The following is a 57,671-nucleotide window of genomic DNA, read 5'->3' as shown; positions in this document are numbered from 1 at the left end:
GACCTGTCGGCCGACGGCACCACCTGGGTGATCAACGCCTACGGCCTGGCGTTCGGGGCGCTGCTCCTGGCCGGGGGCCGGGCGGCCGACCTCCTCGGCCGCCGCCGGGTGCTGATCGCCGGCCTGGCACTGTTCGCGGGGGCCTCGCTGGCGGCGGGGCTCGCCACCTCCGCGGGCGTCCTGATCGCCGCCCGGGCCGTCCAGGGGCTCGGCGCCGCCGCCATCGCCCCGGCCGCACTCGCCCTGACCATGGGCCTGTTCCCGTCCGGCGCGGGCCGCGGCAGGGCGCTGGGCGTATGGGGCGCGGTCTCCGGCGCGGGAGGAGCGGGCGGCGTCCTGCTGGGCGGCGTGCTCACCCAGGCATGGGGCTGGCCCTGGATCTTCCACTCCGTCGCGCTCGGGGCGGTGCTGGTGCTCGTCGCGGTGGCGGCGCTCGTGCCACCGGCCTCCGTCGGGGCGTCCGAGCGGTTCGACCTGCTGGGCACCGCCACCGTCACCGTCGCCCTGACCTGCCTGGTGTGGGGGCTGACCACCGCACGCGGCACCGGCTGGACGGACGCCCGCGTGCTGGGCGCCCTCGCCGGCGCCGGCACGCTGCTCGCGGCCTTCGCCGTGATCGAGACGCGCCGGCCGAACGCGCTGATACCCCCGCGGCTGTTCACCACCGGCCGTGTCGCCGCGGGAAATCTGTTGATGGCCCTGCTGGGGTCCGTGTGGATCGCCCTGTTCTTCTTCCTGCCGCTGTATCAGCAACAGGTCCTCGGGATGGACCCCTTGGCGACCGGAGCGGGCCAACTCCCGCTCGCCGTGGCCAATATGCTCGGCGCCGCCGTCGCACCTCGCATCTCCCGGCGCATCGGCGGCACCGCCACGGTGACCACGGCCCTGCTCGTCGAGGCCGCCGGACTGCTGTGGCTGTCACGGCTCAGCGCCGACGGGAGCTATCTCGCCGATGTCCTCGGACCGAGCATCCTCGTCGGACTCGGCCTGAGCATCGCCTTCGTCCAGCTCACCGCACTCGCCGTGGACGGTGTCCCGCCGCAGGACGCGGGTCTGGCCGGCGGGCTGGTGAACACCACCCGCCAGGTCGGCGGCGCGATCGGTCTCGCCGCCCTGGCGACCCTGGCCGCCTCCGTCACGGCTCACGCCTCCACCCAGCAGTCCCACGTCGAGGCCCTGAGCGCCGGTTACCGGGCCGCCTTCCTGGTCTCGGCCGCGGTACTGGCCGTCGCCGCACTCCTGGCGGTGCCGCTCACCCGCCGCGGCCGCACCGGCCCCGACGCGCTCCCGCCCACCGCGGCCGCTGCCACGGCGCCGCGGCCGCAGTACCGGACGGCCGATCAGACACCCGTCGCCTGAGCCGGCGACCCGAGCCGGCCCGACCCGACCAGATCCACCTCAGTCACCACCACCACCGAAGAGGGAACCCATGCACACCATCGACTCCACCGCCCCCGTCGTCGTCAGCCTGACCACGACCATCGACGCCCCGCTCGCCACCGTCTGGGCGCTGCACACCGACATCGACAACTGGCCGGTCTGGAACGCGGACATCGACCGGGCCGTGCTCAGCGGACCGGTGGCCGTCGGCACCGACTTCACCTGGCTCACCCACGGGATGACCATCACCTCCACCGTCCACGAACTCGTCCACGAGCGGCGGATCGTCTGGGGCGGAACCGTCCAGGGCATCGTCGGCATCCACGCCTGGACCTTCGAGCAGGCCGGCGATCAGGTCGTCGTCCGCACCGAGGAGTCCTGGAGCGGTGAGCCCGTCGACGCCGCGACCGACGAACTCGGCGCGGCCCTGAAGGCCTCCCTGGAGAGCTGGCTCGGCTCCCTCAAGGCCCGCGCCGAGCAGACGGCCTGAGCGCCCCTCCCCCGAACCTCGCACGCGCAGCACGCACACACGCAGCACGCAGCACGCAGCACGCAGCACCACGACCAACGACGAATCCGAGGACGCGCACATGAGCAGCAAGCCCTATCTGACCGGCCATTACACCCCCGTCGCCGACGAGATCACCGCCACCGGCCTCACCGTCGAGGGCACCCTGCCCCCCGAGCTGACCGGCCGTCTGATCCGCAACGGCCACAACCCCAAGCCCGGCGTCACGCCGACCCACTGGTTCAAGGGCAGCGGCATGGTCCACGGCATACGGCTCCGCGAGGGCCGCGCCGAGTGGTACCGCAACCGCTGGGTGCACACCCCCGCCCTGGACGGCGCCCCGTACATGACCGAGCGCGGCCCGGACCTCACCGCGAGCACCGCCGGGACCCACGTCATCGAGCACGCCGGACGGCTCCTCGCCCTGTGCGAGGCGAACGTCCCCTTCGAGCTCACCCCGGAGCTGGAGACGATCGGCGCCCATGACTTCGACGGCCGGCTGCGTACGGCGATGACCGCCCACCCCAAGGAGGACCCGCTGACGGGGGAGCTCCACTTCTTCGGCTCCTCGCCGTTCCCGCCCCACCTCGTGTACTACGTCTGCGACGCCAAGGGGGCGATCGTCCACACCGCCGAGATCCCGGGCGCGACCGCCTCCCTCAAGCACGACTTCGCCATCACGCGCCGCCATGTCGTCTTCATCGAGGGCAACGTCACCTTCGACCCCGCCGAGCACTCCGGCATCCCGTACGGCTGGAGCGACCAGCAGCCCGCCCGCATCGGCATCATGCCGCGCACGGACGACGGCGCCCGGCACGTGCGCTGGTTCTCCATCGAGCCGGGCAACATGCTGCACGTCTCCAACGCCTACGAGGACGGCCAGGGCCGCATCGTCCTGGAAGGCCCCACCGTGGACCGCGAGGGGTTCCGGCTCTCCTGGAACTGGTGGGTCGGCGCACCCGGGCGCGGCACCGAGCCCAACACCCGCTCCTACACCCGCCGCTGGGTGATCGACATGGCGACCGGCACCGTCGACGAGCAGATCATCGACGACCTCGCCGTGGAGTTCCCGACCCTCAACGAGGACTACCTGGGCGCCGAGAACCGCTACCAGTACGCGGTGTCCTTCCCCGACCAGGAAGGCTTCGGCGGCTACGGCGTCGTCAAGTACGACCGCACCACGGGCGCCCGCCGCATCCACCAGGTCGGCGACGCCCGGCTGCCCAGCGAGGCGGTGTTCGTCCCGGCGGCCGGCGCCACCAGCGAGGACGACGGCTATCTGCTCACCGTCGTCTCCGACCTCAAGCAGGACGCCTCGCAGCTGCTGGTCCTGGACGCCTCCGGTCTCGACCGGGTCGCCACCGTCCATCTGCCCCGCCGCGTGCCCGCCGGCATCCACGGCTCCTGGATCCCCGACAACGCCCTGGACACCGGCGAGCACTGACCCGCTCCCGTCCCCGTCGGCACAGCCGGGGACGACCGGCGGTGGGCGGCTCCGGGCCGACCTCCCGGAGCCGCCCACCGCCCCCACCCCCATCCGTACGCCACCCCGGAGGAACCCCATGTCCGTCGCAGCCCCCGCACGTCCCATGGCCGCCGTCCCCCATGCCACCCCGAGCCGTCTCGCGAACGAGGTCGACAACCGCGCGGCCTATGTCAGCTTCGGACTCGCCTACCTGCTCGGACACGGCGCCGCCGCCGTCTCCCACGGCGACGACCCCCTGCTCGACCTGCCCGGCTGGCTGCCCACCACGCTCCTCGGCATCGGCCTGGTCACCGGCGTCACCCAGGCCACCGTCGCCGCCCTGCGCGCCCAGCGCGGGGCGCCCGGGCCGGACGTCCTCTCCGGCAAACTGCTCGGCGCCGCGTGGGTCGCCGCCTTCACCGCCCTGTTCCTCGCGATCACCGGCCTGGCGTCCGCGGTCGACATGCCGGATCTCCAGACCGTCCTCTGGCCCGCCGGTTCCGGCCTCGTCGTCGGCCTGCTCTACCTCGCCGAAGGCGCGGCACGACGCAACCTGCTGCACTACGGCCTCGGCGTCTGGCTGGCCCTGATCTCCTCCGCGGCGCTCTTCCTCGGCACCCCCGGCCTCTACGGGGTCCTCGCCCTCGCGGTCGGCGGCGCCTACGCCCTCGCCGCGGTGCTGGAGCGCCGCCGCCTCGCGCGGCTCGCGGGGCATCCCCAGGCATGACAAAGGCCCGGCTGCCGTGACCGGCAGCCGGGCCTTCGCCCACATGGGGGTCCACACAAGGTGGGAGTGGAGATGGCGGGAATCGAACCCGCGTCCAACGGTGCAGAATCAGGACTTCTCCGAGCGCAGTCCGCTGCGATTTTCTCAGCCCCGGAGATCACGCGGACAAGTCTCCGACGGGCTCAGTCACTGTTTGGTTTCCCTCTGCTCCCCGTGACCGGGTTCAGAGGTTTAGTTCCCTAGATGACGTCAGGAACCGGGTCGGGAACAGCCCCGGGCTGACGCTCCATAGTGAAGGTTCGTTCTACTGCCTGAGATCAGGCAGCGAGGGCGAAGGCTTCGGAGGTATCGCGCTTGGAATTGGCGATTATTGTTTGCGACACGTGGTTAACGAGATCATTGCCGCTTCCTCGGCTCGCTTCTCCTGCTTCGACATCCGCTGTCGAAACCGATCATCCCCATGTTGATTTTTCAAAGGCGCCCCTGCGAGAGGGGCTGTCGCCATCGTACGTGACCAACGCGGCCACATGCCACCGTATTCCCGCGGGTCAGGCCTTCATGCCCGCCACCCCGGAGCCCCGGGGCGCCGCCGGTCTCCCGGCCCCCGCCGCGCGGCCCTCAGGCCCGCTGACGGCGGCGGACCGCGGAGACCGCGCGGTCGGTCTCACGGCGGTCCTGCTTCTCCCGCAGCGTCTGCCGCTTGTCGTACTCCTTCTTGCCCTTCGCCAGCGCGATCTCGACCTTCGCCCGGCCGTCCTTGAAGTACAACGCCAGAGGCACGATGGTGTGCCCCGTCTCCTGCGCCTTGGACTCCAGCTTGTCGATCTCCTCGCGGTGCATGAGGAGCTTCCGCCGGCGGCGGGCCGAGTGGTTGGTCCAGGTGCCCTGGCTGTACTCGGGGACGTGCACGTTGTGCAGCCACGCCTCGTGTCCGTCGATCTGGACGAAGCCGTCCGCCAGCGAGGCCCGCCCCTGACGCAGCGACTTCACCTCGGTACCCATCAGCACGAGCCCGCACTCGTAGGTGTCGAGGATGAGGTAGTCGTGCCGCGCCTTCTTGTTCTGCGCGATCAGCTTGCGCCCTTTTTCCTTAGCCATAGTGCGGTCATTTTCGCACTACGACCCACCCCCGAGGCCACTCAATACCGTGCGGGCCCGTTCCTCGGCGCCTTCGGCGGCCAGCAGGTCCGGTGTGATGCCCCGTCCATCCACGCTGTGACCGGCCGGCGTGCGGTAGTGCCCGACCGTCAGCTCGGCGACCGATCCGTCCGGCAGCCGGCTGGGCATCTGCACCGATCCCTTGCCGAAGGTGCGCGAACCGACGGCGATCGCGCGGCCGCGGTCCTGGAGGGCCCCGGTCACCAGCTCGGCCGCGCTCATCGTGCCGCTGTCGACCAGGGCGACCACGGGCCTGACGGTGTCCCCGCCCGCCGAGGCGTAGAGGGAGCGCTGCTCACCCCGTATGTCGTACGTGGCGACGAGTCCGCCGTCCAGGAAGGCGGAGGCCGCGGCGACGGCCTCGGCGACCAGGCCGCCCGCGTTGCCGCGCAGATCGAGCAGGACACCCGCGCCGGCGGGGGCGGACCGCACCGCGTCCCGCACGCGGGCGCCCGAGCCCTTGGTGAAGGAGGAGACCCGGATCATCACGGCACCGTCCTGGAGATGACGGACGGTGACGGCCTCGGTGCTGAGTGTCGTACGCGTCAGGGTCTCGGTCCACGCGCGGCCCGCGCGCTCCATACCGAGGACCACGCGTGTGCGATCACTCCCGCGCAGCAGGGCCACGACCTCGGTGACGGGACGGTCGGCCACCCGCCTGCCGTCGATGGTGCGCAGCCGGTCGCCGGCCTCGATGCCCGCCTTCTCGGCAGGGCCGCCGGACTGGACCCGGGCCACTTCGACGCGACCGTCGGCGGCCCGGCGGGCGGTGAGGCCGACACCGGTGTACTCGCCGTCGAGTGCCTGCTGGAAGTCCGCGTACTCCTCGCGGTCGTACACCGCACCCCAGCGGTCGCCGCTGCGGCTGACGACTTCCTCGGCCGCCTTCGTCCCCGACTTGCCGTCGGCCATGGCCTCGGCCGCGGCACGGGCCAGAGCGTCGCGGTCGACGGTGGCGGCGGCGGGCCGGGCGGCCAGCGGACGGGGGGCGTTGTCGTCCTCGCGCGGCAGGGCGTTGGTGGCCGCCGCGGTGGCGAGAACACTCGCAAAGACCAATGTCAGGGCCGCCCCGCGGCGAATGCGGCGGGGCCGAGGACAGAACTCCGGGCCCGGCATGGCGACGAGTCTAGGCCAAGCGAAGGGCGCCGTACGGTTGTTGCCCGTACGGCGCCCGGGGCGCTTGTCACACCTTGAGGTACTTGCGCAATGCGATGAAAGCGGCCATGGCAGGCATGAGCAGACCGATCGCAATCACCAGCGGGAGCTTGGTGACGACCGCGTCCCAGCCGATGAAATTGACCAGCTGCATCTTCTCGGACAGCGCCAGACCGTGGTCGATCAGGAAGTATCTGCCGACAAGCAGCATCAGAGAGGCGACCAGACCGCCCAACAGGCCCGCGAACGCGGCCTCCATGATGAACGGCATCTGGATGTAGAAGCTGGACGCTCCCACCAGCCGCATGATCCCGGTCTCACGCCTACGGCTGAACGCCGACACACGCACGGTGTTGACGATCAGCATCAGCGCAATCACGAGCATCAGCGCCATGACGAACAGTGCCGCTATGTTCATGCCGTTCATCAGGGAGAAGAGATTCTCCAGGATGTTGCGCTGGTCCTGGACGGACTGCACGCCGTCCCGGCCGGCGAAGGCGGTGGCGACCACCTTGTACTTCTCCGGGTCGTCCAGCTTGACCCGGAACGACTCCTGCATCTGGTCCGGCGTGATGGTGGACGCGATGGGAGTGTCGCCGTACTGGTCGCGGTAGTGCTTGTACGCCTCCTCGGCCGTCTCGTGATGGACCGAGTCGACCACGTCCATCTTCTTGAGATCGCCCTCGATCTGCTGCTTCTGCTGTGCGGTGACCGCGCCCTTGGCGCACTTGGGCGACGTGGAGGCGTCGTTCTTGTTGCACAGGAAGATGGAGACGTTGACCTTGTCGTACCAGAAGTCCTTCATGGTGCTGACCTGCTCGCGCATGAGCAGCGCGCCGCCGAAGAGGGCGAGCGACAGAGCCACGGAGACGATGACGGCGAAGGTCATGGTGAGATTGCGACGGAGACCTACGCCGATCTCCGACAGTACGAACTGGGCGCGCATCGCGTGCGTTCAGCCTTTCCTTAGCTCAGTGCTGGTAGCCGTAGACGCCGCGTGCCTGGTCGCGTACGAGACGGCCCTTCTCGAGCTCGATCACACGCTTGCGCATCTGGTCGACGATGTTCTGGTCGTGGGTCGCCATCACGACGGTCGTACCGGTCCTGTTGATCCGGTCCAGCAGCTTCATGATGCCGACGGACGTCTGCGGGTCGAGGTTGCCGGTCGGCTCGTCCGCGATCAGCAGCATGGGCCGGTTGACGAACGCCCGCGCGATCGCGACACGCTGCTGCTCACCGCCGGAGAGCTCACCGGGCATCCGGTCCTCCTTGCCGCCGAGTCCGACGAGGTCGAGGACCTGCGGCACGGCCTTGCGGATCTCACCGCGCGGCTTGCCGATGACCTCCTGCGCGAACGCCACGTTCTCCGCGACGGTCTTGTTGGGCAGGAGACGGAAGTCCTGGAAGACGGTGCCCAGCTGGCGGCGCATGTGCGGCACCTTGAAGTTGGACAGCCGCGCCAGGTCCTTGCCGAGGACATGCACGAGCCCCTGGCTTGCACGCTCCTCGCGGAGGACCAGCCGCAGAAAGGTCGACTTGCCGGAACCGGACGAACCCACCAGGAAGACGAACTCTCCCTTCTCGATCTCGAGGGAGACGTCACGCAGGGCGGGGCGGTTCTGCTTGGGGTAGCTCTTGGAGACGTTGTCGAATCGGATCACGGGTGCACCACGGTCGGCCGGGAGTAGGTGTGCGTGACACTACGCGAAGCGGGGTTGCGGGCGCAGTCAGCAGTCTGGGTTGCGTACTTTGTCACGTCACGGTTGACGAAGGAACCGGTGGGGCGCGCCGAAAAGCGCCCGAGCTGGCATGGTGGTAGGGGAACAGTGTCGTTCCCCTGTGCGTTGTCGGGAAAGAACTGTGCATACGGTCCGCGCCTGCGGCTCCGGCGCGCGGGAGGAGGAGAGCGCATGACCTACGACCGATTGGTGTGCGCCAACTGCGCGGCCCCGGTGAACGAGGGCCGCTGCCCGGTGTGCCGGGCGAACCGCGAGCGACTCCAGCAGGAGGGACCGTTCGGCGGTCTGAGCCCGGTGGCGCTGCTGACGCTGCTGGTGGTGCTGATCGCGGCGCTGGCGCTGCTGGCCGCGCACCAGACCGCGTAGGACGTACGCAAAAGGAGGGCCCGGGGTGCTGAGCGCGCCCCGGGCCCTCCTTTCTGTGTGCTGTGCGCTACGCGCCGTAATGCTTAGACGGCGGTGCGGTTGCTGCCCACGAGACGGGGGAGCATCCGGAAGCCGATACCACCGGCGATCATGGTGGCAGCACCGAGGAGCAGGAAGGTGGTCTCGGCGGCGCCGGTCTCCGCCAGCTCCTCCTTGGCCTGGCCCTGCTCGACCGGCTGGGAGCCGGCGTTGTCGGTGTCGGTGTTGTTGCCGTCGCCGTCGATGACACCACCGTCGGTGTCGGTGCCACCGGTGCCGCCCGGCGTGGTGGACTCGGACGGGTCAGGGTTCTCGGTCGGGTCCTCGGTCGGAGGCTCCTCGGTGGGAGGCTCCTCCGTCGGCGGCTCCTCGGTCGGAGGCTCCTCCGTCGGCGGCTCCTCGGTCGGAGGCTCCTCCGTCGGCGGCTCCTCGGTCGGAGGCTCCTCCGTCGGCGTCGGGTCCGGGATCACGGTCGGCAGGCCCGTCGGCTCCGGCGGGTTGAGACCCAGGCCGGCGTCGATGCCGTTCCGGTCAGCGTTGACCGAGGCGTCGAGGGGACCCACGTTAATGTCCACGCCGACGGCCGAGGCGGCGCCCGCGGCGGTCAGCGACGCGCCGGCGGCGATCACCGCGCCGGCGGCTATGCGCGCTACGCGGATCCGCGTCTTCTTCGTCATCTGGCTGCTACCCCCAGTAGCTAATCGTCAATGGAGCAGCGTCCGGGGCTGCGGCCGCAGAGGTGTTGACGTCTCCCCCACATCACACGCGCCCCAGAGATACGCATGCCGAGCGTCACCCTTCCCACTTTTCGCGGACGCGTCAAGGTCGTTGCGCGTGCGATGTCCGGTATGCGGGAGGTTGCCTGACCTGCGCCGATGCAACTGTGACATAAAAGGGAACTGCCGCCCCGCAGAGGGTGGTTACCTTGTCGACAAAGCACTGTTCTGGCAGGCTCGCCGCTTGCGGTAGTGAACAACAACCACTCGATCGTGGGTAGTTGCGGCAGCTTGATCATCCCCTGCCACTCACCCGTGGGTGTATCGGGCTACCGTGTACGCAGTTGGACCGGTGAGCCCCGCCTCTGTGCCGTCGCGCATGTCCAGGACTTCAAAGCCGGCACCCTCCACGTATCGATCCAGCTCGCGAGGGAACAGGACACGCCTGCGGATCTCGTCCAGCGCCTCGTCGCCCGAGGGGAGCACCCAGTGCCGGTGCGTGGTGTTGATCTGGGTCCGTAGGTCCCACTCATGTCGGATGGTGACCGTGGCGGGTCCCCAAGGGGTGTCAACCGTGGCGGCAGTCGGCTCAGTCCAGGTGATCGGGGCGACAGGGGAGCACAGCACAAGCAGCGTGCCCGGCAGGGCATGGGCCGCGAATGTGGCGAAGACCTGGCTGATCTCCTCGTTGTCGTGCACGTAGGCCAGGCTGTTGCCCATACAGGTCACCACGTCCATGCGCTTGCCGAGTCGTGTGGTGCGCATGTCCCCGGTGCGGATGTCCAGCCCCGGCCGGGCCTGGTGGGCGTAGTCGACAAGTCCGGGCTGGAGATCCACGCCGATGCACTCGAAGCGCTCGGCCAGGATCTCCAGATCCCGGCCGGTACCGCATCCGAAATCGACCAGAGTCCGGGCGTCCGGCCGGTGCAGCTCGATCAGGGGCCGGCACATCCCGGCGCTTGCGCTGCCTGACTGCACCACGTCGTAAAGAGCCGGATCGCGGTACAAGAGGTTGGTGGCTTCCACGTACTCGGCTTCCGTGTCGGGGCTGGTCACATGAGACTTCGCAGTCCGACCTCCAAGGCGAGCACATCGCACAGCAGGTCAGGGACGACCAAGGCGGCGTCGGCATCCTTGCCCGCCTGGATGAGAGCCTTGCCGTCAACGTAGCCGAGGTCCACCAGAACCGAATCCTGCAGCATGTCGTCCAGCACGGGCAGGCCGTAGGAACGCAGGCCCTTCTCCAGGACGGCCAGGAAGTTCTCCGGCTCGGTCGGCGCCGCCACCCACTCGGGCAGGCCCGCCCGCCTGATCCGCTCACGGAACAACGCCTTGCCGCGCTTGTGCTCGCGCGGCAACTGCTCCATGAACCGCACAATCCACGGGTGCACCAACGGGCTCACGGGCCAGATCCCGGCCCGGAGGAATCCGGGGTTGTGCATCCCGAACGACATCAGGGTCGGTACGGGCACTACCGGGATGGGGGCCATGTGCTCGTCCACCTCAGCGAGCGCACGGACTGCTTTGGCTCCGAGCCACGGTACGGGTTCCGGCGTCGGCAGTTCGGCGAGTGTCCTGGAGTGGTGGGCGTTGACCTCGTCCCCTCCGCTGCCGGTGAACATCACCTCGCACCGCCGGGCGTCTGCCTGCTCCCGCACGACGTCGAACGCCTCCTGGTAGAAGGCTCCCGCCGGATCGTGCGGCTTGCCCAGGGCGCGTACGCCTCCGGGGCAGAAGGGTGGGTGCTGCATGGCGGGGGTGGCCGTGTCCAGGAAGCCGCAGTGCTCCACAAGGGCCCGGCGTCGCTCGTGTTGCTGCCTGCCGGTGCTTCCTCCCACCAGCAGGCCGAAACTGTGCACCTCGGGGAAGCAGGCCGCTTTCAGGGCCAGGGCGACGTTCCCGGAGTCCGCGCCGCCGGACAGCTCAAGACCCACGCATCCGGTGGCCGTCGGCGCCTGACGGATCACGTCGGTCAGCAACTCGTCCAGAGCCGCAAGAGGATCAATGCCGGGCCGCAGCTTGCGCGGCTCAAGTACATGCTCGGCCGGCTCCGGGTAGTGGATGCTGAGCCCCGCGCTCGTGAACCTGGCCGACGCCCGTTCGGTGAGGCGGTAGACACCTTCGAACAGCGTCTCGCACGTGTAGCGGTGCTGCCTCGTCAGTGTTCGGGCTACCACGCGCGGCACCAAGCGGTCAGCCCGTAGATACGGTCGCAACACGGTCAGATCCCATGACGCGTGCAACTCGCCGTCCCTCTCTGTCAGGTAGAGCGGCGCTGTGCCGAGGACGCCTGCTGCCAGCCTGACCTCTCCGGGCCCCATGGTGATCGCGACGAAATCCGCCTCGTCCCCCTTGCACTCCTTCACACGGACCCGTACGCGCGGCGCCAGGTCGTCGTTGACCTCCATGACCAACGTGGAGACGTTCACAGACTCGATCCAACTCTCGCCGTTGACCCAACGGCCCCCGTCCGTGCTCCACTTGGGCTCCTGGAGATCGAACAGGCGCAGACGCATCGACAGCATGTCGTCCCTTTCCGATGTCGTGCGGCGGGGCGGGGCCGCGAACGGCCCCGCCCCGCCTGGCGTCAGCCCTGGATCACTTGCTGCAGTGGTCGCCGTTGTTGTCGCCGCCGCCCGGCATCTTGTCGAGCAGCGCGGCCTCGACAGCCGGGACGCCGGTGATCAGGTCGCCGGTGAACAGCTCGTCCACGTTCATCGCTCTCTCCCTTACGGTTTTCAGTGGACTCCGCGGCAGATGCTGCGGAGTTGGACCCGTCCGGCTGCCGGACCCTTGCGAAGAAGGCGGCCGGACGGGGTGCCCGCCGCTTCCGACGGCGGGCCCTCCCTCATCACAGGTGGGGAGCCTGGATGCGTGACGGGGAGGAGTCAGGTGGGTGTGGACGCGACGGCCACGCCCAGGACGAAGCCGCCCGTCCCGTGATGGTGATGAGCAGGAGGGGTCCGGCGCAGCGGCCGACGACTGCGGCCAGCCGGTTCACAGCCGCTCTCCACGGCTGCGCTCGTTGACCTCGCGTACTGCTGCGCTCAGCCTCGCCGCCCCATCCTCAGGCGTGGAATCGCGGTGCTGCGGGCAGCGGCACGGCGAGAACCGATTCGAACCGGGCGGCAGATCCGCTCCCTCGTAGGTGTCGATCCTCAACACCCCGTCCATGCCCCGCGCCTCGGTCATCCAGGCCAGGCAGGCCCGCGCTTCGCTTCTCATCCATCGGCCTTTCAGACGACGACTGCGGCGAGGTATCGCCGTTCTTCGCTACCTCTACGCAACCGCGTGACCACGCTCAGCGGTACCGTTGCCGCAGGACCAGGACTTGAAAGCCTTGAAAGTTCGCAATGGCACGGGGAGTTGAGTGCATGGCCAAGCGTGAACCGAACGTAGCTCTTGGGCGCCTGCTCGCCGAAAGCCGTTGGACTCACCGCCAGTTCGCGCGGGCGGTGAACCGTATCGGCACCGAGACCGGCACTCCTCTGCGCTACGACGAGTCGGCGGTGAGCCATTGGCTCGGCGGCACCGTCCCTCGCGGTGCGGTGCGGACGTGCATCCTCGAAGCCCTCTCCCGCCGCCTCGGCCGCCCTGTTACCCATGCCGAAGCCGGGCTGCCTGTTCTACGCGATCGCTCCTCCGCGGCTGCGGATACCGTGGAAGGGGTGATCGACCTGGGGAGGCTGGATATGGACCCGTCCCGCCGCAGCGTCCTGGGGGTCGGCCTGTTCTCCGTGGCCGTCACCATTCCCGGCTGGCCTGATGTGGTCGGGCGTGCCGATGCCATCCAGTCCGGCCGCACGACACGCATCGGCATGAACGAAGTGGACATGGTCATCGCCATGACCGAGCGTGTTTCGGAACTGGACGACGAGTTCGGCGGCCGTCACGCACGCCCCATGGCGGCCTCGTTCATGGTCAACACTGTGGCCTCCTACCTGCGTGCCGACGCACCCGAGGACGTACGCAAAGCGATGCTGTCCGCCGCCTCGGATCTGCTCTACCTGACCGGCTACATGGCCGTGGACGAAGGGCTGCACGGTCTCGCGCAGCGTTACTACGTCAAGGCCTTGGAGCTGGCGGGGGCGGCCGAGGATCACCTGACGTACTGCACCACCCTGCGGGGGATGAGCGTCCAGGCGGTCGACCTCCGCCACGGAGAAAAGTCCATGGAACTGGCCGACGCCGCTGCCGCCGCCTCCCCGAAAGCCGGCCCCCGGATGCTGGCCTTCCTCGCCGGTCAGCAGGCGCATGCCGCCGCACAAACAGGCGACCGTACTGGCGCGCTGCGCCACATCCGGGAGGCCGAGGCGGCCATGGACCGTGCCGAGGCACGCGGCAAGGCGTTTGGCTCGTACGACCCGTCTTCGCTCAACTACCACGTCAGCCAGGTGCGTTACGAACTCGGAGACAAGGCCGGAGCCGTCGAGGCCATGCAACAAGCGGACCGGCTCCGCCCCAGCATGTACCAGCGCACACGAGTACACCGTCGTGGCCTGCTGGCGGAGCGGCAAATGGAACTCGGCCACCTGGAAGCGGCCTGCGCCACCTGGCACCAGGCCCTCGACGACTACCCCAAGGTGCAGTCCGGCCGCGCCGACGAGCGCGTGAAGGCGATGTTCGGTCTCTTGCGCCCTCACCTGAAGAATCCGGCGGCGCTAGACCTGTACGACCGAGCACGCACGATCGCGCCACCGTCGCTGGTCGCCTGATCCCCGTCGCACCTTCGAGCTCAGCCGGAGAAAGTCAGCCACGAACGGCGGAGACGCCAGGAAATCACCCGTCACGTGTGTCTCCAGCAACCCGAGTGTGCCGGGCCCCATGGGGCCCGGCACCTTCCCGACGCAGTGTGCGCGTCTACTTCTCGCCCTGCTTGCGCCAGCGGATGCCCGCCTCCAGGAAGCCGTCGATCTCGCCGTCCAGGACCGCCTGCGGGTTGCCCACCTCGAACTCCGTACGCAGGTCCTTGACCATCTGGTACGGGTGCAGGACGTACGAACGCATCTGGTTTCCCCAGGAGTTGCCGCCGTCGCCCTTGAGCGCGTCCATCTTGGCCTGCTCCTCCTGGCGGCGGCGCTCGAGGAGCTTCGCCTGGAGGACGTTCATCGCGCTCGCCTTGTTCTGAATCTGCGAGCGCTCGTTCTGGCAGGAGACGACGATGCCGGTGGGGACGTGGGTCAGGCGCACCGCGGAGTCCGTGGTGTTGACGCCCTGGCCGCCGGGGCCGGACGCCCGGTACACGTCCACGCGCAGCTCGGACTCATCGATCTCGATGTGGTCCGTCTTCTCGACCACCGGCAGCACCTCGACGCCCGCGAAGGACGTCTGGCGGCGGCCCTGGTTGTCGAACGGCGAGATGCGCACGAGGCGGTGGGTGCCCTGCTCGACGGAGAGCGTGCCGTAGGCGTACGGCGCCTTGACGACGAAGGTGGTCGACTTGATGCCGGCCTCTTCCGCGTACGAGGTCTCGTAGACCTCCGTGCCGTACCCGTGGCGCTCGGCCCAGCGCAGATACATCCGCTGGAGACGCTCGGCGAAGTCGGACGCGTCGACGCCGCCCGCCTCGGCGCGGATGTTGACCAGCGCCTCGCGCTCGTCGTACTCGCCGGAGAGGAGGGTGCGGACCTCCATCTCGTCCAGCGCCTTGCGGACGTCGGTCAGCTCGGACTCCGCCTCGGCGAGGGTGTCCGCGTCGTCCTCGGCCTCGGCGAGCTCGAAGAGCACGGCCAGGTCGTCGATACGACCGCGGAGGGCCTCGGTCTTGCGGAGCTCGGCCTGGAGGTGCGAGAGCTTGCTCGTGATCTTCTGCGCCGCCTCCGGGTCGTCCCACAGGGACGGGGCGGCGGCCTGCTCCTCGAGCACGGCAATATCTGCCCTCATCCTGTCGAGGTCCAGGACGGCCTCGATCGACCCCATGGTCGAGGAGAGGGACTTCAGCTCTTCGGATACATCGACGACTGCCACGGGTCCAGCGTAACGGCTGGGCGCGAGAGCCCGACCCCCTAGGGTTCCGGCCTACGGTTCCGTGGGTTCCGGCCTACGGTTCCGCCGGTACCGACTGCTGGGAGTCCTGCGGGGAGACCTCCGAGTCGCCGCCGCTCGTCGCCAGCCAGCCGCCGACGCCCAGCGCGGCCGCGACCACCACTGCGGCGATCCCGAGGACGATGCGCCGCTTGCGGACGGTCTCGGACTTGTGGCGGGCCGATCCCGGTCGGCGCTGGCCGGGTGTGCGGGGGGCGCGCGCCGTGCCGCGGGCGCCGCCGGCGAGCTCGTCCGGAGCCGGTACCCGCATCGAGGTGTGGGTGTCGCGGTTGGAGTCCGCGGGCGCCGCGCCGGGCACGAGCGGTACGGCGCCACGGCGGCGCACCTCACCGGGTGCGGCCGGGGTCTCGTCCTCGTACGGCTCCGCCTGCGGTTCGGCGTCGGGTTCGTCGACGTCGAGGGGCGGCATGCCCGCCAGCATCGGCTGGAGTTCGCGCAGCCGGGCGCCGACCTCGGAGGCGCGCAGCCGTGACGCGGGCGCCTTGGCCAGGCACTGGTTGATGAGCTGCCACAACTCGTCGGGGATACCCGGGAGGGGGACGACGGTCTCGGTGACATGGCGGCGCAGGACCGCGCCGGGGTGACCGCCGCCGAAGGGGGTGAAGCCGGCGAGGAGTTCGTACAGCACGGTCGCGAGGGCGTAGATGTCGACGGCGGCGCGCGGCGGCAGGCCCTCGACGATCTCGGGCGCCAGATAGTCCGGGGTGCCGATGATGCGGGACGCCTTGGTGCGCCGCGGGGTGTCGATGAGCTTGGCGACGCCGAAGTCGGTCAGCAGGGCCGGGTGGGAGCCCGCGGGTCCGAGCGGGCCCTCCATGTCGAGCAGGATGTTCTCCGGCTTGACGTCGCGGTGCACGATGCCGGCGGCGTGCGCCACGGCCAGCGCGTCGGCGACGTCCGCGATGATCGCGACCGCGGCCTGGGGGGCGAGCCGGCGCTCCCGGTCGAGGCGGGTGCGCAGATCGGTGCCGCGTACGAGGTCCATGACGAGCGCGAGATCGTTCCCGTCGACGACGAGGTCGCGGACGCCGACGATCCGGGGGTGGTCGAGGCCGAGCAGGGCCGTGCGCTCCTGCACGAAGCGCCCGACGAGTTCCTGGTCCGACGCCAGGTCCTCGCGCAACAGCTTGATGGCGACGGGACCCTCGGGTCCCTCGCCCGCCCACACCGTCCCGGCGCTGCCCCGCCCGAGGATCTGGTGGGCCGTGTAGCGGCTGCCGATATTCCGTGCCAAGACTGCTCCCTCAGCGGCTGGCGTTGCCCACTGTGTCCGCCCGGGGGGCGACCCCCGGACCCCCGGCCGGAAAGCGGGCCGGGCACCGTGACCGCGGGGACACGCGAGGCACACCTGAGTAACGTACGCGGGGATCCGGGGCCTGTGGGCCCCGGATGCCGCCAACCTTCACTTCTACGGGGGAAAACTGCCCGAAGAAGTCAACAAAGCTGACAAAGCCACCGAGTCGTGCAGTGGCTACTGTCCGCCTGGGTCCTGAGGCCCGGCGCCCGGGTCGGAACCGCCGAGGTCGGAGATCCAGTCCGACACCTTCGAGATGCCGTCGCCGATCGCGCTCCAGTAGCTCTTGCCCTCCGCGATCCAGCCCTGCAGCGGGGTCAGCTCCCAGACGAGCCAGCCCGCGACCACGATCAGGATCACCGAGAACAGACAGCCCTTGAGGCAGCCCAGACCCGGGATGCGCATCGGATTGGCGCTGCGCTGCCGGGGCTGGCGCGGGGTGGGCTGCGGCGGCTGCGGAGGCGCGTAGGGCTGCGGCGCGTACTGCTGCTGCTGGGGCGGTGGCTGCTGCCGGGCCTGCCGCCTGCTCTGCCGCGGCTGCTGAGGCTGGGGCTGGGGGCGCTGCGGCTGCGGCGGGTACCCCTGTTGCGGGTGCTGCGGCTGCTGGGGCCGCTGCTGCTGACGCTGCGGACGGCGCCGCAGCGGGTCCTGGCTCGGGTCGATGTACTGGACCTGTGTCTGCTCGCTGCGGTCGCGGGCGGCCTGGAGCTGGGACTGCCAGGGGTGGTTCGGGTCGTTGCCCGGCGGCACGGGAGGCATCACCGAGGTCGGGTCGGGGCCCTGGCCCTGGCCGGGACCGGTCTGCTGCATCACGCTGGTCGCGGCGTTCGGGTCGTACGAACCGGCGTTGGTGGGCAGCACCTGCGTCGGGTCGGCCGAGCCCGGGGTGCCCGGGACGTGTGCCGGATCCGGGTCGGGGCCGAGCAGGGCGGCGACGCCGAGCGCGGCCTCGACCTGCGCGGAGGAGGAGTGCACACCGATGCCGGCGGCGACGGTGCGCAGCCCGCGGGCGAGGTTCTCGGCGCTCGGACGCTGGGACGGCTCCTTGCGCAGACAGCGCTCTATGACCGTCCACAGCGGCTCGGGAACGGTGGTGGGGCGGCGCGGCTCCTCGCTGAGGTGGCGGTGCAGCACCTCCAGGGCACTGCCGCCCGCGAACGGGGGCCGGCCGGTGACCAGCTCGTAGAGCAGGATGCCCGCGCCGTAGATGTCGACGGCGGAGGTCTGCGGACGGCCCTCGGCGGACTCGGGCGCGACATAGGCGGGCGTGCCGACGAACTCGTGCGTACGGGTCAGGCCCGGGGAGTCCGCGAGGCGCGCGATACCGAAGTCGGTCAGCATCGGGTGCATCTGGCCGTCGATGTCCGTCTTCAGCAGGACGTTCGCGGGCTTGAGGTCCCGGTGGACCACGCCGTCGGCGTGGCTGGCGGCGAGGGCGTCCGCGATCTGGGCGGTCAGCAGTGCGGCGGCGACCGGGGTGAACGGGCCGTTGTCGCGGAGATAGCGGTGCAGGTCGGGGCCGTCGACCAGGTCCATGACCAGGGCGAGCAGATCGCCCTCGACGACCAGGTCGCGCGTCCGCACGATGTTCGGGTGGGTCAGGCGGAGCAGGACGGAGCGCTCGCGCAGGAAGCGCATCACCACGTCCGCGTCGTTCGCCAGCTCCTCCTTGAGGACCTTGATCGCCACGGTCTCGCCCGGCTGGCCGGGCACGGCCGCCTCGGCGCCCGCGGTCTCCCGCTGGCTGGCCCGCCAGACGGTGCCCGTGGCCCCGCGCCCGAGTGGCTCCTCGAGCAGGTACTTGCTGCCTACCGGCCGCACGTCATGTGCTCCCTGCTGATCGTGGTCCTTGCATGATCCCGGGCCACTGTCCCTCCGCCCGGGTTTCCGACCCACTTTAATGCCGCCGAACGGGGCACCGTCCGGTTGTCTTGCTCCGCCGATGTCCCGGCGGTGTTCGAGGGAAAGACGTGCGCATCGTACGGATGGTTGCCGAACGGCCGTGCCGCACACATCACGGCGGTTCCGGATCCGTACCCAACCAGGCATTTTTCCGTCCGGAGCGGACCAATCAAGATCACTTGTGAGCGGTACCCGGGCGTGTTGTCAGTGGCAGGTGCGAGGATGCCCTCAGCACGGCGCCGTGGGGGCGGGAGCTCTGTGGTCCGTGCCGACCTGCCGGGTGGGGGCGATCACAGGCGGCACCCCTGCCGGGCACCCTGCGCAGAAGGGATTGCTGACGGCCATGCAGATCCGGCTGACCGTTCTCGCACCGCGCGGCGGGCAGTCCGCGGCCGCGGGGCCCGCGTCTGCGGGACGTGTCCCTGCCGCGCGCTCGTGCGACGTGCTGATCACCGCGCCGTCCGGGACGGCGCTCGCCGCCGTCGCCTCCGATCTCGCGGCCGCCGTCGCGGGCCCGGACGTCTCGGGCACCATCGTTCTCTACGCGGGCCAGGAGCGCCTCGACACCCAGCGCCGCACCCTCGGCGAGCCGCCCCTGGTGGACGGTGCTGTGCTCTCGCTCCAGGTCCCCGGCGACGACGAGCCGCCCGTGACGGACTCCGCGGCGCAGCTCCAGGTCGTGGCCGGCCCCGACGCGGGCGGTGTGCACCTCCTCCACGGCGGCCGCATCAGCATCGGCCGCTCGGCGGAGGCGGACGTGCCGCTGGACGACCCCGACGTCTCCCGGCTGCACTGCGCGGTGACGGTGGCGGAGGACGGCCGGGTCACCGTGGCGGACCTGGGCTCGACGAACGGCACGACGCTGGACGGCACCGCGGTCGGTTCCCGCCCGGTGCGGCTGCCCGCGGGTGCGCTGCTGCGCCTGGGCGAATCGACGCTCCGCCTCACCCACGGCGACCGCACTCCGGCGCTGCCGACGGCCCCGGACGGCGAAGGGCATCTGCGGGTTCGCCGCATCGACATGGCGGAGGGTACGGACCTGCCGGGTGGGGACGGCCCCGGCACGCCGGCTGCCACGGACGCGCACCGTATGTACGGCGCCGGGAAGCACGACGCCCGGACGCCGGATGCCGGGTCGTCCGCGGACGGCGGGCGGCACGGAGACCGCGCGACGGGCAGCGCCCCCGGGGACCGGCCGGGCCCGGGCGGTCCCGCGGGCCCGGGCCGGGTCGAGCATCTGCCGGGTGGCCCGTATCCGCCCGGACAGACACCGGACCGTTCGACCGCCAGTACGCCCGCCCACGGCACGTACACGGGTCCCGCCGGCCCGCAGGGCACGGCGCCCCGCGTCCCCCCCCAGTACGACCCGGGCCAGTACGACCCCGCCCGCACCGCCGCCGGTGAGCCGGGCCAGGTCGACGCCGTGCACTCCCGGGCCTCCGAGATCCAGGACGGCGCCTCGGAGACGCCCGAGGCCCACAGCCGGCAGGGCGCGCCCGCCCGCGGCGCCCGCAAACGAGGCATAGGCGCCTGGGCCCGGCGGTTCGCCGGAGCCAGGGAAGAGGTGTCCGCCGAGATGGCCGCGGAGCCCGAAGCACCGCCCGCCGCCGCGCCCGTCGTCGAGAGCTGGCCCGACCCCGCCGCCGTACTGCTGACCGCTCTCGGCCCCGGCTCGCGCCTCTGGGAGCGCGGTCCGGAGCACCCGGAGTCCCTCGTTCTGCGGCTCGGCACCACCGACCGTGCCGATCTCCCGTCCGTGCCGGTGACGGTCGGGCTGCGGGAGGCCGGCTCCCTCGGACTCGCCGGCCCCCGGGCGCGGCTGGCCGGTCTCGCCAGATCGGCCGTCGCTCAGCTCGCCGCGCTGCACTCCCCCTCCGACCTGGAGATCGTGCTCATCAGCACGGACCGGGCGCGGAGCCTCCAGGAGCGCCGGGCCGACTGGGCCTGGCTCGGCTGGCTCCCGCATCTGCGGCCCGCCCACGGGCAGGACTGCCGGCTGCTGCTGGCGTACGACCGGGACCAGGCCACCGCCCGTACGGCCGAGCTCACCCGCAGGCTGGACGACGGACCGCTCGGCCCTGGCTGGCCGAGCGCCGACCGGGCGGCCCTCACCGAGGCGGCCGGGCGGCACGACGGCTCGCGCACCATCGTCATCGTGGACGGCGACCCCGGTTCGGCCGCGCTCCGGGAGACGACGGCACGGCTCGCGGGCGCCGGCTGGGCCGCCGGAATCCATCTGATCTGTCTGGCCGAGACGCCCGCCGCCTCCCCGCTGTCGCCGGTGACGGCCACCTATGAGACGGCGTGCGCCGCCTCGCTCGCCTTCCGCGAGTGCGGCGCCGTCGCTCTGCTGAGCGGTGATGTGGCCACCGCGCTGCGGCTGATGCGTACGGCGGGAGGGCAGCCGGCGGGCCACGGCACGGTGGGCGCGGTGGACGCGGTGTCGGCCGCCTGGGCGGAGCGCTTCGGTCGCGCGCTCGCCCCGCTGCGCGCCGAGGGCACCGGCACCCGGCCGGGCCGGGCGGCGCCGCTGCCCCGCACGGCACGCCTCCTCGACGAGCTCGGGCTGGCCCGGGCGACGCCCGCTTCCCTGATGACGCGCTGGGCCTCGGAGGGCGAGAGCACCGCGGTGCTCGGCGCGAGCCCTCGTGGACCGCTGGCCGTCGATCTCACCGAAGAGGGCCCGCATCTGCTGATCGAGGGGCCGCCGGGCAGCGGTCGTACCGAACTGCTGCGGTCGGTCGCGGCCTCGCTCGCCGCGGCGGACCGTCCCGACCGGCTGGGGCTGCTGCTGGTCGACGGCGCGGGCGGCGAGCGCGGCGAGGGCCTCGCGGCCTGTACGGAACTGCCGCATGTCACCGAGCATCTGGTCGCCAGCGACCCCGTCCGGATGCGGGCCTTCGCCCAGGCACTGGGCGCGGAGCTGAAGCGCCGTTCCGAACTGCTCGGCAGTACGGGCTTCGCCGAGTGGCAGACCCGGCGGGAGGTCGCGGACCGGATGGTGTCCCCGCGCCCGCCGAGCGCCGCCGAACAGCGCGGCGACATCGACTCCCCCTCCAGTGGCACGCTCCGGCTGCGCCCGGGCGGCCGCGCGGCCACCGCGCAGGGGCCCGCACCGCTGCCCCGGCTGATCGTCCTGGTCGACGACTTCGACGCCCTGGTGGCTCCGGCGCTCGGCAGCCCGGGCCGTCCTGCCGCCGGTTCGGTCGTACGGGCCTTGGAGGCGGTGGCCCGCGACGGCGAGCGGCTCGGCATCCATCTGGTGGCCACCTCCGCACGCCCCGACCGCACGGCCGACACCGACCTGGCCCAAGGTGCGCGGCTGCGTGCCGTGCTGGACCCGCCGCCCGCTTCCGCCGGGCCGGAGGATCCGGCTCCGGGGCGGGGCAGGCTGGGGCACCCGGACGGCAGGGTGACGCCGTTCCAGAGCGGCCGGGTGACGGGACGCATTCCGCGTACGGCCACGCTGCGTCCCACCGTGGTGCCGCTGGAGTGGGAGCGCATGGGCGATCCGCCGACCCGCCGCCCGGTGCGTGAACTGGGCAACGGCCCCACGGATCTTGCCCTGTTGGCGAGCGCTCTGGAGCGGGCGGCACGATCGGTGGATGCCGAGCCGCTGCCTCCGCTCTCCCCTGCTCATCCCTGAACGACGGGTACTCATCCCTGAACGACGGGCCGGTTGCACCCTTTGACAGGACATCACGTCACAAGGGCATCACGAAAGACTCGAAGGCGAAGGGTGCGGTATTGCGACACCCGTGGACCGGGCGTACACCTGTCGGTCAACGGGACATTGCACGGGAGAGACGGGGCAGTGATGCGCACAACTCTTCGTACGAGCAAGGCCGCAGTGATCTTCGCGGCTGTCGGCGCCCTTGCCGTCGCCGGCTGCGGGGGCGGCGACGACAAGGCGAAACCGGACGAGAGCAAGGCCGGCGAATCCGCGCCCTCGGTCCAACTCCCCAAGCTGAACGGGGAGAAGCTGGAGGTCGCCGCCGTGTGGAGCGGCCCCGAGCAGGAGAACTTCACCAAGGTCCTCAAGGAGTTCGAGAAGCGGACCGGCGCCACGGTCACCTTCGTTCCCGCCCAGGACCCGATCGTCAACTTCCTCGGCACCAAGATCGCCGGCGGCAGTCCTCCCGATGTGGCCATGCTCCCGCAGGTCGGCGCGATCCAGCAGGCCGTGGAGCGCAAATGGGCCAAGCCCGTCGCCGCGGAGGCGAAGGCGGAGCTGGCGAAGAACTACTCCGCCGGCTGGCAGAAGCTCGGCCAGGTGAACGGCGAGCAGTACGGCGTCTACTACAAGGCCGCCAACAAGTCCCTGATCTGGTACAACAACACCGCCTTCGAGAACGCGGGCGTGCAGGAGCCGAAGACCTGGAAGGACTTCCTCGCCGTCGCCGAGACGATCTCCGCCTCGGGCGTCACACCGGTCTCGGTCGCCGGCGCAGACGGCTGGACGCTCACCGACTGGTTCGAGAACATCTACCTCTCCCAGGCGGGCCCGGAGAAGTACGACCAGCTCGCCCAGCACAAGATCAAGTGGACCGACCCGTCGGTGAAGACGGCCCTGACGACGCTCGGCGAGCTCTTCGGCAAGCCGAATCTCATCGCGGGCGGCGCCGACGGCGCGCTCCAAACGGAGTTCCCCGCCTCGGTGACCCAGACGTTCACCGGCGGTGACCAGCCCAAGGGCGCGATGGTCTTCGAGGGCGACTTCGTCTCGGTCAACATCGCGCAGACGAAGGCGAAGATCGGCACGGATGCGAAGGTGTTCCCGTTCCCCGCCGTCGGCACCGAGGCGCCGGTGGTGACGGGCGGCGACGCGGCCGTCGCCCTCAAGGACAGCAAGGGCGCCCAGGCCCTGCTGACCTTCCTGGCCTCGCCCGACGCGGCAAAGATCTCGGCCGGCGCGGGCGGGTTCATCTCGCCGAACAAGTCGCTGGACCTGGCCGCCTATCCGAACGACGTCCAGCGCGACATCGCCAAGGCCCTGATCGCCGCGGGCGACAACTTCCGCTTCGACATGTCGGACCAGATGCCGCAGTCGTTCGGCGGTACGCCCGGCAAGGGTGAGTGGAAGGCGCTCCAGGACTTCCTCAAGAACCCGAAGGACGTGGCAGGGGCCCAGCAGAAGCTGGAGTCGGACGCCGCCAAGGCGTACAAGAGCTGACGGGTGACCACCGTTGCGAAAGCGGGGGGCGCGGCAGAGCCGACGCCCCCCGCCGACAGGCGCAAGAGTGTGACCGGCACACGCAAGACCGTCGCGGTGGCGTTCCTGCTGCCCGCGCTGGTGCTGCTGGGCGCGCTCGTGGTCTACCCGATCGGGTACTCGCTCTACCGGTCCTTCTTCGACCAGGCGGGGACCGGCTTCGCCGGACTCGACAACTACCAGGAGATATTCACCGACGACACCATCCTCACCGCGGTCAAGAACAACGCGATCTGGGTGGTCGTCGCCCCGACGGTCTCGACGGTGCTCGGGCTGATCTTCGCGGTCCTCACCGAACGGGTCCGCTGGGGCACCGCGTTCAAGCTGATCGTCTTCATGCCGATGGCGATCTCGATGCTCGCCGCGGGCATCATCTTCCGGCTGGTGTACGAGCAGGACCCGGACCGGGGCGTGGCCAACGCCGTGTGGGTGGGCGTGCACGACACCTTCGCCGAGTCGGCGGGCTATCCGAACGCCCGCCCCCTGCCCGTGCATCCGCTGAAGCCGGGCGGTGGCGGTTCCTTCGTGACGAAGGCCCCGGTCACCGCGGGGCAGCCGGCGCTCCTTCCGCTGGTCGGTGTCGCACCGGCGAACATGCCCGACGGCGCGAAGCCCGCCAAGGCGGCTGAGCCGGAGGACGGGAAGATCACCGGCACGGCCTGGCTGGACTTCACCCGGGGCGGCGGCGGCAAGCCGAACGTGGTCGACGCCAAGGAACTGGGGCTCGACGGCCTGAAGGTGGAGGCGGTCAAGGACGGCAAGGTGGTGGCCTCGACGCGGGCCGGTCCGGACGGCACGTTCAGCCTGCCGGAATCCGCCGCGGGGGCCGAACTGCGGCTGCCCGCCTCGAACTTCGCGGGCCAGTACAACGGCGTCAACTGGCTCGGCCCCACTCTCGTCACCCCGGCCATCATCGGCAGTTACGTCTGGATGTGGGCGGGCTTCGCGATGGTGCTCATCGCGGCGGGTCTCGCCAGTGTGCCGCGTGAACTCCTCGAAGCGGCACGGGTCGACGGCGCGACGGAGTGGCAGGTCTTCCGCCGTGTCACCGTCCCGCTGCTGGCGCCGGTGCTCGCGGTCGTGCTGGTCACGCTGATGATCAATGTGCTGAAGATCTTCGACCTGGTCTTCATCATCGCGCCGGGCTCGGCCCAGGACGACGCGAACGTGCTGGCGCTGCAGTTGTACCGCTCCTCGTTCGGCACGGACTCCCATCTCGGTCTGGGCAGTGCGATCGCGGTGCTGCTGCTGTTGCTGGTGATCCCGGTGATGTTGTTCAACATCCGGCGCATGCGAAGGGAGAGCCGCCGATGACCACGACCGACGGTGTGGTGAAGGCGAAGCAGTCCCTCGCGGCACGGCTCGCGGCGGGCGCCGGCGGCAGCGTGATGCGGGTGTTCCTGATCCTGATCGGCCTGTTCTGGCTGATGCCGACGTTCGGTCTGCTCATCTCGTCGCTGCGCGGGCCCGCCGACATCAGCGCGAGCGGCTGGTGGAAGGTGTTCACCGAGCCGGCGCAGCTGACCACCGAGAACTACTCGCAACTGCTCCAGAACGAGGCGATCACCGACTCGCTGTTCGCCAGCGTGATGATCACGGTCCCGGCGACCCTGCTGGTGGTCATCATCGGCTCGTTCGCCGGCTACGCCTTCGCCTGGATGGAGTTCCCCGGCCGCGACTGGTGGTTCATGGCCGTCGTCGGCCTGCTGGTCGTCCCGGTGCAGGTCGCGCTGGTGCCGGTGTCGAAGCTGTTCGGCGAGATCGGCATCTTCGAGACGACGATCGGCGTGATCCTCTTCCATGTGGCGTTCGGCCTGCCGTTCGCGATCTTCCTGCTGCGGAACTTCTTCGCGGAGATCCCCCGGGAGCTCCTGGAGGCGGCGCGGCTGGACGGAGCGGGCGAGATCCGGCTGTTCACCCGTGTCGTGATGCCGCTGGGCGGTCCGGCGATCGCCTCGCTCGGCATCTTCCAGTTCCTGTGGGTCTGGAACGACATGCTGGTCGCGCTGATCTTCGCGGACTCGGAGAGCGCGCCGATCACGGTGGCGCTCCAGCGCCAGGTCCGGCAGTTCGGCAACAACATCGATGTGCTGGCGCCGGGAGCGTTCGTTTCGATGATCATCCCGCTGGCGGTCTTCTTCGCCTTCCAGCGCCAGTTCGTGACGGGCGTGATGGCGGGTGCGGTGAAGTAGGACATCGCTGCACGAGGGAGGGGCCGGGCGGGGATCACCTGCCCGGCCCTTCCGCGTACGGAGCGGGCCGGGTCGTACGGACGGGCCCGGGTCTTACGTACGCGGCCCGGCCACGCGAGCCCGGCCACGCGAGGTGGCGGGCCCTCGCCTGATAGGGACTCAGGCCTTCAGCGCCGCCACCGCTCCCCGCGCCAGCTCGTCCAGATACCCCTTCGGCAGCCCCGACCTGACGACCACCAGCCGCCAGTACAGCGGCCCCACGATCAGGTCCAGCGCCTTGTCGGGGTCGGTGGAGGCGGGCAGTTCGCCGCGGGCGACCGCGTCGCGCACGACCACCGCCGCGACCCCCTGCTGGCTGTCCAGCAGCGCCGCCTTGATCGCGTCCGAGATCTCCGGATGGCGCGCGGCCTCCACCAGCAGGTCGGGGATGACCTGCGAGGCCACCGGGTGGCGCAGCGCGTGCGAGGCCACTTCCAGCAGGGCGCGCACATCCCCGTACAGCGAGCCCGTCGCCGGCGCAGGCAGTCCCTGGGTCGCGAGCGCGGAGACCAGATCGAGCACGAGCGACAGCTTCGACTTCCACCGCCGGTAGACCGCGGTCTTGCCGACGCCCGCCCGTCGCGCGATGCCCTCGATCGACATACGGGCGAAGCCGACCGCGGCGAGCTCCTCGAAGACGGCAGCGCGGATCGCTTCGGTCACGTCCTCCCGGAGCACTGCGGCTCCCGCGGGGGCACGTCGTGGGGTTCCCGGGTCCGTGGTCATGACCATGAGCATACCGGTGACGACGAAACGGTTGCGTTGCAACGTACATCGGTCCTACTCTCACCGTAGCGACGAAACGGACCCGTCCCATCGCTGCCGTACCGTCGCGCGCACCGTTTCCCCGTCCTGCCCCCGGCGAAAGCGACCAGAGTGAGCAGCCAGACGATCTCCACACCCGCGCCACCGGCGGAGGGCCTCAGCGAGCTCGCCGCCCGCCACGGGCTCACCGTGAGCGGCGCGCGGCCGACCCTCCGGGCGTACATCGGACAGCTGTGGTCGCGCCGGCACTTCATCACGGCGTTCGCGACCGCGCGGCTCACCGCCCAGTACAGCCAGGCGAAGCTCGGCCAGGTGTGGCAGCTGATGACACCGCTGCTCAACGCCGCGGTCTACTACTTCATCTTCGGGATACTGCTCGGCACGAGCCGCCATGTGGCCGACTTCGTGCCGTTCCTCGTCACCGGCGTCTTCATCTGGACCTTCACGGCCAACTCGATCATGACGGGCACCCGTGCCATCTCCGGCAACATCGGGCTCGTCCGGGCGCTGCACTTCCCGCGCGCCTCGCTGCCGATCGCGCTCGCGCTGCAACAGCTCCAGCAGCTGTTGTTCTCGATGGGCGCGCTGGTCGTGATCCTGATGTTCTTCGGTGAGTTCCCCAAGTTCAGCTGGCTGCTGGCGGTCCCCGCGCTGCTGCTGCAGGCGGTCTTCAACACCGGCCTGTCGATGGTCATGGCCCGTCTCGCGGCCCGGACGCCCGACATCGCCCAGCTGATGCCGTTCCTGCTGCGCACCTGGATGTACGTCTCGGGCGTGATGTGGAGCATCCAGGCGGTGCTGAAGGGCCAGCACCTGCCGCACCTGGTGCTGCTGGCGCTGGAGTGCAACCCCGCCGCCGTCTACATCGACCTGATGCGCTTCGCGCTCATCGACAGTTTCACCGCGTCCCAGCTGCCGCCGCACGTGTGGGCCGTCGCCCTCGGCTGGGCCGTGCTCTTCGGAGTGGGCGGCTTCCTGTACTTCTGGAACGCTGAGGAGCAGTACGGCCGTGGCTGAGCAGACCGATCGGATCCCCACCGTCGTCGTCGACGATGTGCACGTGAAGTACAAGGTGAACGGCGGGCGCACCGGCAAGGGCAGCGCCACCACCGCCATGAGCCGGATCATCTCCCGCAGGTCCGCGCCCGGCATCCGTGAGGTGCACGCGGTCAAGGGCGTCAGCTTCGCCGCCTACAAGGGCGAGGCAGTCGGTCTGATCGGCTCCAACGGCTCCGGGAAGTCGACGCTCCTCAAGGCGATCGCCGGCCTGCTGCCGCCCTCCGACGGCAGGGTGTTCACCCAGGGGCAGCCGTCCCTGCTGGGCGTGAACGCCGCCCTGATGGGCGACCTCACCGGCGAGCGCAACGTGATCCTCGGCGGGCTCGCGATGGGCATGTCCCGCGAACAGGTCCACGAGCGCTACGACGACATCGTCGACTTCTCCGGGATCAACGACAAGGGCGACTTCATCACGCTGCCCATGCGGACGTACTCCTCCGGCATGGGTGCCCGGCTGCGGTTCTCCATCGCCGCCGCGAAGAGCCACGACGTGCTGCTGATCGACGAGGCACTGGCCACGGGCGACGCCAAGTTCCAGCGCCGCAGCCAGGAGCGGATCAACGAGCTGCGCGAGGAGGCGGGCACGGTGTTCCTGGTCAGCCACAGCACCGGGACCATCACCGCCACCTGCGACCGGGCGCTGTGGCTGGAGGCGGGCACGCTGCGGATGGACGGGCCGGCGAAGGACGTCGTCGCGGCGTACGAGGCATTCGCCAAGAGCAAGAAATAGCGGGAAATCTATGTAAATCAGGCTAAAGTACCCGCCGATGACGCCCCATCGGATCGCCCCGCTCCCGTCCGCCCACCATCTGGCTCCGGTACTGGCGGACAACCGCCCCGGTACCGGACGCCGACTGGGCCCCCGGCACAGCTTCGCGCTGGCCCTCACCTGGGTGGCCACGCGCTTCGGCATGCTGGCCCTGCTGGTCGTCGACCGCCTCGGCGACACCGGTGTGGCCGGCGAGGTGCACACCCTCTACCGGCGCTGGTACGAGCAACTCGCCCACGGGGCGTTCCCCGTGGACGACGTCACCTGGCAGTACCCGCCCGGCGCCGCCCTGGTGTTCCTCTCCCCGGGCCCGCTGCCCTGGCTGACGTACTTCGAGGCCTTCGTGGCCCTCGTCCTGGTGTCCGACGCGGTCATCACCGTCGCGCTGGCCCGGGCGGGGGTACGCGGCGCCTGGCTGTGGGTGTGCGCGCTGCCGCTGCTGCTGAACGTCCCGCTGGCCCGGTACGACGTCCCGGTCACCGCCGTCGCCGTGCTCGCCCTGCTCGCCGTGCGCACCCGCCCGCGCCTCGGCGGCGCGCTCGCCGGGATCGGCGCGATGATCAAGATCTGGCCGCTGCTGGCCGTGCTCGGCACCGCGCGCGGACGAACGACACGCTCGGCCTGGCTCTCCGCGGCGGCCGCCGCGGCCGTCCTGTTCGCGGCGCTCGCCATCGGCTTCAGCCACACCCTCGACTTCGTACGGCAGCAGGGCGCCCGCGGTGTGCAGATCGAGTCGCTCGGCGGCACCGCGCTCCAGCTCGCGCGCCACGCGGACTGGTCGGGGACGGTGCGCTACCAGTACGGGGCGTTCGAGTTCATCGGCCCGTATGTGTCGAGCGTGGCGACGGCATCGCTGGCGCTGACCGTCGTCGCCTTCGGCTGGCTGGTGTGGTGGCGGATGAAGGCGCGGCGCTGGAATCCCGCGACCCCCTTCGACGCGGCCTTCGCGGCCGTGCTCCTGTTCACCGTCACCAGCCGCGTCATCAGCCCGCAGTACATGATCTGGCTGCTCGGCCTGGCCGCGGTCTGTCTGACCTCCCGGTTCACCACCCAGCGGCCGGTCGCGCTGCTGATGGTGCCCGCGGCGGTGCTGAGCGCGCTCGCCTATCCCCTGCTCTACAACGACGTGCTCGGCGGCACCGTGCTCGGTTGTGTGCTCATGGTGCTGCGCAACGGTCTGCTGCTCACGGCGGCACTCCTGTCGTGTCGGCGCCTGTGGACGGCGACGGCCTCGCGATAGGCTCCCGGACGCCATCGGCAGGTGCACAGGCACGTTCTGGGGGGCCGGATGCGTCGTGACGGGCTCGAACCACTGCGGGAGAACGACCCGGCGGAGATCGCCGGCTATGTACTCGAAGCGCGGATCGGCGAGGGCGGGATGGGGACCGTCTTCCTCACCCGGTCCCCCGAGGGCCGGCCGGTCGCGCTCAAGCTGATCCGCCGCGAACACGCGCAGAGCGAGAACTTCCGGAAACGGTTCGCCCGCGAGGTCGAGGCCGCCCGCCGGGTGCACGGCCGTCATGTCGTCCCCGTGCTCGACCACGACGCGGACGCCGAACGGCCCTGGCTGGCGACCCGTTACGTACCCGGGCTGCCCCTGGACGAAGCGCTCGCCGAACACGGACCGCTACCTCTGGCGTCCGTGCTCCGGCTGACCGCGGGCGCGGCCTGCGCGCTGGACGTCGTCCACAGCGCGGGGGTCGTCCACCGCGACGTCAAGCCGGCCAATCTGCTGCTGACCGCGGACGGGCCGTGGCTGCTGGACTTCGGCATCGCGCGGGCGGCCGGGACGGCGACGCTGACCACGATCGGCCGGATGGTGGGCACACCGAAGTACATGTCGCCCGAGCACGCGCTGGGCAAGAAGGTCACGCCCGCATCCGACGTCTTCACGCTCGGTCTGGTGGCCGCGGAGGCCGCGTCGGGCCGTCATCCGTACGGAGAGGGCGGCGGCCTCGTCGTCGCCACCCGGATCGCGGGCACCGAGCACGAACCGCCGGACCTCGGCCCCTTCCCGGCGCCGCTGCGCGAGGTGCTCGCGGCCTGTCTGGCCGCGCGTCCCGAGGACCGTCCCGCCGCCGCAGAGGTAGCCCGGCTGTGCGGCAGCACGGGCGGACGGGACGCCGGGGACTACCGCGGATGGCTGCCGAAGCCCCTGGCCACGGCGGTGGCGAAGGTGGAACGGGCCACGGGTGCGAAGGTCGACGACCCCCGGTCCTCGGGCTGGCTGAGCCGCATCCGCCGCAATCTCTGAGGGCCCGCGGCAGCGGAGGGTCCGCGATCTCGGAGGGCGCACCGGCTGAGGGCGCGCCTCCGAGGGCCCGCACCATTCGAGGGGCCCGCACATGACGGAGCGCCCGCCACCACGAGGGTGACGGGCGCTCCGGTTCGATGCTCCGGGGACACGACCTAGGTGTGCGTACGCAGCAGCTGGCGCATCGTCCGCATCGCGACCGACAGGTTCGCCAGGTCGAAGGTGTCCGAGCTCTGGATCTCCTCCAGCGTGGTGCGCGCCCGGCCCAGGATCGCGGCGTTCTTCTGCTCCCACGCCTTGAACCGCTCCTCGGGGGTCGAGGTGCCGTTCCCCACGCTGAGCACGTCCGCCGTGAGTGCCGCGTGCGCCGCGTACAGGTCCTCGCGGATGGAGGCACGGGCCATGGACTGCCAGCGGTCGGCCCGCGGCAGCTCGATGATCCGGTCCATCAGCTGGGTGATCCGCAGCCGGTCGGCGAGGTCGTAGTACACCTCGGCGACCGCCATCGGCTCCTTCTCCGTGCGGTCGGCGATCGCGACGATGTCGAGCGTCGGGAAGGCCGAGGAGAACCCGGCGACCCGCAGCGCGAGCTCCTCGGGCACACCCTCGCCGGTGAGCTCGTCCAGGATGCCCTGGTACCACTCCAGGTCCGCGCCGCGGAGCATCTTCGGAAGCTCGGCCCAGACCTGCTCGACGCGCTCCGCGAAGAAGTCGATGGTCCCGGCCAGTTCGAGCGGCTGCGGCCGGTTGCCCAGCAGCCAGCGCGTACCCCGCTCGACCAGTCGCCGCGAGTGGAGCCGGATCCGGGTCTGGACACCGGCGTCGACCTTGTTGTCGAGCGCCTCGACGGCATCCCACACCGCGCTCAGCCCGAAGATCTCGCGCGCCGCCGTCTGGGCTCGCACGACCTCCTCGGTCGATGCGCCGGTCTCCTCCCGCAGACGGTGCAGGAAGGTCGAACCACCGGTGTTCACCGTGTCGTTGACCAGCACCGTCGTCACGATCTCGCGGCGCAGCGCGTGACCGTCGATCGCCTCGCCGAACTTCTCGCGCAGCGGCTGGGGGAAGTAGGCGTGCAGCAGCCGGCGCAGATACGGGTCGTCCGGAAGATCCGTCTTGATCAGCTCGTCCGCCACCGTGATCTTGGTGTAGGCGAGCAGCACCGCGAGCTCCGGCTGGCTGAGCCCCCGGCCGCTGTTCAGCAGCTCACGGATCTGCCGGTCGGTGGGCAGGAACTCCAGCGGCCTGTCCAGCGCACCGGCCCGCTCCAAGCGCCGCATGAAGCGCTGGTGGGCGTGGAGCAGCGACGGCGACTGGGCGACCGCGTTCGACAGGGCGGTGTTCTGCGCGTAGTTGTTGCGCAGCACCAGGGCGCCGACCTCGTCGGTCATCTCGGCGAGCAGCTTGTTGCGCTGCTTGACGGTCATGTCGCCGTCGGCCACCAGGGCGTTGAGCAGGATCTTGATGTTCACCTCGTGGTCGGAGGTGTCCACGCCGGCGCTGTTGTCGATGGCATCGGTGTTGACCTTGCCGCCCTCGCCCTCCGGGCCGCCCTTGCGGTCGAACTCGATACGGCCGAGCTGGGTGAGCCCCAGGTTGCCGCCCTCGCCGACCACCTTGACCCGCAGGTCCTCGCCGTTGACCCGGATCGCGTCGTTGGCCTTGTCGCCGACGTCCGCGTTGGACTCGGTGGAGGCCTTGACGTACGTACCGATGCCGCCGTTCCACAGCAGGTCCACGGGGGACTGGAGGATCGCCTTCATCAGCTCGGCGGGCGTCATCTTGGTGATGCCCGCCTCGATGCCGAGAGCGGCACGCATCTGCGCGTTGACCGGGATCGACTTGGCGGAACGGGGGTGGATACCGCCGCCCGCCGACAGCAGGTCCTTGTTGTAGTCGGCCCACGAGGAGCGCGGCAGCTCGAACAGCCGGCGGCGCTCGGCGTAGGAGACGGCGGCGTCCGGGTCGGGGTCGATGACGATGTGCCGGTGGTCGAAGGCCGCGATCAGCCGGATGTGCTCACTGAGCAGCATGCCGTTGCCGAAGACGTCACCGGACATGTCGCCGACGCCGACGACCGTGAAGTCCTCGGTCTGCGTGTCGTGCCCCAGCTCGCGGAAGTGCCGCTTGACGGACTCCCAGGCACCGCGGGCGGTGATGCCCATGCCCTTGTGGTCGTACCCGGCCGAGCCGCCGGACGCGAACGCGTCACCGAGCCAGAAGTTGTACGCGACCGCGACCTCGTTGGCGATGTCGGAGAACGACGCGGTGCCCTTGTCGGCCGCGACGACGAGGTAGGTGTCGTCCTCGTCGTGGCGTACGACGTCGGCCGGCGGGACGACCTCGCCCGCGACCATGTTGTCGGTGATGTCGAGCAGCGCCGAGATGAACATCTTGTACGAGGCGATGCCCTCGGCGAGCCAGGCGTCGCGGTCCACGGACGGATCCGGGAGCTGCTTGGCCACGAAGCCGCCCTTGGCACCCACCGGCACGATGACGGTGTTCTTCACCATCTGCGCCTTGACCAGACCGAGGATCTCCGTACGGAAGTCCTCCCGCCGGTCGGACCAGCGCAGACCACCGCGCGCGACCTTGCCGAAGCGCAGGTGCACACCCTCGACCCGCGGGGAGTAGACCCAGATCTCGTACGCCGGCCGGGGCGCGGGCAGGTCCGGGATGGCCTGCGGGTCGAACTTCATCGACACATAGCTGTGCTGGGTGCCGCCCGCCGCCTCCTGGAAGAAGTTGGTGCGCAGCGTCGCCTTGATGACGGTGAGGAAGGAGCGCAGGATGCGGTCCTCGTCCAGGCTCGCGACCTGGTCGAGCGCGCCGTCGAGCTCCTCCAGGAGCGCGTCGGTCAGCTCGGTGCCGCCGCGCTGGCGTCCCGGCGACATCCGTGCCTCGAAGAGGGAGATCAGCAGCCGGGTGGTGTGGACGTTGGTGTGGAGGGTGTCCTCCATGTAGTCCTGGCTGAAGGTCGAACCGGCCTGGCGCAGGTACTTGGCGTACGCCCGCAGCACCATGGCCTGCCGCCAGCTCAGCCCGGCGCCCAGCACCAGCGAGTTGAAGCCGTCGTTCTCGGCCTCGCCCTGCCACACGGCGGCGAAGGCGTCCTGGAACCGCTCACGCGCGTCGTCGGCGAGGTAGTCGCCGTTGCCGGAGGACATCGGCATCCGCAGACCGAAGTCGTAGATCCACGCGCTCGTGCGGTCCGAGCAGCGCAGCTCGTACGGACGCTCGTCGACGACCTCGCAGCCGAGCCGCTGGAGCACCGGCAGGACCGCGGAGAGCGAGACCTGCTCGCCACTGCGGTAGATCTTGAAGCGGCGCTCGCCGGGACCCGCGCCGACCGGCTCGTACAGGGAGAGGGCGAAGTCCTTGGGAGAGCGCGCCAGTTCCTCGAGGTTCACCAGGTCGGCGACGGCGGAGCGCGGCGAGTGGTCGGCCTTGTAGCCCTCGGGGAAGGCGTTGGCGTAGCGGCGCAGCAGCTCGGCCGCGCGCTCCTCGCCGACCTCGGCGTTCAGCGCCTCGCCGAATCCGTCGGACCACGAACGCGCGGCCTCGACGAGCCGGGCCTCGATGCGCTCCGTGTCGGCGTCGGTCAGGTGCGGCAGCACGGTGCCGGACGGGACGCGGATGACGAAGTGGATGCGGGAGAGGATCGACTCGGTGTTCCACGCGGTGAAGTCGACGCTGCTGCCGCCGAGTTCCTCCTTGAGGATGTCGATCAGGCGCAGCCGGACCGCGGTGGTGTAGCGGTCGCGCGGCAGGTAGACCAGCGCCGAGTAGTAGCGGCCGTACTCGTCCTGACGCAGGTAGAGCCGCAGCCGGCGGCGCTCCTGGAGGTAGAGCACGCTGGTGACGATCGAGCGCAGCTGGTCGACGGGCGTCTGGAACAGCTCGTCGCGCGGGTAGGTCTCGAGGATCTGCAGCAGGTCGCGGCCGTCGTGGCTGTTCGGCGAGAAGCCGGCGCCCTCGAGGACCTCGGCGACCTTGCGGCGCACAACGGGGACGCGGCGCACCGACTCGGTGTACGCGGCGGACGAGAAGAGGCCGAGGAACCGGCGCTCACCGATGACGTTGCCCTTGGTGTCGAACTTCTTGACACCGACGTAGTCGAGGTAGCTCGGCCGGTGCACCGTCGCACGGCTGTTGGCCTTCGTCAGCACCAGCAGCTTGTGCTCACGGGCCTTGGCGCGGGCGTCGGCGGGCAGCTTGCTGAACGACGGGCTGACCGGGTGGTCCTCGTCCTCGCTGTGCTGCGGGTCGGACCGCAGAATGCCGAGGCCGGTGCCGGGCACGGCGGCCAGCGCGTCGTTCTCGGTGAGCTCGTACTCGCGGTAGCCGAGGAAGGTGAAGTGGTCGGCGGAGAGCCAGCGCAGCAGCTCGCGGGCCTCGTCGACCTCCTGGTCGCGCAGGTCGTCGGCGGTGGGCTCGGAGGGCAGTTCGTCGGCGATGCGCAGCGCGGCGTCGCGCATCTTCTCCCAGTCCTCGACCGTCTCGCGCACGTCGGACAGCACCCGGAGCAGATCGGCGGTGATCTGCTTGAGGTCCGCGCGGTCGGTCTCGCGGTCGGTCTCGACGTGGATCCAGGACTCGATGAGCGCGTCGTGCGGCAGGTTCTTGCTGTGCGCGGACTCCTCGGCCAGCACCTCGATGAGCTTGCCGGTGAGGTCCCGGCGCACGATGACCTGCGGGTGGATCACGACATGGATGCCGCGGTTCTGCCGGGAGAGCTCGTTGGTGACCGAGTCGACGAGGAAGGGCATGTCGTCGGTGACGACCTCGACCACGGAGTGGCTGCACGTCCAGCCGTTCTCCTCCACGGTCGGGGTGCTGACCCGGACGTTGGCCGTGCCCTGCGGGCGGTTTTCGGCCAGGCGGAAGTGGGAAAGTGCCGCTCCGAAGACATCGACCGGGTCGCGGTCGGCAAGGTCCTCCGGTGCGGTGTGCAGGTAGTAGCGCTGGAGGTACGTGAGCAGAGTGTCCCGGTCCGGTCGCTTCTGCTCGGCCCCAGTCGGAAGGTTCCCCCCGACCGGGCTGTTCTCAGCTACCCGTGCGGCCCGTGCGAGCAGCTCGGCTTTGGCTTCGTCCAGCTTGGTCTGCATGTCCTCTGGCTCCTGTCGCGCGCCGTTGCGTGACGTAGGTAGGAAAAGCGACGCAACGCCACGACGCGGGGTGTCCGGTCGGAGTCGACGTTATGCCGCGATGAGAGATGTCCGAGCAGGAATCGGCCAAATGAGGCGATCGGCCCGGATCGAAGGGATCAGTGATCGCCCGGGCGCTGTGGCGCTCCGGGCGGAGTCCGGGGGCTTCGCTGCCCCCAGGGCGTATCGCGCTGATCACGGGTCAAGGCTATCGCCCCGCCCCCCGGGCCCGTCATGAGCCGTATGTGTACAAAACCGGGGCCGGAAGTTTGACACTCTGGACAGCGACACAGGCCCTCTTGGCAAACAGCCCTCGGCGGGGCAGGTTGGCGAGTGACGACACGGTCGCCGTCGGCGGCCCTGCTCCGTCGGCAGGGACACCCGTCGACAGCCCGAAACCGGGAGCAGCCATGACAGCCAAGGTCCTGATCGTCACCGGCGACGCAGCCGAGTCCCTCGAGGTCCTCTACCCGTACCAACGGCTGCGGGAAGAGGGGTACGAGGTCCACATCGCGGCACCCGCTCGCAAGAAGCTCCAGTTCGTCGTGCACGACTTCGAGCCGGGCTTCGACACCTACACCGAGAAGCCGGGGTACACCTGGCCGGCGGACCTGGCCTTCTCCGAGGTGGATGCGGGCCAGTACGTGGCGGTGGTCATCCCGGGCGGACGCGCGCCCGAGTATCTGCGCAACGATCCGGAGCTACGCAAGATTCTGAAGGCGTTCTTCGACGCCGACAAGCCCGTGGCGCAGATCTGCCACGGCCCGCTGCTGACGGCGGCGATCGGCAGCCTCGACGGCCGCAGGGTCACGGCGTACCCCGCGCTGGAACTGGACATGCAGGCGGCGGGAGCGAGCTTCCAGGACACGGAGGCGGTGGTCGACGGCACCCTGGTCTCCTCCCGCGCCTGGCCGGACCACCCGGAGTGGATGCGGGAGTTCCTGAAGGTGCTGCGGACGAAGGCGCCGGTGTCCTAGGAGGCGGGTACCCGTGGGGCGCGGGCTGCGCCGGCCGCAGGGGCGGTGCGGGCCGCGCGGGTGCGGGCGCGGGCGCGGGACCGTTTGCGGGCCGGGCCGGTGCGACTGCCCGCGCCCTGATCGGTGCGGGGTGCGGTGCGACTGCCCGCGCCCTCAACGGTGCCAGGTGCGGTGCGACTGCCCGTGGCTCGTGGACCGGCGACGCGGGCCGAGCGGCGCGGGTAAGGCCCCCGGGCGCGGACCCCGTCCGGGTGCCGGGGCAGAGTGCGACTGCCCGCGCCCGCAACGGTGCCGGATCCGGTGCGACAGCCCGCGCTGCCGGACCGGCGGACGTACGCCGGGCGGCGCGGGTAAGGGCCCCGGGGCGCGGACCCCGTCCGGGTGCCGGGGCAGAGTGCGACTGCCCGTACCTCAAGGCGCGCCCCGCACCGCGGGGCCGGCGGATGCGCGCCAGGCGGCGCGGGCGCGGGGCGCCTTTCCGCGAGCCACAGCCAGGGCGCACGCCCCGCCCGCGGCCGCACCCGGGACCGATGGCCCCGCACATGGCGGCCGGCCTGGCGCCGTCAGGCGACCAAGCGCATCGCTTCCTCCACCGCCTCCGTCAGCGTGTCCACCACCGGCACGCCGGCCTCTTCCAGGCTCGCCCTGCTGTGCGATCCGCCGGTGTAGAGCACTGCTTTGGCGCCCACGTGGGCCGCCGCCACCGCGTCGTCGACCGCGTCCCCGATGACCACCGTGTGCTCCGGCGCGGCCGACCCGGCGAGCGCCGCCAGATGACGCTCCATGTGCAGCGCCTTCGAGCCGCCGGACGGTCCCGTCCGCCCGTCCACCCGGATGAAGTGGTTCTCGATCCCGTAGCCCCGCACGACCGGGACCAGCTGCTCGTGCCCGTACATGCTCAGCAGCGACTGGCTCCGGCCCGCCTGCCGCCAATCCCGCAGCAGGTCCTCGACACCCGCGGTCAGTGCGCAGCCGATCCGCTGGGTGGTGTAGTGACGGTGGAAGATCTCGTCCATGACCTCCCACTCCTCCGCGGTCGGCAGCCGCCCCATCAGCCGCTCGTAGAACCGGGGAACCGGCACGCAGTACAGCTCGCGGTAGCGCTCGAGCGTGATCGCTTCCAGGCCGATCTCCGCGAACGCGGCATTGGTCGCCCCGATGACCGCCGCGATGTCGTCCAGCAGTGTCCCGTTCCAGTCCCAGACCAGGTGCGTCGTGTGCTTCCCCATGCCGACGACCGTACCGAACGGGTCCGACAGCGGTCAGCCCTGGCCACGACCCCGCAGGTCAGTCCACCAGGTTCGGGATCTCCTGGACGCCGTACCAGAGCAGCTCGTGGTCCTCGGCGCCGTCCACGGTGAACTGTGCGTCGCCGTCGCCCTGGTCCGCCGCACCGAGCGCGTCCGCCGCCGCGGTGACGTCACCGATCGCGTCGTCCGCGTCGACGTGCACCGCCGCCGCCCCGGACAGCGGCACCGCGACCGAGATGCGCACCTCGCCGACCGAGCCGGAGTCCAGCGAACGGTCGGGGTCCGCGGTCGCGTCCTGGTCGCGTACGTCGAGGGCCACCACGACCCGGCGCCTCGCGACCCCCGGATCGCCGGCGACCAGTCGGAGCGAGGCGGCCGCGGCACGGCTGAGGGCTGCGTACTCCAGCTCCTCGATGTCGTCGGAGACGTACCACTCGCGCAGGCCCGGCGTGACGCCGTAGGCGGTCATCGGCGCGGGGCCCAGTTCGCCCCTCTTGTGCGCCTCTGCGAGACCGGAGAGGGTCAGGGGGACGTAGACGCGCATGGCTGGCCGCTTTCGTAGTCGGAATGCGCCCTCAGGATACGTGCGAGGTACCCCTTCGGGGTGCCTCCGGTGGCCTCCCGAACCGTCCACCGGGACGCACCGGATCCTTGCCCGTCGGCGGCTGAAGCCGGCCCGCGTCACCCTGATAGGTGAACTCCTCAGGCCCCTGGATCGCGATCGTCACGCATTGCGATCGCACCACTGCGCACCGTAGAAGATCACCAACGAAGTTACCGCCCGGTACGAACCGGGCCCGTACTCATCGGGGGCGATCTGCCATGAACAGGACCCGACCCGCAGGACGGCACGACCAGCGCCGGCCCGCCGCCGTCGCCGCGTCGGCTCTCGCACGTGCCCGGCGCCAGGACCGGCCGCACTACTGGTTCGCCGACCGCCTCCTGGCGGTGCTGAGCGGCCGGCGCCCGGTGCACTGGATGCTCGGCCACACGATCGGCGAGGCGTACGAACAACTCGTCCAACTGGCCCCGGGCGCCCCGCTGCGACCCGCGGACCGTGTGACGCCCGTGGTCCGCCACTGCGGCGAGTACCACCCCGGCCCCGGCGTCATCGAGGCGTTCGCCCGCATCGGTTCGGGCGACCGCGTGAGCGCGATGGCCTTCCGCCTCGAACAGGGCCCGGACGCGCGCTGGCGCTGCTCGGCGATCGAACTGGGCGGCGAGCGGGTGGGCTCGTCCTAGCCACGCGCCGGCCCGGGATGCTCGGCCACGGCCCGGGAAACAGGCCGGGGCCGGACACCCCGAAAGGTGTCCGGCCCCGGCCGTGCGCCACTGAGAGGCCCGAGGGCCGCCCGCGCTACTTCTTGCGGCGTCGACCCGCGCTCTTCTGCGCCTTGCGGCGCTCCGCACGCGTCATGCCCTCCGGCTCACCGTGCCCGGAGTCACCGTCGTTCGCGAAGTCGCCCTCGATCACGCCGCCCTCGCCGTCCACCGTGGGAGCGGAGAAGTGCAGCCGGTCGGGCCGCTGCGGGGCGTCGAGGCCCTTGGCGCGGATCTCGGGGCGCGGGGCGCCGGCCGGGACCGCGTCCTCCTTGCTGAGGGAGGGGCGTGCGGAGTCCTGCACGGGAACCTCTTCGACCTGCTGCTCGACCTGGACCTCCAGGTTGAACAGGTAGCCGACGGACTCCTCCTTGATGCCCTCCATCATGGCGGTGAACATGTCGAAGCCCTCGCGCTGGTACTCCACCAGGGGGTCCTTCTGCGCCATCGCGCGCAGGCCGATGCCCTCCTGGAGGTAGTCCATCTCGTAGAGGTGCTCACGCCACTTGCGGTCCAGGACCGACAGCACCACGCGGCGCTCCAGCTCACGCATGATGTCCGAGCCGAGCGTCTTCTCGCGCTCGTCGTACTGCTCGTGGATGTCGTCCTTGATGGACTCCGCGATGAAGTCGGCGGTGATGCCGGCGCGGTCGCCGACCGCCTCCTCCAGCTCCTCCACGCTCGCCTTCACCGGGTAGAGCTGCTTGAACGCGCCCCACAGCCGGTCCAGGTCCCACTCCTCGGCGAAGCCCTCGACCGTCTCCGCCTGGATGTAGGCGTCGATGGTGTCGTCCATGAAGTGCCGCACCTGCTCGTGCAGGTCCTCGCCCTCCAGGACGCGGCGGCGCTCGCCGTAGATGACCTCACGCTGGCGGTTGAGCACCTCGTCGTACTTCAGGACGTTCTTACGCGTCTCGAAGTTCTGCTGCTCGACCTGCGACTGGGCGGACGCGATCGCACGCGTCACCATCTTGTTCTCGATCGGGACGTCGTCGGGGACGTTCGCCATCGACATCACGCGCTCGACCATCTGCGCCTTGAACAGCCGCATCAGGTCGTCGCCGAGCGAGAGGTAGAAGCGGGACTCGCCCGGGTCTCCCTGACGTCCGGAACGGCCGCGCAGCTGGTTGTCGATACGGCGCGACTCGTGCCGCTCGGTGCCCAGCACATACAGACCGCCGAGGTCGGTGACCTCGTCGTGCTCGGCCTTGACGGCCGCCTCGGCCCGCTCCAGCGCCGCGGGCAGCGCCGCCGCCCATTCCTCGACGTGCTCGACCGGGTCCAGGCCGCGCTGGCGCAGCTCCGCCTCGGCGAGGTCGTCGGGGTTGCCACCGAGCTTGATGTCGGTACCACGGCCGGCCATGTTCGTCGCCACGGTGACCGCGCCCTTGCGGCCGGCCTGGGCGACGATCGTCGCCTCCCGGTCGTGCTGCTTGGCGTTGAGGACCTCGTGCTGGACGCCACGCTTGCTCAGCTGCTGCGAGAGGTACTCGGACTTCTCGACCGAGGTGGTGCCGACCAGGATCGGCTGGCCCTTCTCGTGCTTCTCGGCGATGTCGTCGACGACCGCCGCGAACTTGGCGACCTCGGTGCGGTAGATCAGGTCGGACTGGTCCATGCGGACCATGGGCTTGTTCGTCGGGATCGGCACGACGCCCAGCTTGTAGATCTGGTGGAACTCGGCGGCCTCGGTCATCGCCGTACCGGTCATGCCCGCGAGCTTGTCGTAGAGACGGAAGAAGTTCTGGAGGGTGATCGTGGCGAGCGTCTGGTTCTCGTCCTTGATGTCCACCCCTTCCTTCGCCTCGATGGCCTGGTGCATGCCCTCGTTGTAGCGGCGGCCGGCGAGGATACGGCCGGTGTGCTCGTCGACGATCATGACTTCGCCGTCGATGACGACGTAGTCCTTGTCCTTCTTGAAGAGCTCCTTGGCCTTGATGGCGTTGTTCAGGTAGCCCACCAGCGGGGTGTTCACCGACTCGTAGAGGTTGTCGATGCCCAGCCAGTCCTCGACCTTCGCGACACCCGGCTCATGGATGGCGACGGTCCGCTTCTTCTCGTCGACCTCGTAGTCGCCGGTCTCCTCGATGCCCTTCAGCTGGTTGCCCGCCTCGCCCCTGGTCAGGCGGGTGACGAGCTTGGCGAAGTCGCCGTACCACTTGGTGGCCTGGTCGGCGGGGCCGGAGATGATCAGCGGCGTACGGGCCTCGTCGACGAGGATCGAGTCCACCTCGTCGACCACGGCGTAGTTGTGGCCGCGCTGGACCAGTTCGTCCTTGGACCACGCCATGTTGTCGCGGAGGTAGTCGAAGCCGAACTCGTTGTTCGTTCCGTACGTAATGTCGCAGTTGTACTGCTCGCGGCGCTGGGCCGGCGTCATGTTCGCAAGGATGCAGCCGACCGACAGGCCCAGGAACTTGTGGACCCGGCCCATCATCTCGGAGTCGCGCTCGGCCAGGTAGTCGTTCACCGTGATCAGGTGGACGCCCTTGCCGGAGAGCGCGTTGAGGTAAGTGGGGAGGGTGCCGACGAGGGTCTTGCCCTCACCGGTCTTCATCTCGGCGACGTAGCCGAGGTGCAGCGCGGCGCCACCCATCATCTGGACGTCGTAGTGGCGCTGGCCGAGGACGCGCTTGGCGGCCTCACGAACGGTCGCGAACGCCTCCGGAAGCAGGTCGTCGAGGCTCTCGCCGTCGGCGTACCGCTCCTTGTACTCGTCCGTGAGCGCCCGCAACTCGGCGTCGGAGAGGTTGACGAAGTCCTCTTCGATGGAGTTGACCTGGTCCGCGATGCGGTGCAGTTTGCGCAGGATCTTGCCTTCGCCTGCACGCATGAGCTTGTTGAAGACGGACACTGAGGCTGGTCTCCTTGCCGATCGGGCCTGGCACTGGGTCGTGTTAGGGACACTGGCGCGGGCACGGCAGGTAGGCCCCACCGCAACGGCCATCGTAAGCGAGGACCACGCCGGGTCGGGAGGCCCGCAGTCAGCCAGGCCTGCTGTTACCCGCAATGAGAACGCGCGGGACGCGCCGAAGGTGCCGGTGAGGTACGAAAAGTGCTCGCATCCGTCCCCTGGGCGAACCAGAATCCGGACCATGGAGCCCATCACTCTCACGACCGAGCGCCTGCTGCTGCGTACCTTCACGCCCGACGACACGGAGGCGGTCCTCGAGTCCTGTCAGGACCCCGACATCCAGCGGTGGACCACGGTCCCCTCGCCGTACGAACGCGAGCACGCCGCCGAGTTCACCGGTCAGATGGTCCCGGAGGGCTGGCGCAACGGAACGATGTGCACCTTCGCCGTCCTGCCGCGCACCGGCGGCCCGCTGATGGCGTCCGTCGCGGTCACGCTGCGTACCTTCTCGGGCACCTGGGAGATCGGCTTCTGGACGGGCAAGGAGTTCCGGGGGCGCGGGATCATGGCGGAAACGGTGGGCGCGGTGGCGCACTGGACCTTCACCAGACTGGGCGCGACCCGGCTGGAGTGGCGCGCGGAGGTCGGCAACACCGCCTCGCGCGCGGTGGCCGAGAAGGCCGGCTTCGTGGTCGAGGGGGCGCTGCGCGCGGCGCTGCTGAACAAGGACACCCTCAGGGACACCTGGGTGGGCTCGCTGCTCCCGTCGGATGTGGGGCTGCCGACGCCGCAGCCGTATCTGCCGACGAAGAACTGACCCGGGAGCCGATCCGACGCGGGGCGGATACGGCACGCCGCTGCCGGTGCGGGAGCGGGCATGGGGGCGGATCCGGCCGGGATCGGCTGCGGGACCGATGTCAGTGCCGCCGTCTATCGTGCGGACCATGACGACGCTGCCGCCTCCCGCCGCCGATCTGTCCGCCGACGAGGCCCGCCGTATCGCGCTGCGGGCCCAGGGGTTCCTGGGCGCGCCGGACCGACGCGGCGGGGTGCGCGGGGTGCTGCGGCACCTGGGCGCCGTGCAGCTCGACACGATCTCGGTGCTGGCCCGCTCGCACGAGCTGATCCCCTACGCGCGTCTCGGCGCGGTCGGCCGCCGCTCGGTCGAGGACGCGTACTGGACCGAGGGCCACAGCTTCGAGTACTGGTCGCACGCGGCCTGCATCCTGCCCGTCGAGGAGTGGCCGCACTTCGGGTTCCGCCGCCGGGCCTACCGCGCCCGCCCGCACTGGTCGCACGATCTGCCGGACGGCGCCTACGAGACCGTGATCAAGCAGTTGCGCACCGAAGGCCCGCTCACCGCGACGGAGTTGGGCGGCGCGAAGAACGGCGGCGAGTGGTGGGACTGGTCCGCCTCCAAGGTCGCCGTCGAGCGGGCCCTGATGTACGGCGAGGTGGTGTGCACCGAACGGCGCAGCTGGAAGCGGGTGTACGACCTGGCCGAACGGGCCATCCCCGACGATCTCCTGCACACCGAACTGGACGACGCGGAGTGTCTGCGCCGGCTCGTCCGGCTCGCCGGCCGGTCCCTGGGCATCGGCACCCGCGCGGACATCGCCGACTACCACCGTCTCAAGGGCGAGCAGTTCGACGCGGTGGTCGTGGACTCCGGTCTCGTACCGGTGACGGTCGAGGGCTGGTCCAAGCCGGCGTGGGCCGATCCCGAGGCGCTGGCGACCGTGCCCCGGGGCCGCCACCGCACGACCCTGCTGTCCCCGTTCGACTCACTGATCTGGGAGCGTGCACGGACGGAACGCATCTTCGGCTTCACCCACCGGCTCGAGGCGTATGTCCCGAAGCCCAAGCGGGTGTACGGCTACTTCGCCATGCCGCTGCTCGCGGGCGGGAAGCTGCTGGGGCGCGTCGACCCCGCGCGCGAGGGCACGACGCTCGTGGCGAGGCATGTCTCGCTCGACACCCCGAAGGCCGTGGCGCCCATGGCGCAGGCCCTGCGGGAGGCCGCCGAGTGGGTGGGCTGCGACACGGTCCGGATCGAGCGGGTCGACCGCCCCGAGCTGCGGGCCGGTCTGCTCGCCGAGCTCACCTGATCTCGAGGATCTTCTCCCGCATCGCGTAGACCACGGCCTCCATCCGGGAGTGCAGCTGAAGCTTCTCCAGGATGTTGCGGACGTGGTTCTTCACGGTGTTCTCCGAGATGAACAACTCCTTGGCGATGTCACGGTTGTTCATGCCCGTGGCCACCAGCTTGAGCACCTCCAGCTCACGCTCGGTGAGCCGCGGGGCCGGCACGAGCCGGCGCTCGTCGGTGCGCTGGATCATCGACTTGAACTCGGTGAGCAGCTTGGACGCCATGGACGGGCTGATCTGCGACTGTCCGTCAGCCACCGCGCGGATGGCCGTCGCGACCTCGTCGGTGGAGATCTCCTTGAGGAGGTAGCCGGTCGCACCCGCCTTGATCGCGTCGTAGAGGTCGGCCTCCTCGTCGCTGATCGTCAGCATGATGATCTTCGCGCTGGGGGCCACCTCCTTGATGGAGGTACAGGCCTCGATACCGCCGCGCCTGGGCATCCGCACATCCATCAGCACGATGTCCGGCAGCAGGTCCGCGGCCTTGTCCACCGCCTCCGCACCGTCGCCCGCCTCGCCGACGACCTGGATGTCCTCCTCCTGCGCGAGGACGATCTCCAGTCCGCGCCGGAAGAGGGCGTGGTCGTCCACCACGAGGACACGGATCGGCTCCTGTCGGGAGCTGCCCCTGTCCGCGTCGGTCTCGACGACCGTGTCTGCGGCGTCGCCCGCGGCGCGTACCGGCCCGAAGCTGTCCGCCATCGTTCCTCCCCCTGAAGGCAGTGGCCTGAAGGTCATGTGTGGTTCACCAACCTCAGTGCATGGCACACGGGTTGGCTTCCTGACGCCATGCTTTCATGCCGGGGCGACAGTGCGGTCGTTCCAGGTCGCACGGTGGTGCCCCCGAGGGCGCGCTGAGCGCTCAGGGGCACCACCGACCTGCGGTTCTGTGCGACGGCGTCAGCCGCCGAGTGCACCTCCGGCACCGCCCGCCTCGGAGCCGGCCAGCGGGTCGCTCTCCAGGTGGATGACGCCGTAGTCGTAGGCGTGCCGCCGGTAGACGACACTCGGCTGCTTCGTCTCGGAGTCGACGAAGAGATAGAAGTCGTGTCCGACCAGTTCCATCTCGTAGAGGGCCTGGTCGAGCGTCATCGGCGCTGCGGTGTGGAGCTTCTCGCGGACCACCAGCGGTCCCTCGCCCTGCACTTCGAGCGAGCCCATCCTGGTGGTGGGAACGGTCTGCGGTGTCTCCACGGAGCGAAGCTGTCCGTTGCCGTTCAGCTCAGCCACGCCGGGCACGACATCGGCGACCTCGGCTGCCGAAATCCGGCCGCTGCCACGTCGGTTGTGGCGCTTGTCGTGCTGCTTGCGAAGCCTGCCTTCCAGCTTCGCCGTTGCCAGGTCAAGCGCTGCATAGGGGTCGGCGGCCGCTGCTTCTGCCCGGATCACCGGGCCCCGCGAGTGGAGGGTGATCTCCACGCGGTCGGAACGGTCGGCCTGCCGCGGGTTGTGCTCCTTGGACACCTCGACGTCCAGGCTGATCACCTTGCCGTCGAGCTTCTGGATCTTGTCCAGCTTCAGCTTCTCGGCCACGTGCTTGCGGAACCGCTCAGGCACCTCTGTCTTGCGGCCCTTGACGACGATGTCCACGCAGAACTCCGTTCCGGATTGCCCCGCCTGCGCGTCGGCTGCGGAGCGTCTCCCTCTTGCACCAGACCCCGGTGTGTGCCGGAGTCTCGGACTAGGCGACTTTCACCTCCTCCTCCCCCGGAGACAAGATCTCCACCCCACCAATTTTGAGGTTGTCGTAGCCTCGAATCCCTGGCCGGAAGCATGGCAGTGCATTCGGTGAGGTCCGGGCTTTCCCCATTCCTCACAACCGAACATAGCCCTATCGGACGGGTCTCGGCACCCGCTACCAGCGCGTACCTCCGTTCAGGGCAATTTCGGCTCTCACTACCTGCAACGTTGCGCGTTCCCTGTCAGTTCCGATTTATTTCGAAAGCCGAGGGTGGGACTGCGACGACCGCCGCGGCCGGCTCGTCGAATCCGGTATATCCCTGTCCCATGGCCGCACGGAGCGCCCGCGCCGCCTCCGCCAGCGACGCGCCCGTGGTCATCAGGTCGTCCACCAGCACCGCTCTGCCGCCCTCCAGAAGCCGTCCGGCGCCGCCGACGACCACGAGGGCCCCGGACAGATTCGCCACCCTCTCGCGGGCCGTCAGGCCCGCCTGGTCGGCCACCTCACGCCGCTGCCGCAGCACCGGCAGCGCTCTCGCCCTCGTCCCCGTGCGCCGCAGCTCCCCCGCGGCGGCCAGCGCGATCCTGCGCGCCGCATCATGTCCCCTGGCCCGGACCGCGCGCCGCGCCGACGGCACCGGTACGAGCAGCAGCGGCTCCACTCCCCGCGTGGCCGGGGACGCCGAGGCCCGCACCGCCCCGGCCAGCGCGACGCCGAGAGGCCGGGCCAGCCCCAGAGCGCCACGCTCCTTGTGCGCGATCAGCACCGCGCGCACCCCATCGGCGTAAGGGGCGGCGGCATGGACCTCCGGCAGGCCCACCGGCTCGGGGTCGGGCCTCGCACGGCGCGCAGAGGAGCCGTACAGCTCATGCGCGCATTTCTCGCACAGCGGCGTGCGGGGCACGCCGCAGCCTCCGCATGCGGCCGGCAGCACCAGGCCGGAGATTTCCTGCCACCACCTCCGCATGACCACCACTGTGCCCGCACTCCGGAGGTCCGGCCACCCCTGTGGACAACTGCCTGTGGACAACCAGCCTGTTGACCGGACCACGTCGCAGGGCACCCCCCGGCTGCCGGCGGGACACGGCGCCAAGAGCCCCGAGAGTCGATGGGGCCACCAGGCTCCTAGCCGGGGTAGACCGGAGCCCTGCCCTTCTCGACGATCGGCTGCCAGTTGGCACCCGCCGGAAGTCGCACGATGCCGTCGTCCTCGGAGTACGCCACGAGCGGGCGGTCCTCGCCGTCCGCCGCGGCGACCGACTGCACACCGTTGAGACCGGGCAGCACGCCCGTGTCCCAAGTCGAGCCGTCCGTCTGGATGTAGCGGACCTGCTGCACACCGCCGGATTCCTTGCCGACCACCACGAGCCGGCTGGGGCCGGCCCACGAAACGGCCGTGACGGTCTCCATCCGCGGTGCCGCGGGCTCCAGTTCGGCCACGGTCACCACCGGATTGCTCTTGGGCCCGCGCTCCACCCGCCCGATCTTCAGCGTGGTCTTGCCGTTCTCCGTCAGAAGCAGCGCGACGCGCGCGCCGTCCGCGGACACCTTCACGGACTCGATGCGCGCGGCGCCCAGAAGGGGAACGTTGACCTTCTGCGGCGTGCCCTTGCCGCCCACGAGACGCAGCAGCGCCGGGTTCTCCGGGTTGCGGTCGGCGATCCACAGGTCCTTGCGGCCGTCCCAGCTGGGTGCCGACAACCGGGTGTCCTGCGTCTTGCCGAGGCTGCGCACCACGGGGGCCGCCAACTGGGAATCGGTCTCGATCGACGAGACGTAGAGGCTGGCGAAGTCCTTGGAGACCGCGGCCGCGGTGTCCTCGTCGTGTGCCACCGCGACGACACTGATCGGCAGCTGTCCGTCACCGAACGGCCCACGCACGTTGGCCGGCGTGGCCGCCTCCTTCGTCGCGCCCGACAGCCATGCGAGCCGGTTCTTGGCATCGACGAAGTACGGATACACCGGCTTCCCCGACGCGCGGTCGGGCGCGTAACCGTCCGCCTCGACGCTGTCGAGCACGCACAGCTGCGTGCCGTTCGAACGCTCCAGCTCCACCTGCTCGACCCGGGTGGACGACAGCTCCCTCAACGTGAGCGAGATCTGCGCAGCCATCTTCTTGCACTGCTCGCGGCCGACGTTGGACGCCTTCTCGTTGAGAGGCACCTTCAGCACGTTCCGGTCGTCGAACGCGAGGGACGTGACGCCGCTCTTCAGCGCCGTACCCCGCGGGAAGCGCGAGTCCACCACCGGGTCCAGCCAGTCCGTGGGCCCGTCGAGCAGCGCGTTGACCGACTGCGTCACGGGATCCATCCGGGTCACCGGATCCATCCGCTGACGGATGAAGACCGGGTCCGACACAACGGTTTCCCCTGCTCCGCCCGGCGCCGCGGCGAAGTAGTACTTGTTGATGGAGACATAGTTCCGCTGGAAGTCGGACGCGCCGAGCAGGAGGCCCGGAGGCGGGCTGTCGATGCGCCACTCGCCCTTGCCCTCGATGCCGCCCTGCCGGGAGAGATGCATCGTCCAGTCGTAGTCCTCCGCCTCGGTCGTGCTCGCCTGGAAGGCGTGCTGCGAGTCGACCACGGCGATCTGCTTGCCCTTGATCTGGTAGCTGGTCCCCGTGCTGACCCCGCCCACCGCGGCCCGGCCGCCGGTGGGAGCCGTCTCCAGCACCGTCGTACTGGCGTCGGGCCGCCACTTCTGCGACGCCTCCGGCGTCAGATACGTCCGAGCGATGGCGAAATTGGCATCGTCACTGGTCATCGCCTCGAGGAAGCCGTTGACGATCTCGTCGGCGGCCGCTCCCTTGCGGGGCTTCACCGCGTACACCTGCACCTCGGAGTCGGCGCCCGGGGACGCCTTCACGGGACGGATGTCACCGGTGTCGGGCATCGAGGCACAGCCGGCCAGCACACCGCCGGCACCGAGCAGCGCGACCAAACGCAGCGCGCCTCGACGTCCTCTACGACGCGGATCAGCGCCCACGGTTGGTGTCCTCCCGGTCGGAAGCAGGCTGTGCGAAGGCGGAGTCCTGCCGTTCGTTCCCCGGTCGCGCCACGACACGGGCTCCGTTGCCGGGCAGTGCGGTCGGGTCCACGCCCTGAGGGGGCGTACGAGGCGGCACCGGAGCACCCGGCGGTACGGAGAGCGGAGAACGGTCCGACACGGCCTGAACGGGCACGGACGCCAGCAGGTGCCCGTTCAGGTGCGGGCCGGCCACCTCGGCCAGGGCGCGCTCCCGGTTCTGCCGCGAGTCCTCCGGCTCCAGGGGTATCGGCGAACCGCGCAGCGGCTCGTCCGCGGTCCGCGGCAGCGTCAGCCTGAACTGCGAACCGCCGCCCGGCTCGCCCCATGCCTGGAGCCAGCCACCGTGCAGCCGCGCGTCCTCGACGGCGATGGACAGACCGAGACCGGTACCGCCGGTGGTACGCGCCCGGGCCGGATCGGCCCGCCAGAAGCGGTTGAACACCCGGGTCGCCTCTCCGGGCTTCAATCCCACGCCGTAGTCCCGTACGGCGACGGCGACCGCACCGCCGGCGACCGCCATGCGCACGATTACGTCCCGGCCCTCGCCGTGCTCGACGGCGTTGACGACGAGGTTGCGCAGCACCCTCTCGACGCGGCGGGCGTCGGCCTCGGCCACGACGGGCTGCTCGTCACCGACCACGCGTATCCGAGTGCCCTTGCGCTCGGCGAGCGGCTCGGCACCACCGATCACCCGCCGTACGACTTCGCGGAGGTCTATCGGCTCGGCTTCCAGCGCGGCCGCGCCGGCATCGAAGCGGCTGATCTCCAGAAGGTCCGAGAGCAGCGACTCGAACCGGTCGAGCTGGTCCCCGAGGAGCTCCGCCGAACGCGCGGTCACCGGATCGAAGTCGACCCGGGCCTCATGGATGACGTCGGCCGCCATACGCACCGTCGTCAGCGGGGTCCGCAGTTCGTGGGAGACGTCCGAGACGAAGCGCCGCTGCATCCGGGAGAGCTCCTCCAGCTGCTGGATCTTGAGCTGAAGGCTCTGCGCCATCTTGTTGAAGGCTTCACCGAGTCTGGCGATGTCGTCCTCACCGGTGACCTTCATCCGCTCCTGGAGACGGCCGGCGGACAGCCGCTCGGCGATCCCGGCGGCCATACGCACCGGTGTGACGATCTGCCGCACCACGAGCCAGGCGATGGCACCCAGCAGCACAACAACGAACAGCCCGGCCGTGGCCAGCGTGCCTCGGACCAGATTGAGCGACTGCTCCTCCTGCGCGAGCGGGAAGACGTAGTACAGCTCGTACGGATATTCCTCGATGTCGTTGAGCCGGGTGCCGACGACCAGGCCGGGCTCCGGCTCGTGATCGTCGTTGTACTTGATCTGGATGTACGTCTCGTACGTCCCCGTGCCCTGGTCCACGGCCTCCCGCAGCTCCTGCGGAATGCTGGACGGGTCCACGCTGCCCGAAGTCCGCGGGAAACGGTTGCCCGCGTTGGCGGCGTCGGCGCTCAGCGCCACCACGTTGAACGCGCCCTGGCCGCCACTGGCCAGCTGTTCCACGAGGTCGGAGCGCCAGCTCGTCGCCGTACGGCCGCCCGCGCCGCCGTCCTGCGCGCCGGACTCGGTCCGCAGATTGGCAGCCCGCTCCCGCGCCACGGCGAAACCGCCGGCCGCCTGGCTCTGCGCCGCCTTCGCCTTGGCGTCGAGCAGGCCGTTACGCACCTGCCCGATGACGACGAACCCGAGGAGCGCCACCACGCCGAGGGACATCAGCAGCGTCATCGCGACGACCCTGAGCTGGATGTTCCGGCGCCACAGCCGCACAGCGGGCAGCAGCGGCCGGCGGACCCAGCGCAGGAAGAGCCGGAGTATCAGACGGCCGGGATCGCCGTTTCGACCCGACCGCCCGCCACGCAGCAGGCGGCCGAATCGCGACGTCTCATGCCCCGGTCCGGCAGCCCGCCCCGTACGGACTCCCGGCTCCCCGGGCTTCGGAGCAACGCTGCCTCGGGTCATATCAGCTCGGTCCGGCCTTGTAACCGACACCACGTACGGTCACCACGATCTCCGGACGCTCCGGGTCCTTCTCGACCTTGGAGCGCAGCCTCTGGACGTGCACGTTCACCAGCCTGGTGTCGGCAGCGTGACGGTAGCCCCAGACCTGCTCGAGCAGCACCTCACGGGTGAACACCTGCCACGGCTTACGGGCCAGCGCGACGAGCAGGTCGAACTCCAGCGGGGTCAGCGCGATGGACTGTCCCTCCCGCTTCACGGAGTGACCGGCCACGTCGATGACCAGGTCACCGATCGCCAGCTGTTCCGGCGCCGGCTCCTCCGACCTCCTCAGCCGCGCCCGGATCCGGGCGACCAGCTCCTTCGGCTTGAACGGCTTCACGATGTAGTCGTCGGCCCCGGACTCCAGGCCTACCACCACGTCCACGGTGTCGCTCTTGGCGGTGAGCATCACGATCGGCACGCCGGACTCCGCCCTGATCAGGCGGCACACCTCGATGCCGTCCCGTCCGGGCAGCATGAGGTCCAGCAGCACAAGATCCGGTTTTGCCTCACGGAAAGCGGCAAGTGCCTTGTCGCCGTCCGCTACGAACGACGGCTCGAAACCTTCACCACGCAGCACAATCCCGAGCATCTCGGCCAGTGCGGTGTCGTCATCGACGACAAGGACTCGTCCCTTCATAATCGACATCATCCCATTAGCTAATCGTTACCTGGCGTGACCTGGCACACAGCTCCGCGATTCCACTGCCGGTGACCGGCGACAACGCCCCCATTTCGGTGACGATCGCCGTGACCAGATCCGGCGGCGTGACATCGAAGGCCGGGTTGTACGCCTGGGTCCCCAGCGGCGCGACGGGAAGCCCGCCACCCACTGCTCCCGCGGCCGCAGGAACCTGCGGGGCGGTGACTTCCGTGACTTCGTGTCCGGCCCTCTGCTCCACCTCGATCGACGCCCCGTCCGGCGTGCTCAGGTCCACGGTCGTGGTCGGAGCGACCACGATGAACGGCACATGGTGGTACTTCGCCAGCACGGCGAGCGGATAGCTCCCCACCTTGTTGGCCACCGAGCCGTCCGCGGCTATGCGGTCGGCGCCTATGAGTACCGCATCCACCTCCCCCGCGGCGAACAGGGAGCCCGCGGCACTGTCCGTGAGCAGCGTGTAGGGCATCCCGTTGCGAGCGGCCTCGTACGCCGTCAGCCGCGCCCCCTGGAGTAGCGGCCGGGTCTCGTCCACCCACAGCCGCCGCAGCTCGCCGGCCCGGTGGGCGTGAAGAGCCACGGCGAACGCCGTGCCCTCCCCGCCCGAGACCAGCGCACCGGTGTTGCAGTGGGTCAGGATCCGATGCCCGCCGCCCGGCAACAGCTCATCGAGCAGAGCGAGCCCGTGACCTGCCATCTGGGCACTGGCCTCGGCGTCCTCCCGGTGCAGCTCCCTGGCGGCCGTCAGAGCCGCCTGGGCGGCCTCCTCGGGCCCCTTGTCGGCCGCCGCCCGGTATGCGGCGACCGCACGCCGCACCCCGTAGGCCAGGTTCACCGCGGTGGGCCGCGCTCCCTCGAGCAGTGGCGCCGCCTCCTCCACGTCGTAACCGCGTGCCGCAGCGAGCGCCACACCGTAGGCACCGGCGATGCCCAGCAGAGGAGCCCCTCGCACGGCGAGTGTCTGGATGGCCTGCACGAGGGCGGGCACATCGGTGCAGACCAGCTCGACCTCCTCGGCAGGAAGCCGGGTCTGGTCGAGAAGCACCAGCACGGGCCCTTCCGGAGGCTCGCTCCAGCGCAGCGCGGGAAGCGGGGGCGGCTCGTCGCCCACCGGGTTTTGTGCGTACTGATCAGCCATCCGCCCAGTCTGCCCGGTGAGACTCCGACAATGAAGGTGCGAAGGAGATACAGGGCCCCGCCCACCAGCGGGCCCCGCGTGGCACGATGGCTGCCAGCCTGCCGACCCGATACACCGACAGGCCCTGTGAACGCTCCGGCTCGCCGAGCCGGCACCACAACCAGTGCATGAGGTGGACGACGGTGAACGACACTCCGGGCTGGGCCTCGCCCGGATCCGCTCCCTCCAACGGGCAGGACGACGCCGGCGTACCGCGGCCCGCCGGGCCCGCCGACGAGAGCGGCCCCGCCTCGAAGTGGTCCAAGGAGCAGCCGCCCGCCGGCCAGTGGTCGGCGCCGACGGGACCGCCCCAGACTCCTCCGCAGGCTCCCCCGCCCGCCCCGGGCTGGGGCGGCGGCCCGCCGCGCGGCGCGTGGGGCGCGCCCCCCGCGGCCAAGCCGGGTGTCATCCCGCTCCGCCCGCTGGGCGTCGGCGAGATCCTCGACGGCGCGGTCTCCACGCTGCGCGCCCACTGGCGCACGGTCCTGGGCATCACGATCACCGTCTCCGTGATCTCCCAGATCTGCAACATCCTCGTCGAGCGCTACCTGCTTCCCACACCCCCCGAGGTCGACCCCGACGCCGACCCGTCGGAGGCGCTGCGGCAGTCCGTCGACTCGCTGCAGGCCAGCCTGGTGGCCATGGGCCCGTCGATCCTCATCGCGCTGGTCGGCACACTCTTCACCACCGCCCTGCTCACGATGGTCATCAGCCGCTCCGTACTGGGCCGCCCGGTCAGCCTCTCCGAGGCCTGGCAGGAGGCTCGCCCTCGGCTGCCCCAACTCCTCGGCCTCACCCTGCTGCTGCCGCTGATGAGCGCGGGAATCATGGGCGTGGCTCTGGTACCCGGTCTGCTGATCGGCGGCGGCGCCGGGGTCGCGCTCGCCGTCCTCGGAGGACTCGTCGCCGGACCGGTCATCCTGTGGCTGATGGTCCGCTTCGCCCTCGCCTCGCCCGCCCTGATGCTGGAGCGCCAGGGCGTCATCCAGTCCTTGCGCCGCTCCGCCAAGCTGGTGCAGGGCGCCTGGTGGCGGACGTTCGGCATCATCGCGCTCACGCTGCTGCTGACTCTGCTGGTGTCGATGATCATCGCGGTGCCGTTCAGCGTGATCGCATTGGCCGTGGACGGCACCGGATTCAGCGACCTCTTCTCCGGCACCACGCCGGAATTCGGCTGGGCCTTCCTGATCATCACGGGGATCGGCTCGGTGATCGCGTCCTCCATCACCTACCCGATCTCCGCGGGTGTGACGGTGCTCCTCTACATCGACCAGCGCATCCGCCGCGAGGCCCTGGACATCGAACTCGCCCGGGCCGCAGGCGTATCCGGCTACGGCTCCGAGCCGCCCGGCACCCCCGCCAGGGGCTGATGCGGTGTTCACCACGGGGGGTGTGACAGCAGTGCGGGCGGCCCTGGCCGCCGGCGACGACGTACCGGTGGACACTCCTCGGATACCCGCCAGGGAGGCTGCGGAGCGCGAGCTGTCGAAGCCGATGTACCACGAGAACGACCCGAGCCTGCTCCAGCGCGCCCTCGACCGCTTCTGGGAGTGGGTGGGCGGCATCTTCGACACCGCCTCCGGCGCCACCCCCGGCGGCCCGCTCGGCCTAGTCGTCGTCGTCCTGCTGGTCATCGGCCTGATCGCCGCCCTCTGGTGGCGACTTGGCACCCCCCACCGCGCTGCGACCTCGGCCGACTCACTCTTCGACGACGTCCCCCGAAGCGCGGCGGAACACCGCAGCGCCGCAGAGACCCACGCGACGGCCGAACGCTGGAACCAGGCCGTGCAGGAACGCATGCGTGCCATCGTTCGCTCGCTGGAGGAACGCGCCCTCCTCGATCCGCGTCCGGGCCGCACCGCCGACGAGGCGGCTGCAGAAGGCGGCCGTTCCCTCCCCGACCACACCGCCGGACTGCGGGCCGCCGCCAGGGAGTTCGACGACGTCACATACGGCGGGCGGACTGCCGACCGGCAGGCGTATCTGCGGTTGCGGGACCTCGACCTCGAACTGGAGCGGGCCAAGCCCCAACTCGCCGGCGCGTCCCGAGGAGCAGCCGGATGACCGGGGTTGCCCCCAGCTCCACCTCCATGTCCCCCACCGGCCGCCAGGTGTGGACCCGCACCCGCGGTCTGCTGCTGGCCCTGGTGATTCTCCTGGTGGCGGGCATCGCCATGGCCGCACTGCAGTCCGGCGACCAGCACGGCCGCCTCGACCCGCGCTCGGCCGACCGTCTGGGCAGTCGCGCCGTGGCCGAGATCCTCAAGGACAGCGGCGTCTCCACCCGTGTGGTCACCACTCTGGACGAGGCAACTGCCGCTGCCGACACGGACACCACACTTCTGGTCGCGATGCCCGACCTGCTGACGGACAGCCAGCAGGAAACCCTGCGGGCGGCGACGGCAACCTCCGGCGGACGCACCGTGCTCGTCTCCGCCGGTGCCGCATCCGTCGAGACTCTGGCCCCCGGGGTGCGCGCCGACACCCCCGCCCCTGTCGCGGCCCGCACTCCCCAGTGCTCCTTCGCCGCTGCCCTCAGAGCCGGCAACGCCGACCTCGGCGGCGAGCGCTACGTCACCAAGGCGACCGGGACCGACGCCTGTTACCCGAGCGAAGGAATGCCCAGCCTCGTCAGGATCGACGACTCCGACGGCGGCGACACCGTCCTGCTCGGTGCCCCCGACATCCTGTACAACGACCGCCTCGACCAGCGCGGCAACGCCTCTCTCGCACTTCAACTCCTTGGTTCCCGCCCTCATCTGGTCTGGTACCTCCCCTCGCTCACCGACGGCTCCGCCACTCAGGACGGCACCGATGCAGACACCGACAGCACGTTCTTCGATCTGATCCCTTCGGGCTGGCTCTGGGGCACCCTCCAACTGACGCTCGCCGCCGCCCTTGCAGCCATCTGGCGTGCCCGCCGTCTGGGCCCCCTCGTCACCGAACGGCTGCCGGTGGCCATCCGGGCATCCGAATCGACGCAGGGACGCGCCCGCCTCTACCGCAAGGTGAACGCCCGTGACCGCGCCGCCGCAGCGCTGCGCTCCGCCACCCGCACCCGCCTCGCGCCACTTCTCGGCGTCTCCGCCCTCGACGCCCACTCTCCCGAGGTGCTGCTCCCCGCCGTCTCGGCGCGCCTGGCCGCCGGCGACCGGGATCTCACCGCCCTGCTGTTCGGGCCGGCTCCGGCCGACGACACCGCACTTGTTCACCTGGCAGACCAACTCGACGCCCTCGAAAGAGAGGTACGCACCTCATGAGCGCCCCGACACCCGAGACAGCTGAGAGCTCGGACCGCGCCCGCGCTTCCCTGGAAGCCCTGCGCACCGAGATCGCCAAGGCCGTGGTCGGCCAGGATCCCGCTGTCACCGGACTCGTCGTGGCCCTGCTCTGCCGCGGCCATGTCCTTCTCGAAGGCGTACCGGGAGTCGCCAAGACTCTCCTGGTCCGCGCACTCGCGGCATCGCTCGAACTCGACACCAAGCGTGTCCAGTTCACCCCCGACCTCATGCCCAGCGATGTCACCGGCTCGCTCGTCTACGACGCGCGCACCGCAGAGTTCTCCTTCCAGCCCGGTCCCGTCTTCACCAACCTTCTGCTCGCCGACGAGATCAACCGCACGCCTCCCAAGACACAGTCCTCGCTCCTCGAGGCGATGGAGGAGCGCCAGGTCACGGTGGACGGCACGCCCCGCATGCTTCCGGATCCCTTCCTGGTGGCGGCTACGCAGAACCCCGTGGAGTACGAGGGGACCTATCCCCTGCCCGAAGCCCAACTCGACCGCTTCCTGCTGAAGCTGACCGTGCCGCTGCCTTCGCGGGACGACGAGATCGGCGTGCTGACCCGTCACGCCGAAGGCTTCAATCCGCGCGACCTCCACGCGGCGGGAGTGCGGCCCGTCGCCGGGCCCGCCGACCTGGAGGCGGCCCGGGCCGCCGTCGCCAAGACCTCGGTCTCCGCCGAGATCACCGGCTATGTGGTCGATATCTGTCGTGCCACCCGCGAGTCCCCCTCACTCAGTCTCGGTGTGTCCCCCCGAGGCGCTACGGCCCTGCTGTCCACCGCCCGCGCGTGGGCGTGGCTCACAGGCCGCGACTACGTCATCCCCGACGACGTGAAGGCCCTGGCCCTGCCGACTCTGCGCCATCGGATCCAGCTCCGGCCGGAAGCGGAGATGGAAGGAGTCACCGCCGACTCCGTCATCACCGCGATCCTCAGCCACGTCCCCGTCCCCCGCTGAGGCCGCGCCATGGCCCTCACCGGACGAACCGCACTGCTCGCCGCTCTCGGCTCGCTCCCCGTGGGCATCCTCGCGCCCAGCTGGACGGGGATGCTTGCTGTGAATGCGCCTCTCTCTTTGGCAATCTTGTGCGACTACGCCCTCGCCGCGCCAGTGCGAACGCTCCGATTCACCCGAAGCGGTGATACATCAGTTCGACTCGGTGAACGTGCTGACGTCCAGCTGACGATCACCAACCCCTCAGCGCGCCGTCTGCGCGCCGACCTTCGCGACGCATGGCCTCCCAGCAGCTGGGTCGTCGGCACCGAGCAAGCCGCATCCCGGCACAAGGTGTCCGTGCCCGCCCGTGAACGCCGGCGCATCACCACCGCTCTGCGTCCCACACGCCGCGGCGACCGTC

Annotated in this window: 45 protein-coding genes and 1 other RNA gene (2 of these 46 running past the window's edge); 23 read left to right on the top strand and 23 right to left on the bottom strand. The window is 70.4% G+C overall.

What is annotated here, in order from left to right:
* The 4 genes from RPQ07_RS22860 to RPQ07_RS22845 all read left to right on the top strand — a co-directional run.
* Positions 1–1,359: the 3' portion of an MFS transporter gene (locus RPQ07_RS22860; RefSeq protein WP_313946041.1), read on the top strand. The gene continues 144 nt to the left of window position 1, outside the view; 1,359 of the gene's 1,503 nt are visible here — the last part of the coding sequence; its start codon lies beyond the left edge, outside the window; it ends in the stop codon at positions 1,357–1,359.
* A 70-nt stretch (positions 1,360–1,429) separates the two neighbouring features.
* Entirely contained in the window at positions 1,430–1,870 is a 441-nt protein-coding gene (locus tag RPQ07_RS22855; protein WP_313946040.1) for an SRPBCC family protein, read from the top strand.
* Positions 1,871–1,970: 100 nt separating this feature from the next.
* The gene (locus RPQ07_RS22850) at positions 1,971–3,332 is read left to right on the top strand and encodes a carotenoid oxygenase family protein (protein ID WP_313946039.1); all 1,362 of its coding nucleotides are present in this window, start codon (positions 1,971–1,973) and stop codon (positions 3,330–3,332) included.
* A 118-nt stretch (positions 3,333–3,450) separates the two neighbouring features.
* Entirely contained in the window at positions 3,451–4,080 is a 630-nt protein-coding gene (locus RPQ07_RS22845; protein ID WP_313946038.1) for an ABC transporter permease, read from the top strand.
* 64 nt (positions 4,081–4,144) lie between these two features.
* Here the strand turns inward: RPQ07_RS22845 and ssrA are convergent.
* The 5 genes from ssrA to ftsE all read right to left on the bottom strand — a co-directional run bounded on the left by ssrA (position 4,145) and on the right by ftsE (position 8,054).
* Positions 4,145–4,540: a transfer-messenger RNA gene (ssrA, locus tag RPQ07_RS22840) on the bottom strand.
* Between the two features lie 158 nt (positions 4,541–4,698).
* A complete protein-coding gene (gene smpB, locus RPQ07_RS22835) occupies positions 4,699–5,178 on the bottom strand; it encodes an SsrA-binding protein SmpB (RefSeq protein ID WP_313946037.1) in 480 nt (159 codons plus the stop codon).
* Positions 5,179–5,196: 18 nt separating this feature from the next.
* Entirely contained in the window at positions 5,197–6,354 is a 1,158-nt protein-coding gene (locus tag RPQ07_RS22830; protein WP_313946036.1) for a S41 family peptidase, read from the bottom strand.
* Between the two features lie 67 nt (positions 6,355–6,421).
* Positions 6,422–7,339, bottom strand: coding sequence for a permease-like cell division protein FtsX (ftsX, locus tag RPQ07_RS22825; protein WP_313946035.1), 918 nt, complete (start codon positions 7,337–7,339; stop codon positions 6,422–6,424).
* 25 nt (positions 7,340–7,364) lie between these two features.
* Positions 7,365–8,054 carry a cell division ATP-binding protein FtsE gene (gene ftsE / locus RPQ07_RS22820; RefSeq protein WP_313946034.1) on the bottom strand — a complete coding sequence of 230 codons (690 nt, stop codon included), beginning with the start codon at positions 8,052–8,054 and terminating at the stop codon, positions 7,365–7,367.
* A gap of 249 nt (positions 8,055–8,303) precedes the next feature.
* On the opposite strand from ftsE, the gene RPQ07_RS22815 reads away from it, so the two are divergent.
* Positions 8,304–8,498: a hypothetical protein gene (locus RPQ07_RS22815; protein ID WP_313946033.1), complete on the top strand. Its 195-nt coding sequence runs from the start codon at positions 8,304–8,306 to the stop codon at positions 8,496–8,498.
* Between the two features lie 83 nt (positions 8,499–8,581).
* On the opposite strand, the gene RPQ07_RS22810 is transcribed toward RPQ07_RS22815, so the two are convergent.
* The 3 genes from RPQ07_RS22810 to RPQ07_RS22800 form a co-directional block, all read right to left on the bottom strand.
* Positions 8,582–9,214 carry an LPXTG cell wall anchor domain-containing protein gene (locus tag RPQ07_RS22810; RefSeq protein ID WP_313946032.1) on the bottom strand — a complete coding sequence of 211 codons (633 nt, stop codon included), beginning with the start codon at positions 9,212–9,214 and terminating at the stop codon, positions 8,582–8,584.
* A 348-nt stretch (positions 9,215–9,562) separates the two neighbouring features.
* Complete coding sequence (locus RPQ07_RS22805; RefSeq protein ID WP_313946031.1) at positions 9,563–10,309, bottom strand: class I SAM-dependent methyltransferase; 747 nt, start codon at positions 10,307–10,309, stop codon at positions 9,563–9,565.
* Positions 10,306–11,778: an asparagine synthase gene (locus RPQ07_RS22800; protein WP_313946030.1), complete on the bottom strand. Its 1,473-nt coding sequence runs from the start codon at positions 11,776–11,778 to the stop codon at positions 10,306–10,308. The genes RPQ07_RS22805 and RPQ07_RS22800 overlap by 4 nt, the downstream gene beginning before the upstream one ends.
* Before the next feature lie 849 nt (positions 11,779–12,627).
* On the opposite strand from RPQ07_RS22800, the gene RPQ07_RS22795 reads away from it, so the two are divergent.
* A complete protein-coding gene (locus RPQ07_RS22795; RefSeq protein WP_313946029.1) occupies positions 12,628–13,968 on the top strand; it encodes a tetratricopeptide repeat protein in 1,341 nt (446 codons plus the stop codon).
* A 145-nt stretch (positions 13,969–14,113) separates the two neighbouring features.
* On the opposite strand, the gene prfB is transcribed toward RPQ07_RS22795, so the two are convergent.
* The 3 genes from prfB to RPQ07_RS22780 form a co-directional block, all read right to left on the bottom strand.
* Positions 14,114–15,220, bottom strand: a complete 1,107-nt coding sequence (prfB, locus tag RPQ07_RS22790; RefSeq protein WP_313946028.1) for a peptide chain release factor 2 — start codon at positions 15,218–15,220, stop codon at positions 14,114–14,116.
* 73 nt (positions 15,221–15,293) lie between these two features.
* Positions 15,294–16,532: a serine/threonine-protein kinase gene (locus tag RPQ07_RS22785; RefSeq protein WP_313946027.1), complete on the bottom strand. Its 1,239-nt coding sequence runs from the start codon at positions 16,530–16,532 to the stop codon at positions 15,294–15,296.
* Between the two features lie 237 nt (positions 16,533–16,769).
* Positions 16,770–18,413 (bottom strand): serine/threonine-protein kinase, encoded by a 1,644-nt coding sequence (locus RPQ07_RS22780; protein ID WP_313946026.1) that lies wholly within the window; start codon positions 18,411–18,413, stop codon positions 16,770–16,772.
* A 424-nt stretch (positions 18,414–18,837) separates the two neighbouring features.
* Between RPQ07_RS22780 and RPQ07_RS22775 the strand changes: the two genes are divergently transcribed.
* From RPQ07_RS22775 to RPQ07_RS22760, 4 genes are all read left to right on the top strand, one after another.
* Positions 18,838–22,140 carry an FHA domain-containing protein gene (locus RPQ07_RS22775; RefSeq protein ID WP_313946025.1) on the top strand — a complete coding sequence of 1,101 codons (3,303 nt, stop codon included), beginning with the start codon at positions 18,838–18,840 and terminating at the stop codon, positions 22,138–22,140.
* Between the two features lie 171 nt (positions 22,141–22,311).
* A complete protein-coding gene (locus RPQ07_RS22770; protein WP_313946024.1) occupies positions 22,312–23,667 on the top strand; it encodes an ABC transporter substrate-binding protein in 1,356 nt (451 codons plus the stop codon).
* A gap of 69 nt (positions 23,668–23,736) precedes the next feature.
* Positions 23,737–25,020, top strand: coding sequence for a carbohydrate ABC transporter permease (locus RPQ07_RS22765; protein ID WP_413777767.1), 1,284 nt, complete (start codon positions 23,737–23,739; stop codon positions 25,018–25,020).
* Positions 25,017–25,898, top strand: coding sequence for a carbohydrate ABC transporter permease (locus tag RPQ07_RS22760; RefSeq protein ID WP_313946022.1), 882 nt, complete (start codon positions 25,017–25,019; stop codon positions 25,896–25,898). Before RPQ07_RS22765 ends, RPQ07_RS22760 begins: the two co-directional genes overlap by 4 nt.
* A gap of 159 nt (positions 25,899–26,057) precedes the next feature.
* Here RPQ07_RS22760 and RPQ07_RS22755 read toward each other — a convergent pair whose 3' ends face one another.
* Positions 26,058–26,675, bottom strand: coding sequence for a TetR/AcrR family transcriptional regulator (locus RPQ07_RS22755; protein WP_313948987.1), 618 nt, complete (start codon positions 26,673–26,675; stop codon positions 26,058–26,060).
* A 138-nt stretch (positions 26,676–26,813) separates the two neighbouring features.
* Here RPQ07_RS22755 and RPQ07_RS22750 point away from each other — a divergent pair, with 138 nt between their 5' ends.
* From RPQ07_RS22750 to RPQ07_RS22735, 4 genes are read left to right on the top strand one after another with little or no spacing between them, the layout of a single operon-like run.
* Entirely contained in the window at positions 26,814–27,719 is a 906-nt protein-coding gene (locus tag RPQ07_RS22750; RefSeq protein WP_313946021.1) for an ABC transporter permease, read from the top strand.
* Positions 27,712–28,491, top strand: coding sequence for an ABC transporter ATP-binding protein (locus RPQ07_RS22745; RefSeq protein ID WP_313946020.1), 780 nt, complete (start codon positions 27,712–27,714; stop codon positions 28,489–28,491). Before RPQ07_RS22750 ends, RPQ07_RS22745 begins: the two co-directional genes overlap by 8 nt.
* Positions 28,492–28,528: 37 nt before the next feature.
* On the top strand, positions 28,529–29,770 hold the full coding sequence (locus RPQ07_RS22740; protein ID WP_313946019.1) for a glycosyltransferase family 87 protein: 1,242 nt from the start codon (positions 28,529–28,531) through the stop codon (positions 29,768–29,770).
* 48 nt (positions 29,771–29,818) lie between these two features.
* Positions 29,819–30,784 carry a serine/threonine-protein kinase gene (locus RPQ07_RS22735; protein ID WP_313946018.1) on the top strand — a complete coding sequence of 322 codons (966 nt, stop codon included), beginning with the start codon at positions 29,819–29,821 and terminating at the stop codon, positions 30,782–30,784.
* 155 nt (positions 30,785–30,939) lie between these two features.
* Here RPQ07_RS22735 and RPQ07_RS22730 read toward each other — a convergent pair whose 3' ends face one another.
* Complete coding sequence (locus tag RPQ07_RS22730; protein WP_313946017.1) at positions 30,940–35,892, bottom strand: NAD-glutamate dehydrogenase; 4,953 nt, start codon at positions 35,890–35,892, stop codon at positions 30,940–30,942.
* A 449-nt stretch (positions 35,893–36,341) separates the two neighbouring features.
* On the opposite strand from RPQ07_RS22730, the gene RPQ07_RS22725 reads away from it, so the two are divergent.
* Positions 36,342–36,908, top strand: coding sequence for a DJ-1/PfpI family protein (locus RPQ07_RS22725; protein WP_313946016.1), 567 nt, complete (start codon positions 36,342–36,344; stop codon positions 36,906–36,908).
* Positions 36,909–37,471: 563 nt separating this feature from the next.
* Here the strand turns inward: RPQ07_RS22725 and RPQ07_RS22720 are convergent.
* Together RPQ07_RS22720 and RPQ07_RS22715 are read right to left on the bottom strand one after the other, a co-directional pair.
* The gene (locus RPQ07_RS22720; protein ID WP_313946015.1) at positions 37,472–38,137 is read right to left on the bottom strand and encodes an HAD family hydrolase; all 666 of its coding nucleotides are present in this window, start codon (positions 38,135–38,137) and stop codon (positions 37,472–37,474) included.
* Between the two features lie 58 nt (positions 38,138–38,195).
* On the bottom strand, positions 38,196–38,702 hold the full coding sequence (locus RPQ07_RS22715) for a DUF6912 family protein (protein WP_313946014.1): 507 nt from the start codon (positions 38,700–38,702) through the stop codon (positions 38,196–38,198).
* 278 nt (positions 38,703–38,980) lie between these two features.
* Between RPQ07_RS22715 and RPQ07_RS22710 the strand changes: the two genes are divergently transcribed.
* Positions 38,981–39,400 carry an Rv3235 family protein gene (locus RPQ07_RS22710; protein ID WP_313946013.1) on the top strand — a complete coding sequence of 140 codons (420 nt, stop codon included), beginning with the start codon at positions 38,981–38,983 and terminating at the stop codon, positions 39,398–39,400.
* A gap of 115 nt (positions 39,401–39,515) precedes the next feature.
* On the opposite strand, the gene secA is transcribed toward RPQ07_RS22710, so the two are convergent.
* Positions 39,516–42,332, bottom strand: a complete 2,817-nt coding sequence (gene secA, locus RPQ07_RS22705; protein ID WP_313946012.1) for a preprotein translocase subunit SecA — start codon at positions 42,330–42,332, stop codon at positions 39,516–39,518.
* A gap of 241 nt (positions 42,333–42,573) precedes the next feature.
* Between secA and RPQ07_RS22700 the strand changes: the two genes are divergently transcribed.
* Complete coding sequence (locus RPQ07_RS22700; protein ID WP_313946011.1) at positions 42,574–43,149, top strand: GNAT family N-acetyltransferase; 576 nt, start codon at positions 42,574–42,576, stop codon at positions 43,147–43,149.
* A gap of 127 nt (positions 43,150–43,276) precedes the next feature.
* Positions 43,277–44,440: a winged helix-turn-helix domain-containing protein gene (locus tag RPQ07_RS22695; protein ID WP_313946010.1), complete on the top strand. Its 1,164-nt coding sequence runs from the start codon at positions 43,277–43,279 to the stop codon at positions 44,438–44,440.
* Here RPQ07_RS22695 and RPQ07_RS22690 read toward each other — a convergent pair.
* From RPQ07_RS22690 to mtnA, 7 genes are all read right to left on the bottom strand, one after another.
* Complete coding sequence (locus RPQ07_RS22690) at positions 44,433–45,182, bottom strand: response regulator transcription factor (RefSeq protein WP_313946009.1); 750 nt, start codon at positions 45,180–45,182, stop codon at positions 44,433–44,435. The two genes, RPQ07_RS22695 and RPQ07_RS22690, sit on opposite strands and share 8 nt — an antisense overlap.
* A gap of 198 nt (positions 45,183–45,380) precedes the next feature.
* The gene (hpf, locus tag RPQ07_RS22685; protein WP_313946008.1) at positions 45,381–46,070 is read right to left on the bottom strand and encodes a ribosome hibernation-promoting factor, HPF/YfiA family; all 690 of its coding nucleotides are present in this window, start codon (positions 46,068–46,070) and stop codon (positions 45,381–45,383) included.
* A gap of 332 nt (positions 46,071–46,402) precedes the next feature.
* Positions 46,403–47,128, bottom strand: a complete 726-nt coding sequence (locus RPQ07_RS22680; RefSeq protein WP_313946007.1) for a ComF family protein — start codon at positions 47,126–47,128, stop codon at positions 46,403–46,405.
* A gap of 158 nt (positions 47,129–47,286) precedes the next feature.
* Entirely contained in the window at positions 47,287–49,146 is a 1,860-nt protein-coding gene (locus tag RPQ07_RS22675) for an LpqB family beta-propeller domain-containing protein (protein WP_413777766.1), read from the bottom strand.
* Entirely contained in the window at positions 49,136–51,154 is a 2,019-nt protein-coding gene (mtrB, locus tag RPQ07_RS22670; RefSeq protein WP_313946006.1) for an MtrAB system histidine kinase MtrB, read from the bottom strand. The genes RPQ07_RS22675 and mtrB overlap by 11 nt, the downstream gene beginning before the upstream one ends.
* A 1-nt stretch (position 51,155) precedes the next feature.
* On the bottom strand, positions 51,156–51,845 hold the full coding sequence (gene mtrA / locus RPQ07_RS22665) for a two-component system response regulator MtrA (RefSeq protein ID WP_187438793.1): 690 nt from the start codon (positions 51,843–51,845) through the stop codon (positions 51,156–51,158).
* Positions 51,846–51,849: 4 nt separating this feature from the next.
* A complete protein-coding gene (gene mtnA, locus RPQ07_RS22660) occupies positions 51,850–52,992 on the bottom strand; it encodes an S-methyl-5-thioribose-1-phosphate isomerase (RefSeq protein ID WP_313946005.1) in 1,143 nt (380 codons plus the stop codon).
* A 182-nt stretch (positions 52,993–53,174) separates the two neighbouring features.
* On the opposite strand from mtnA, the gene RPQ07_RS22655 reads away from it, so the two are divergent.
* The 5 genes in view from RPQ07_RS22655 to RPQ07_RS22635 are tightly spaced (at most 9 nt apart) and all read left to right on the top strand, a layout consistent with a single transcriptional unit that may run on beyond the window.
* Positions 53,175–54,401, top strand: coding sequence for a glycerophosphoryl diester phosphodiesterase membrane domain-containing protein (locus RPQ07_RS22655; RefSeq protein ID WP_313946004.1), 1,227 nt, complete (start codon positions 53,175–53,177; stop codon positions 54,399–54,401).
* Positions 54,402–54,405: 4 nt separating this feature from the next.
* Positions 54,406–55,095, top strand: coding sequence for a DUF4129 domain-containing protein (locus tag RPQ07_RS22650; protein ID WP_313946003.1), 690 nt, complete (start codon positions 54,406–54,408; stop codon positions 55,093–55,095).
* Complete coding sequence (locus tag RPQ07_RS22645; RefSeq protein WP_313946002.1) at positions 55,092–56,291, top strand: DUF4350 domain-containing protein; 1,200 nt, start codon at positions 55,092–55,094, stop codon at positions 56,289–56,291. Before RPQ07_RS22650 ends, RPQ07_RS22645 begins: the two co-directional genes overlap by 4 nt.
* The gene (locus RPQ07_RS22640; protein WP_313946001.1) at positions 56,288–57,271 is read left to right on the top strand and encodes a MoxR family ATPase; all 984 of its coding nucleotides are present in this window, start codon (positions 56,288–56,290) and stop codon (positions 57,269–57,271) included. Before RPQ07_RS22645 ends, RPQ07_RS22640 begins: the two co-directional genes overlap by 4 nt.
* Before the next feature lie 9 nt (positions 57,272–57,280).
* Positions 57,281–57,671, top strand: the start of a protein-coding gene (locus RPQ07_RS22635; RefSeq protein WP_313946000.1) for a DUF58 domain-containing protein. Its footprint extends 920 nt past the window's final position; the window shows 391 of its 1,311 coding nt (coding positions 1–391); it begins with the start codon at positions 57,281–57,283; its stop codon lies beyond the right edge, outside the window.

Origin of the sequence: Streptomyces sp. AM8-1-1, assembly GCF_032229325.1 — a bacterium.
In the GTDB taxonomy this organism is placed as follows: Bacteria; Actinomycetota; Actinomycetes; order Streptomycetales; family Streptomycetaceae; genus Streptomyces; species Streptomyces achmelvichensis.
Note: the sequence above shows the minus strand (reverse complement) of the source record. Positions and strands in the feature narration are given on the sequence as shown.

Bases quoted from the DNA above. Each gene is read 5' to 3' on its own strand.
- RPQ07_RS22695 (WP_313946010.1), top strand. From the start codon at position 43,277: ATGACGACGCTGCCGCCTCCCGCCGCCGATCTGTCCGCCGACGAGGCC.
- RPQ07_RS22755 (WP_313948987.1), bottom strand. From the start codon at position 26,675: ATGCTCATGGTCATGACCACGGACCCGGGAACCCCACGACGTGCCCCC.
- RPQ07_RS22740 (WP_313946019.1), top strand. From the start codon at position 28,529: ATGACGCCCCATCGGATCGCCCCGCTCCCGTCCGCCCACCATCTGGCT.
- ftsX (WP_313946035.1), bottom strand. From the start codon at position 7,339: ATGCGCGCCCAGTTCGTACTGTCGGAGATCGGCGTAGGTCTCCGTCGC.
- RPQ07_RS22690 (WP_313946009.1), bottom strand. From the start codon at position 45,182: ATGGCGGACAGCTTCGGGCCGGTACGCGCCGCGGGCGACGCCGCAGAC.
- RPQ07_RS22680 (WP_313946007.1), bottom strand. From the start codon at position 47,128: ATGCGGAGGTGGTGGCAGGAAATCTCCGGCCTGGTGCTGCCGGCCGCA.
- RPQ07_RS22640 (WP_313946001.1), top strand. From the start codon at position 56,288: ATGAGCGCCCCGACACCCGAGACAGCTGAGAGCTCGGACCGCGCCCGC.
- RPQ07_RS22830 (WP_313946036.1), bottom strand. From the start codon at position 6,354: ATGCCGGGCCCGGAGTTCTGTCCTCGGCCCCGCCGCATTCGCCGCGGG.
- RPQ07_RS22700 (WP_313946011.1), top strand. From the start codon at position 42,574: ATGGAGCCCATCACTCTCACGACCGAGCGCCTGCTGCTGCGTACCTTC.
- smpB (WP_313946037.1), bottom strand. From the start codon at position 5,178: ATGGCTAAGGAAAAAGGGCGCAAGCTGATCGCGCAGAACAAGAAGGCG.
- RPQ07_RS22850 (WP_313946039.1), top strand. From the start codon at position 1,971: ATGAGCAGCAAGCCCTATCTGACCGGCCATTACACCCCCGTCGCCGAC.
- RPQ07_RS22845 (WP_313946038.1), top strand. From the start codon at position 3,451: ATGTCCGTCGCAGCCCCCGCACGTCCCATGGCCGCCGTCCCCCATGCC.
- RPQ07_RS22810 (WP_313946032.1), bottom strand. From the start codon at position 9,214: ATGACGAAGAAGACGCGGATCCGCGTAGCGCGCATAGCCGCCGGCGCG.
- mtrA (WP_187438793.1), bottom strand. From the start codon at position 51,845: ATGATGTCGATTATGAAGGGACGAGTCCTTGTCGTCGATGACGACACC.
- RPQ07_RS22735 (WP_313946018.1), top strand. From the start codon at position 29,819: ATGCGTCGTGACGGGCTCGAACCACTGCGGGAGAACGACCCGGCGGAG.
- RPQ07_RS22800 (WP_313946030.1), bottom strand. From the start codon at position 11,778: ATGCTGTCGATGCGTCTGCGCCTGTTCGATCTCCAGGAGCCCAAGTGG.
- RPQ07_RS22770 (WP_313946024.1), top strand. From the start codon at position 22,312: ATGCGCACAACTCTTCGTACGAGCAAGGCCGCAGTGATCTTCGCGGCT.
- mtnA (WP_313946005.1), bottom strand. From the start codon at position 52,992: ATGGCTGATCAGTACGCACAAAACCCGGTGGGCGACGAGCCGCCCCCG.
- RPQ07_RS22760 (WP_313946022.1), top strand. From the start codon at position 25,017: ATGACCACGACCGACGGTGTGGTGAAGGCGAAGCAGTCCCTCGCGGCA.
- RPQ07_RS22720 (WP_313946015.1), bottom strand. From the start codon at position 38,137: ATGGGGAAGCACACGACGCACCTGGTCTGGGACTGGAACGGGACACTG.
- RPQ07_RS22730 (WP_313946017.1), bottom strand. From the start codon at position 35,892: ATGCAGACCAAGCTGGACGAAGCCAAAGCCGAGCTGCTCGCACGGGCC.
- RPQ07_RS22715 (WP_313946014.1), bottom strand. From the start codon at position 38,702: ATGCGCGTCTACGTCCCCCTGACCCTCTCCGGTCTCGCAGAGGCGCAC.
- RPQ07_RS22710 (WP_313946013.1), top strand. From the start codon at position 38,981: ATGAACAGGACCCGACCCGCAGGACGGCACGACCAGCGCCGGCCCGCC.
- RPQ07_RS22645 (WP_313946002.1), top strand. From the start codon at position 55,092: ATGACCGGGGTTGCCCCCAGCTCCACCTCCATGTCCCCCACCGGCCGC.
- RPQ07_RS22725 (WP_313946016.1), top strand. From the start codon at position 36,342: ATGACAGCCAAGGTCCTGATCGTCACCGGCGACGCAGCCGAGTCCCTC.
- RPQ07_RS22855 (WP_313946040.1), top strand. From the start codon at position 1,430: ATGCACACCATCGACTCCACCGCCCCCGTCGTCGTCAGCCTGACCACG.
- mtrB (WP_313946006.1), bottom strand. From the start codon at position 51,154: ATGACCCGAGGCAGCGTTGCTCCGAAGCCCGGGGAGCCGGGAGTCCGT.
- RPQ07_RS22775 (WP_313946025.1), top strand. From the start codon at position 18,838: ATGCAGATCCGGCTGACCGTTCTCGCACCGCGCGGCGGGCAGTCCGCG.
- RPQ07_RS22815 (WP_313946033.1), top strand. From the start codon at position 8,304: ATGACCTACGACCGATTGGTGTGCGCCAACTGCGCGGCCCCGGTGAAC.
- RPQ07_RS22795 (WP_313946029.1), top strand. From the start codon at position 12,628: ATGGCCAAGCGTGAACCGAACGTAGCTCTTGGGCGCCTGCTCGCCGAA.